Origin of the sequence: Corynebacterium sp. UMB10119B (assembly GCF_030228125.1) — a bacterium.
Lineage (GTDB): Bacteria > Actinomycetota > Actinomycetes > Mycobacteriales > Mycobacteriaceae > Corynebacterium > Corynebacterium pseudogenitalium.
The window spans coordinates 112,149-167,416 of sequence record NZ_JASPBG010000003.1 but is presented as its reverse complement, the minus strand read 5'-3'; the positions used below and the strand labels follow the sequence as shown (position 1 = coordinate 167,416).

Below are 55,268 nucleotides of genomic sequence, written 5' to 3'. Positions count from 1 at the left end.
GAACTTCGCGGCACTCCGCGCCGAGCTGAGCGAGAAGGGCTACACGTTCCGCTCCGAAACTGACACCGAGGTAGCAGCCACGCTGCTGCTGGACATCTTCAATACTGAGGCGAACAAGGACCTCACCGAGGCAATGCGCCTGACCGCCCTGCGACTCGAGGGCGCGTTCACGCTGCTGGCCATCGAGCAGGAATTCCCGGACCGTATCATTGCGGCGCGCTGGAACTCACCGCTGGTGATCGGCCTGGGCGAGGGTGAGAACTTCCTCAGCTCTGACGTCTCCGGCTTCATCGAGTTCACCCGCGACGCGGTGGAGATGGACAACGGGCAGATCGTCACCCTGACCGCCGACAGCTACGACATCATTGACTTCGAAGGCAACCACGCCGAGGGCAGCCCGTTCCGCGTCGAGTGGGACGTCACCGCCGCAGAAAAGGGTGGGTTTGATTCCTTCATGGCGAAGGAGATCCACGACCAGCCGGCCGCCGTTCGCGACACCCTCTACGGCCGCTTCGACGCCGAGGGCAAACTCACGCTCGACGAACTACGTATCGACGAGTCCGTGCTGCGCAGCGCCGACAAGATCATCATCGTGGCGTGTGGTACTGCGGCGTACGCGGGGCACGTCGCGAAGTACGCGATTGAGCACTGGTGCCGCATCCCGACGGAAGTCGAGTTGGCGCACGAGTTCCGCTACCGCGACCCCATCGTCACCCCGAACACCCTGGTTGTGGCCATTTCGCAGTCCGGCGAGACCATGGACACCCTCATGGCGGTGCGCCACGCGCGCGAGCAAGGCGCGAAGGTCATCGCGATCTGCAACACGGTCGGCTCCTCCATTCCGCGTGAGGCCGACGCCTCCCTGTACACCTACGCCGGCCCAGAGATCGCAGTGGCGTCAACGAAGGCGTTCATCTCCCAGATCGTGGCGTCGTACCTGCTGGCGCTGTACCTGGCGCAGGTGCGTGGCAACAAGTTCGCGGACGAGATCCAGACGATCATCAGCGAGCTGGAGGAGATGCCGGAGAAGATCCAGCACATCCTGGATAACGAGGCGGAAATCCAGGAACTTGGCCGCGAGCTCGCCGACGCGAAGTCGGTACTCTTCCTCGGCCGTCACGTCGGCTTCCCAGTCGCGCTCGAGGGCGCACTGAAGCTCAAGGAGGTCGCCTACCTGCACTCCGAGGGCTTCGCCGCAGGCGAGCTCAAGCACGGCCCGATCGCGCTGGTTGAGGAAGGGCAGCCGGTGTTCGTCATCGTGCCGTCGAAGCGTTCGCGCCACAACCTGCACGCCAAGGTTGTTTCCAACATTCAGGAGGTTCGCGCGCGCGGCGCCGTCACCATCGTGATCGCGGAAGAGGGCGACGAAGACGTGAACCGCTTCGCCAACCACGTGATCCGCATCCCGCAGTCTGCGGGCCTCATGCAGCCCCTCTTGTCGACGATCCCACTGCAGATCTTCGCCTGTACCGTCGCGCAAGCACGTGGCTTGAACGTGGACCAGCCACGCAACCTGGCGAAGTCCGTCACGGTGGAGTAGCGCGCTAGAGTGGCCGCATGAAGAAGTTTGGGTTCCTTTCATTCGGTCACCACGCACCACCCGGGCGCCAGGGGATGACCGCGCGCGAGGCGCTGCAGGACACTGTGGAGCTGGCACGCCAGGCGGATGCTATCGGTGTCAACGGCGCATACGTGCGCGTGCATCACTTTGCGCCGCAGTTCGCGTCTCCGATTGCCCTGCTTGGCGCGATGGCGTCGGCGACGAAGCACATTGAGGTGGGCACCGGCGTCGTCGATATGCGCTACGCCAACCCGCTGCAGCTTGCGGAGGACGTCGCCGCGCTCGATTTGCTAAGCGACGGCCGCCTCGCCTTCGGCGTCTCCCGCGGGTCACCGGAGCCTGCCGATAGAGGGTGGCGCGCTTTCGGCTACGAGTCAGAGGCCGCGAACGGTTCTGACCTGGCGCGTGCACATTTCCAGCGTTTCATTTCCGCGCTGCGCGGGGACCCGATGGCGCTCGCCGCATCCCTTGAGGAGCAGTACCCGCAGATGTACCCGCCTGCCAGCCCACTTTCGGTGTTGCCACACTCCGAGGGGGCGGCGCGCCGGGTGTGGTGGGGCGCAGGTACCTTCGCCAGCGCCGAGCAGGCTGCCCGCGACGGCGTGAACCTGATGAGCTCCACGCTGATTTCGGAAGCCGACGGCCGCAGCCTCGGCGAGCTGCAGGCGGAACAGATCCAGCACTACCGGAAGGCGTGGGCGGACGCGGGCCACGACTGGGAACCGCGCGTTTCTGTTTCTCGTTCTATCTTTCCGATCGTGGACGAGGACACCGAGCGGCTCTTCGGACTGCTGGATACCGAGGAACAGATCGGACAGATTGAGCGTGGTGTGTACACCACGTTTGGCAAGACGTACGCCGCAGAGGCCGACCAGCTTATCGAGGAGCTCGGTAATGACCCAGCAATCCAGGCCTCGGACACGCTGATGCTCACCGTTCCGAACCAGGCCGGGGTGGACGTGTGCATGCAGATCCTGCGCGGGTTCGCCGAGCACGTCGCGCCGGCGCTTGGGTGGGAGCCAGCGAACGCGGCTTCCTAATCCAGCTCGTGGGCGAAGGGGGTGTCTGCGCCGGTGCGCGACACCGTGATCGCGGCCGCGCGGGTGGCGAACGTGAGGATGTCGCACCATTCCTCCTCGCCGAGGGCGAGCAGGCCGTCGCGGTCCAGGCCGCGGGCGTCGAACTGGTGGACCAGCGCCGCCATCACTGTGTCGCCGGCCCCAATCGTGTCCGCGACCGTGACCTTCGGTGACGGGACCGTGACCGTGCCGAACGGCGCGCGTACCCGCAGGCCGTCGGCGCCGAGCGTGGTCACCACGACTGGCACGTGGGAGGTGTCACCGAGGAACTCGACTTCCTCGTCGGAGAGTTTGAGCACCGTTACGGAATCGAGCAGCCCCCGCAGGAACAGGCGGTGTTTCGCGGAGGCGAACGCCGGGCGGATATTCGGGTCCAGGCAGACGATTGCGCCGTGCTTTGCCGACTCAGAGGCGGCCTCCGCGTAGCGCAGCGACGCCGGTTCCAGCGCCAGGGACAGGGTCCCAAACACCGCGTAGCCCTCCTGCACCGGGACCGGCTGTGCGAAGCGGTCGGCGGTGCCGTCGACGTAGAACGTGTACGTTGCCGAGCCGTTCTCAGCCAGGGCGGTGACAGCAAGGGTGGTGGGCTCGTCGCCGCGGCCGCAGTTGGTGAGGTCCACGTGGGCGTCGAGAAGCGATTGGGCGAGTGCCTCCCCGAAGTTGTCACGAGACAACCGTGACTGGAAGGAGACGTCTGCGCCGAGTCGGCCCAGAGCTCGGGCCACATTGAACGGGCCGCCACCGAGCGCGGGCACCAGCGGCGCGAGCGGGGAACGGTCCTGGGGGACAAGGTCAACGAGGGCTTCGCCGTACACAGTGATCATGGTTCCACCGTAGACTAAGTCGCATGACGTACCGGCCAACATTTCACCTGTCCCCGCCGCAAGGGCGCCTCAACGACCCGAACGGCGTCACGTTCATCGGCGACCAACTCCACGTGTTTTACCAGCATGATCCGTGCTTTCCGCACGCTGCGAAGCGCACCGGTTGGGGCCACGCCGTCACCACAATTGGGGGTGAGGAGGGCCTGGGCCAGTGGCGCCACCTTCCGGACGCGCTGTATCCGGACTTCCCGTACGACACGCACGGGTGCTACTCCGGGTCCTCCGTGGTCCACGACGGTGAGGTCATGCTGTTTTACACCGGCAACGTGAAGGAGGATGGGCGCCGCCTGACCACGCAGAACCTGGTCCGCGTTGAGGACTTGGAGGGCCCGATGGGCGGTGTGTACCACCGTGCGCCGGAGAATCCGCTCATTGACGGCCCAGCCCTCGGCTTTACCGCCCACTACCGGGACCCGCACGTCACTCAGAATGAGGACGGCTCCTGGCGCATGGTGCTCGGTGCGCAGCGTGAGGAGGAGCGCGGCGCGGTGGTGCTCTACGAGTCACCGGACCTGGTGAACTGGTCGTTTGCTGGCGCGCTGCAGTTCGAGGGGCTGGACCCGCGCGTTGAGGCCGCCTACATGTGGGAGTGCCCGAACCTGCTGCGGATGCGTGACCACGCGACGGGGCAGTGGCGCGAGGTGCTGGTGCTGTGCCCGCAGTACCCGGGCTCGGACGAGTGCGGCTACGTCGTGGGCACGCTGGATGGGCTGTGGTTCCGCGTGGAGTCGCAGTTCCGCCCGTTGGACTTTGGGCATCAGTTTTACGCGCCGCAGATGGTCGCCGAGGGCGATGGCGATGCGCTGTTGCTCGGCTGGATGGGCCTGCCCGCCCGCGACGACACGCCCACGCTCGAAGCGGAGGGCTGGGTGCACCAGCTGACGTTGCCTCGCAGGCTCCAACTTGTCGACGGCCAGCTTCGCACCGAACTCCTTCTCCCAACCGATCCCGCGGGGATGGTCGTGCACCGCGAAGTTCTCAGGGGACAGCCGTGGGAGGCCGACCTGGTCGACGATGCCGGTGGCGTTGGTGCTCACGTGGCGTGGCGGCCTGGCGAAGCCGGGCGTGGAACAGTGAGCGTGACGGTCGGCGGTGACGAGCGCCGCGCCCAATGCGCGCAGGGCGAACTCGTGGTGTGCGCTGACGGGGCGGCGCTCGAAGTTGTTGCCGGAGACGGGGAAGTGGCGTTCTCCTCGGCGGTCTTCGGTACTGAGGGAGCCCCATGGGTCGCTGTGGAAGTACGTGAAATCGGCCACAACCGGGGGTAATCGGACGCAAGTAAGCTGATTTATGCCCGTATAGATGTTTGACTGTGTGGGAAGAGAAAGGATTCCCACATGGACCACAAAGAAGTAGCCCGGCGGGTCCTCGCCGGGGTAGGGGGCGAGGAAAACATCGTTGGCGTCGCCCACTGCGCGACGCGACTGCGTTTCGTGCTTAAGGACGTCGACAAGGTTGCGCAGGACGCGCTGGAGAACGACCCTGATTTGAAGGGCACGTTCGCAACCGGCGGCATGTTCCAGATCATCGTCGGCCCCGGTGACGTAGATATTGTCTTTGATCAGCTCAACGGCATGACCAGCAAGAGCATTGCTGTCTCCACGGAAGACCTGAAGGAAGTAGCGGCGAACCAGGGCAACTGGTTTACGCGCTTCATTAAGGTCTTTTCTGACATCTTCGTGCCGCTGATCCCAATCCTGGTTGGCGGCGGTCTGCTCATGGCACTCAACAACGTCCTGACCGCCGAGGGGTTGTTCGGGGAGAACTCCCTGGTGGGGATGTTCCCGCAGATCCAGGGTCTGACGGAGATCATCAATGTGCTGGCCTCCGCACCGTTCGCGTTCCTGCCGGTGCTGGTGGGGTACTCCGCGACGAAGCGCTTCGGTGGCAACGAATACCTCGGCGCCGGCATGGGCATGGCGATGGTTCACCCGGCGTTGGTCAACGGCTACGACGTGGCGAACTCCGTTGCCGACGGAACGATGCCGTTCTGGGACCTGTTCGGCCTGCCTGTCGCGCAGGCGGGTTACCAGGGTGCGGTGCTGCCGGTGCTGGCGGTCGCGTGGATCTTGGCAACGATCGAGAAGTGGTTCCACAAGCGTCTGAAGGGTACGGCGGACTTCCTGATTACTCCGCTGGCAACCCTGCTGATTACGGGCTTCATTACCTTCATCGCCGTCGGCCCGTTTGTCCGCTGGCTCGGTGACCTGCTGATTGTCGGCCTCTCCAGCCTGTACGACTTCGGTGGCCCAATCGGTGGCCTGCTCTTCGGTCTGGTGTACTCGCCGATCGTGATCACTGGCCTGCACCAGTCCTTCCCGCCAATCGAGCTCGAGCTGTTTAATCAGGGCGGCTCCTTCATCTTCCCGACGGCCTCCATGGCGAACATCGCGCAAGGCGCAGTGGCCCTTGCCGTGTACTTCCTGGCGCGCAACGCAAAGCTCAAAGGACTAGCTGGTTCCTCGGGCATCTCGGCCGTATTTGGTATCACGGAACCCGCCATCTTCGGCGTCAACCTGCGCCTCCGCTGGCCCTTCTTTATCGGCCTCGGCGCGGCCGGTATTGGTGCAATGCTGATTGCGATCTTTGATGTCAAGGCAGTTGCGCTTGGTGCGGCGGGATTTATCGGCGTGGTCTCCATCCGCGCGAACGACATGGTGACCTTCCTGATCCTCGGCGTCATTACGTTCGTGATCGCCTTCGTGGCGGCCTACGGGTACGGGCGCTACCTGGTGGGCAAGCATGGCAGCATCGATCCGGACGCAACCGAGGATCCAGCCGCCGATGCCGCTGCCGAGCAAGCGCTACTCGAGGCGTCCGACGAGGCGCTCCACGTCGTGGCGCCTCTCGAGGGCAACGCCGTGCCGCTTGCGACGGTCAGTGACCCGATGTTTGCCCAGGGCAAGCTGGGGAACGGCGTGGCAATCGTGCCAGCGATTGGGGAGCTGCGCGCACCCGTCGCCGGTACGGTTGCGGTCACGTTCCCGTCCGGCCACGCCTACGCAATCCGCGCCAAGGGGACCGATGGCAAGAACGTCGACATTCTCATGCACATCGGCTTCGACACCGTGAACCTCAAGGGCGAGCACTTCACCGCGCACGTGAAGAAGGGCGACGTCGTGGAGGCGGGCCAACTGCTTGCGACGTTCGATATCGACGCCATTCGCGACGCAGGATACGAAGTCACGACCCCGGTTGTTGTCTCGAACACCAAGCGTGTTGGGGAGATTGGGGCGTCGAGAATCCTTCCTGCAGACACGAAGTTTGGCGACGCCCTCTTCTTCGTCGAGCCGAAAAAGATAGCCGAAGAAGCAAAATAAAAGTTGTTGGAAAACTGGCAACAACCATAAATTAGTTTGCCGCTTCTGTTGCGCCCCTTCCCTTCGCGGGGAACGGGGCGTTTTCTTTCTGCTTGGGGGTTAGCGGCGTGCCGCCAGCGGCATTGCCGGGGTGCCGCCCTTGTTCAGCCAGGCGTAGACGCCGCCCATGATGAGGCCGCCGCCGATGTAGTTGCCGACCCACACGATTAACCAGTTCATCAGGCCGTTCGTCAGCGTGAACCCGGCGAAGTGCTCGGCGCCGATGCCGTAGCCCGCCAGGGAGAAGACGACGAAGCTGGCGATGGAGTGCTCGTACCCCATTGCGGCGAATGCGGGAACGATCAGCATGATGGCGAGAAACTTCGCGGTGAAGTCCTTGCCAGCCTGGATGGCGAGCAGCACGCCGATGTTGACCACGATGTTGGCGAAAATGCCTTCCATGAACAGCAAGCTGTCCGGCTTCGCGAGCTTGGTCTCAACGGTCGCGGCGAGGAAGCTGTCCATCCCGATCGGCTGGAACGCCGTGGCGTGGACCAGGAATACCGCGGTGATGAGGACGCCGAGCAGGTTGAAGATGGTGCAGGTGGAGACCATCAGGAAGCCCTTGAGCCAGGGGAGGCGTCCCGAGGCGCTGCCGTAGGTCATGAACATCATGTTGCCGGTGGCGAGCTCCGCACCCAGGACAACGATGACGTACAGCGAGAGGCAGAAGATAGCTGCGAACACGAAGCGGCCGTAGCCGGGGGCGCTGCTTTCTACTTGGGTGGAGGCGACGGTGGCGAATGCCGTCATGATCGTCAAAAACATGCCGGCGAGCATGGAGCGTACCGCGAACTTGGGGAGTTCGTAGGTGTAGAGGTACGACTTGAAGCCGATTGAATCCGCAAGTGTGCCATCGAAGTTCATAGGTATGACCATACCAAAGGTCAGAACCGGGCACGAATCCATACAACCAAAAGTCGCGGTTTGCAGGCGCGCATGTTCCGTGCTTTAATGTTCCAGTTGTCCTTTGCTGCGTGTTTGTTCTGCGCGTTTCCGAGCTGAGCATGTACGCCTGCGGTGCCGAAGGTGCCGTCGACAAGCGAAAAGACATCGAAGACATTGACCACGTGCGTATAGGACGGAAATCTAACGCACATCGACCCAGGTCAGGAGACCAATAGTGATTCAGAAGGAATCGCGCCTGAAGGTCGCCGACAACACCGGTGCACGTGAAATCCTGTGCATCCGTGTCCTCGGCGGATCCGTTCGGCGCTTCGCCGGCATCGGCGATACGATCGTCGCCACTGTGAAGGAAGCTGCCCCAGGCGGCAACGTTAAGGAAGGCGAAGTCGTTAAGGCTGTCATCGTTCGCGCGAAGAAGGAGACCCGTCGTCCGGACGGTTCCTACATCGCGTTCGACGAGAACGCTGCAGTGCTGATCAAGAACGACACCGAGCCACGCGGCACCCGTATCTTCGGCCCAGTTGCTCGCGAGCTGCGCGACAAGAAGTTCATGAAGATCGTTTCTCTCGCACCGGAGGTGATCTAGGGATGAAAATCAAAAAGGGCGATATGGTCCAGGTCATCTCTGGCAAGGATAAGGGCGCGCAGGGCAAGGTTATTGAGGCATACCCGAAGCGTCAGCGCGTTCTCGTTGAAGGCGTGAACCGCATGAAGAAGCACGTCGCGAACTCCTACAACGAGCGCGGCGCAGAGTCCGGCGGCATTGTCACCCAGGAAGCTCCGATCCACGTCTCCAACGTGATGGTCCTGGATTCCGACGGCAAGCCGACGCGCGTGGGCTACCGTTTCGACGAAAACGGCAAGAAGGTCCGCGTTGCAAAGTCGAACGGGAAGGACATCTAAGCATGGCTGAGAACTACACCCCTCGTCTGAAGACCCAGTACAAAGAGGACATCCGTACCAAGCTCAACGATGAGTTCAAGTACGACAACGTCATGCAGATCCCAGGTCTGACCAAGATTGTTGTCAACATGGGTGTCGGCGACGCTGCACGTGACTCCAAGGTTATCAACGGCGCACTCGAGGACCTCGCCGCGATCACCGGCCAGAAGCCACAGCTTCGCCGCGCGAAGAAGTCCATCGCTAACTTCAAGCTCCGTGAAGGCATGCCGATCGGCGCGAAGGTCACCCTCCGCGGCGACCGCATGTGGGAGTTCCTGGACCGCCTGCTGACGGTTGCTCTGCCACGTATTCGTGACTTCCGTGGCCTCAGCGACAAGCAGTTCGACGGTGCAGGCAACTACACCTTCGGCCTGACCGAACAGACGATGTTCTACGAAATCGACATCGACAAGATCGATCGCGTCCGCGGTATGGACATCACTGTCGTCACCACCGCAACGAACGACGACGAGGGCCGCGCACTCCTGCGCCACCTCGGCTTCCCGTTCGCTGACAAGGATGGCAAGATGCAGCGCGCATAACGCGTCACTGCTTTTCGACGAACACCCCTGCGACCCAACCGGGTTGCGGGGGTGTACGTCTTTTGGGGGAACCTGCAGAGCACACCCGAAAAGTACGCATGTACTGCTTTTGGGAAACGTCGGATAGACTGACATTCTGCAACAATCTCTCAGGTGAATTTGAGGAGGCCACAATGGCTTTGCAAGAAATGGTCCACGCTGGGGCCAAAAAGAAAGAACAGCTTCTCGATAATGAGATGCCGCGGTTTTTCGTCCGCGCGATTCTCGCCGGCATTTACCTGACCGCCGGTACGGCGTTCGCCGCGGTGGCGGGAAATGCGGTCAATGAATATGCGCCGGGGCTCGGCTCGGTTGTGTTCGCCTTGCTGTTCGGGCTTGGCCTGTTCGCGATCGTCATCCTGAACGCGGAGCTTGCAACGGGTGACATGATGTTTGCGTCCTGGGCGGCGACAGACAAGGTGTTCAGCTGGGGCAAGGGTATTTGGCTCGTCGTTGTGGTGACGGTGGCGAACCTGATCGGTGCGATCATTTTCGCGGCTGTGATGAGCCAGTCGGCCAAGTTCGGCTCGATGGATAACAGCCACCTGATTGTCACTCTGGTTGAGGGCAAGTTGGCGAAGCCGTTCTTCGGCGCGCTGCTTGAGGCGATCTTCGCGAACTTCATTGTCAACATGGCGATTGTTGGTGCGCTGCTGGCGAAGGAGTTCATCTCCAAGTTCGTCGTGATCCTGCCACTGATCGCTATCTTCGTTGGCCTGGGCCTCGAGCACGTTATTGCGAACTTCTCGCTGTTCTCCCTGGCGTTCCTGTCCAGCACGCCACCTGAGGGATTCACCGCCGCTGCAATCCTGAGCAACTGGGTTGCTGTGTGGATCGGCAACTTCATCGGCGGTGGCCTGTGCATCGGCGGTGTCTACGCTTGGTTGAACAAGACGAAGACGGTGTACAAGGACTAGTCTGCAAGCTCCCCGGAGTACAGATTGAAGCGCTCGCCGCGCACAAAGCCGGCGAGCGCCATTTTTGTTTCGCGGGCCAGTTCGACGGCAAGGGAGGATGCCGCAGAGACCGCAACCATTGCCGGGAAGCCCGCCATCGCGGCCTTTTGCACAAGCTCGAATGACGCACGTGAGCTGACAACTAGGATCAGGTCGCTGGCTGGCAGGAGCCCTTCGAGTAGTAGGTGGCCAATGACTTTGTCGGTCGCGTTGTGTCGACCGATGTCCTCGCGGATTACTACAGGTTCGCCGTCAAAGGTAAACGCACCGGCCGCGTGGATGCCGCCTGTCTTACGGAACTGCTTTTGGCCGGTTGCAAGGGCGCCGGGTAATCGCATCACCAGGTCCGGGTCCAAGCGGACGGGAGTGATTGGCGCGGGCACCTTGCCCATGATGTCGTCGATCGACTGCGTGCCGCACACGCCGCATGCGCTCGTGGTAGTGGTCAGGCGAATGAACTGCGGTGCAGCGGGGGAGGCCGCGGGCCCGAGGTCGATGTCGAGCGTGTTGTACGTGTTTTCGCCGTTCGGCCCGACCGCACCCGCGCAGTAGCGCGCGGAACGAACGTCCTCTGCGCTGCTGATCAGTCCCTCCGCGAACATCCAGCCGTGTGCCAGCTCGACGTCGTGGCCGGGGGTCCGCATCGTGGTGGTTAGCGTGTCGCCGGTGGCGCGGATCGCCAGCGGCTCTTCCACGGTGACGGTATCGGCGCGGGTATCGCGCGCGAAGCCGCTGTCGGTGCGGGTGACTTTCGTGACGGCGAAGCGTCGATTAATCCTGCTCATACGTTTCCAGGAGCTTCGCTACCTTGGCAAGCGCCGCGCGCGTCGTTGCTGCGTCTGCATCAGTATCGCCCTGGAGCGCCGCACCGGTTGCGACGCCTACGACGAACGCCGTCGTTGGAGCCGCCGGGCGCGACGGGCCGTTGTGCGCGACGTCCGCTGTCATCTTCAGAATGTCGCCGACCAGCGAGCGCGTGAGATCCGGGGAAACGCCGAGCGTTCGGGAGACCTCTTCGAGCCACTCGTGTGTTGATTGCAAACCTTCGTTGTTAGCCATGTGTGCCACCTTAGTCGTCGTTCTTGTTGATGAGCCACGCGCTCGCTGCGGTGACCATCGCTTCGGCGCCGCGGTCGAGCGTCGGCTGGAGGTCGGGCGCGAACGCTGCGCTGTGATTGCCCGGCGCATGCGGGTAGCTGGCGAAGCCGCCGAGGCCCCAGAACGTGTACGGCACGCCGAGCGCGTCCGGGATGATCGAGAAGTCCTCGCTGGCAGGGACCTGCGCCAACGTCTGCGCTTCATCACCGAATCGCGCCTCGAAGGCGTCGCGTACCCGCTGCGTTACTGCGTCATCGTTGCTGGTGAGCGGGTAAGCGTCGTAGTACTCGAACTCGGGCGGCTGCGGGCTACGCGCTGCCTCGCACTCAGCGCGCACGATGCGTTCGATGGCCTCCTTGAGGTGCGCGCTCGTCGCCTCCGAATAGGCGCGGGTATTGATCAGCAGCCCCGCGCTATCCGGGATGACGTTGGATTTCGCTCCCGAATGGATCGCGCCGACCGTCAGCACCGCGGTTTCGGAAGCAGCAATCTCTCGGGAGACTACGGTGTGCAGCCTCGTCACAATTGTCGACGCCAACAAGACCGCATCGACGCCCATCTCAGGCATGGATCCGTGCGAACCCACTCCGTGTACTGTGACCTTCACCGAGAACGCCTGGGAGAGCACCGGGCCCGGCCGGGTCCCCACATGGCCCAACGGCAGCGTGCCGAGCACGTGTTGGCCCAAGTACACGTCGGGGTGGGGGATCGCGTCGGCGATACCGTGCTCAACCATCGAACGTGCGCCGGAGGCTGTTTCCTCGCCGGGCTGGAATACGCCCACCAGCGTGCCGGACCAAGCGTCGCGGCAAGTGTTGAACGCGACGACAGCCGCGAGCACCGAGCAAATATGGAAGTCGTGCCCACACGCGTGGGACACCGGCACCGCCTGCCCAGTCGCAGCATCGACTTGGGTCTGCGTGCAGGCGTAGCCCTTGCCGGAATCCTCCTTGACTGGGAGGCCGTCAGTATCGCCGCGCAGGGCGACGACGGGCCCGGGGCCGTTTTCGATGGTGGCGACGACGCCCGTTTCGCCCAATACCGAATATGGGATACCGGCTGCCTCGAGTTCCTGAACGATGCGCTGTGAGGTCTGGGTTTCCTGCATCGAGAGTTCAGCGTGTTGGTGGAACCAGCGGTAGAGCTCCTCGCGGTGCGTGCGGGTGGCGGAGAGGGCGTCGAAAAGTTCGTCGAGGTGCTTCATAGCACCGACTATACGACGCAGCGATCGGGCCAACGTGACTTGTTTCTTGGATAGAGGGAGTGTAATGTGGCCAAACGGACTTGTGCACAGATGGTTGTCTGCGCGCAAAATCCGAGAGAACATTGTACATCCAACTTTGTTGCAGGCCCCCCGCCGAGAAGCGGACCGCGTGCAAGGGAGGCGGCGAGCGCCCCGCGTTATTGAGCGTGGGGAGCGTGAAGTAGCCCCCGACAGATCATGCGGAAAACGCGACCTGGCACGACATAGTTTTGCTGGTCAGGTGGGTAGGGAACCGCAACGAGAAAGGTAAACGGTCACATCTTATGACGATGACTGATCCAATCGCAGACATGCTGTCTCGCGTGCGCAACGCGTCGCACGCACAGCACGAGAGCGTGACAATGCCTTCCTCCAAGATCAAGGCAAACATCGCCGAGATCCTGAAGCAGGAAGGCTACATTGCTGATTACAAGGTTGAGGACGCCAAGGTTGGCAAGCAGCTGACCCTGGACCTCAAGTACGGCCCGACCCGTGAGGCTGCCATCGCTGGCCTGCGTCGCGTGTCCAAGCCTGGTCTGCGCGTGTACGCAAAGTCCAACGACCTGCCGCAGGTGCTGGGTGGTCTGGGTGTGGCGATCATCTCCACGTCCCAGGGTCTCCTCACTGACCGTCAGGCCCAGGAGAAGGGTGTAGGCGGAGAAGTTCTCGCCTACGTCTGGTAAAGGGAGGTTGAAAAGACTATGTCGCGTGTAGGTAATGCACCCATCGCCATCCCGAATGGTGTCGAAGTTAAAGTTAACGGTCAGGTCGTAGAGGTCAAGGGCCCTAAGGGTTCCCTCAACTTCGAGCTGCCTGAGCCAATCACCGCTGCGGTTGAGGACAACGAGATTGTCGTCTCCCGTCCGGACGATCACCGTAAGCACCGTGCGCTGCACGGTCTGTCCCGTTCCATGGTCAACAACCTCGTTGTTGGCGTGACCGAGGGCTACAAGATCAACATGGAGATCTTCGGTGTCGGCTACCGTGTCCAGGCCAAGGGCAAGAACCTCGAGTTCTCGCTCGGCTACTCCCACCCGATCCTCATTGAGGCTCCGGAAGGGATCAGCTTCGCAGTCGATGGCAACACCAAGTTCTCCATCGAGGGCATTGACAAGCAGCAGGTTGGCCAGATCGCGGCTAACATCCGCCGCCTCCGTAAGGATGACCCATACAAGGGTAAGGGCATCCGCTACGAAGGTGAGCAGATTCGCCGCAAGGTCGGAAAGACGGGTAAGTAATCATGAGCAATTCTGCAGAGAACACCAAGCGCACCCCGGTCGGCAAGGATATTTCCTCCCGCCGCCGCGAGGCTCGTGCACGTCGCCACTTCCGTATCCGCAAGACGCTGCGCGGCACCCCGGAGACCCCACGTCTCGTTGTGCACCGCTCTTCGCGTCACATCCACGTCCAGCTGATCGACGATCTCGCTGGCCACACGCTCGCAGCGGCATCCTCCATCGAGGCTGACGTGCGCGCAATGGAAGGTGACAAGAAGGCAAAGGCAGCCAAGGTTGGCCAGCTGATCGCTGAGCGCGCCAAGGCTGCGGGCATCGAAGCTATCGTCTTCGACCGCGCAGGTTACAAGTACCACGGTCGCGTCGCAGCTCTTGCCGACGCCGCTCGTGAAGGTGGTCTGAAGTTCTAATGACCACCGCAATCATCACCATCAACGGAAGGATCGCGTAATGGCCGAACGTGAACGGCGTGACGGCGGACGCTCCGCCGACAACCAGAACAAGAAGAATGAGCGCAACAACCGCGGTGGCCGTGGCCGTCGCGATGATCGTCGCAACCAGAATGATGACCGCGACAAGTACATCGAGCGCGTCATCACCATCAACCGTGTCGCAAAGACCGTGAAGGGCGGACGCAACATGTCCTTCACCGCTCTCGTCGTCGTTGGCGACGGCAAGGGCATGGTCGGCGTTGGCTACGGCAAGGCAAAGGAAGTTCCTGCCGCTATCCAGAAGGGTGCAGAAGAAGCACGTAAGAACTTCTTCCGTGTCCCGATGATCGGTGGCACCATTCCTCACCCAGTCCAGGCAGAAGAGGCAGCAGGCATCGTTATGCTGCGCCCGGCTGCACCAGGTACCGGTGTTATCGCCGGTGGCGCAGTTCGCCCAGTGCTCGAGTGCGCTGGCGTCCAGGACATCCTTGCTAAGTCGATCGGTTCTGACAACGCTCTGAACGTTGTTCAGGCAACGGTTGCAGGTCTCAAGCAGCTCGTACGCCCTGAGGAAGTTGCTGCGAAGCGTGGCAAGGACCTCGAGGACGTCGCACCTGCTCGCATGCTGCGCGCACGCGCAGGACAGGAGGCGTAAGAACAATGGCTTTGAAGATCACATTGCACCACGGCAAGGTTGGCGAGAAGCCACTGACCCGTAAGAACCTCGAGGCTCTCGGTCTGCGCAAGATCGGCCAGTCCGTCATTAAGAAGGACAACGCCGCAACCCGTGGACAGATCCTGAAGGTTCGCCACCTCGTTACCGTCGAAGAAGTTGCAGGGGAGTAGAACAACATGGCTGAAATTATCAAGCTCCATGATCTGCGCCCAGCAAAGGGCGCTAACAAACCAAAGTTCCGCGTAGGTCGCGGTGAAGCAGGCAAGGGCGGCAAGACCGCTGGCCGTGGTACCAAGGGCACCAAGGCTCGCAAGCAGGTCTCCGCAGCATTCGAGGGTGGTCAGATGCCACTTCACATGCGCCTGCCGAAGCTCAAGGGCTTCAAGAACCCGAACCGCGTGGAGTACCAGGTAGTCAACGTTCAGGCGCTCGCAGAAGCGTTCCCGAACGGCGGCACCATCACCATCGACGACATCGTCGCAGCTGGCCTGGTTCGCAAGAACCACCCAGTCAAGGTGCTGGGCAACGGCGACATCAACGTCAAGTTGGACGTCACCGCTACCAAGTTCTCCAAGTCTGCGGTTGAGAAGATCGAGGCAGCCGGCGGGTCCACCACCCAGGCATAAGCCTTCATCTTCGCGCCACAGCGCAGAGAAAAGCTCCCCACTCGTCAACGACGAGGTGGGGAGCTTTCGTATTAGAGAGTTTGGACGGCGGCCAGCACGCCCCGCGTAAGCCCAGGCAGCGCCCGGTAGATCGCGGTGTTCGCATGCTTTTCGACGCCCCCAAGCACCTGCTCAGCGAAGCGGGCTGGGTGCTCGGCGGTGAAGGAGCACAGCACGGCCAGCGCGGCGGCTTGATCGGCCTCGGAGGACGCGTTGAGCGCCAGGGCGCACAGGTGGCTGATACAGCGGAACTCCAACCCGATGTGGTCCGGCGGGAGGTTATCGGCGCCGGGGTCAAAGCCAACCTGGTGGTAAACGGCGGCGACGGCCGCGGCGTCCTCATCCATGACGAGTCCGTCCTTGGAAAAGTACGGGGACTCGTACGGCTGGGCGAGCGGGGAGCTTACGCCGACGAACAGGTAGAGGTGGTCGCGCTGCAGCGCTTCGGCGGTGTCGCGCTCCGCTTCCAGCAGGGCGTTGATGGCGTGCTGCGAAGCGTCGTCCTCGAGCGGCCATGATTGCAGGAAGGAGGGGTCGGAGAGGGCGTCGAGAAGCGGGCCTTGCGGCTCGTCGAGGAAGAGCTGCCCCACGATGTCTGCTGCGATGTGGCAGCGTTCAACTAACTCTGTGTGCATCAGATTCCGATCCGGTCGACTGCGCCGTAGAACATGAAGCGGCCGAGCAGCTCCGCGATGACCACCAGGATGTACGCGACGGTGATCCATAGCATTGCGCTCGAGGTGGGGCGGCGGGTGCGGCCGCCAAACGCCAGGATGAGGCCCACGATGAACGCACCGACCAGCAGGAGCCCAATGCGGATGACGAATGCGGTCATGTTGAATTCAAACTGCGCCGGGTTCGGGCCCGCGGGGCGGCCGTAGTTGAACACCATCACGATGAAAATGAGCGGCACGACGACGGTCAGCGCGATGCCGATCCAGCGCAGCGAGGCGTGGATGAGGTCCCAGACCTCTTCCTTCTGGGCGTCGGTCTGGTCTTCGTTGCGCGCGGACGGGATGAGCTTCTTGATCAGCTCGGACTCTTCGAGCCAGTTGTACGCCGTGAGCGCGACCGCAATCGCGAGCAGACCTGTGACCGCGGCGGAGAGGTAGAACGCTGCCGGGGTAGTCCAGTGGTTCCACGATGGGATCGTGGGCAGCATGTAGAGGCGCGCCATGGTGGCGATGAACCCGATGCCGGCAATCGCGGTGATGACCGCGATGGTTGTGCGGGTGCCCACGGAGCCCCAGTCGAAGAACTGACAGGCCGCGAACAAGAACCCGAGCGCCGCGAAGATGCAGCCGCCCACGAGCTCCTGGGTGAGTCCGGAGGAACTGATGTGGCGCATCACGTTCAGCGCGTTGATCGGGTTTCCGAGGTGGAAGAACGCGAGGCAGAAGCCTGCGATCATGATTGGGCCGATTGCGTAGAGCGCCGGCACACAAATGCGGTTAATCGCGTTCGCGGAGTAGCGGGTGCGTCCCACCATTGTGATGACGCCGAGGACGAAGAACGCGCCGACTGCCATCTGCCCGAACGTGGTGAAAAACGTGAGGGGCCATTCGTGCATATTCATGAGTTAGACCTCTTCCGGGTTCATGATCTCGCCGGCGTCCAACGCGTCCCAGCGTTTCGCGTCCTTGTGCGGCTTGATGGTCAGGCGTGGTTCGGTAAACGTTGGGTCCGGCAGCGGCGCGATGCCGGCGACGTCGCCGTGTTCCTTGCGCAGCTCGTCGATAGGCCCCCAGTCGAGCGCGCGCGACGGGCACGCGGCCACGCACGCGGGGTCTTTGCCCTCGGCGCGGTAGTCGGCGCACAGGTCGCACTTCGTCATGACGCCCTTTTCAGGGTTGAACTGTGGCGCGGAGTAGGGGCACGCCCACTCGCAGTAGCGGCAGCCCACGCACTTGTGCGGGTCGACGGAGACGACGCCGTCCTCGCCGATGTGCATCGCGGTGGTCGGGCAAACCTTGGTGCAGATCGGGTTGTCACAGTGGTTGCAGGACACCGATGTGTAGTAGGTGAACGTGTTGGTGGTCAGCTCGCCGTCGGCGTTGCGGTTCCAGTCGCCGCCCGAGTACTCGACCACGCGGCGCCAGTTCACGCCGATCGGTGTGTTGTGCTTGTCCTTGCAGGCGATCTGGCAGGCTTTGCAGCCGTTGCACAAGGTCTGGTCGAAGAAGAAACCAAGGCGCTTGCTCGGCTTGTCGTTGTTGTTAGCCATGTTGTTGTTTCACTCCTTGGTGTTGTTATTTCGCTTTTTCAACCTGGCACAGCGCCGTGTGCTGCGCGTTGCCCTTGGCAAGAGGGGAGGGATGCCAGCTGGTCAGCGTATTGACGGATGCCCCTACGTCCACGCCGCCGTCCTTCGGGTTGAACCAGGAACCCTGCGGCACCGAGATGACACCCGGTGCGATTCGCGGGGTGACGCGGGCGATGGAGCGGATCCGGCCACGCTTGTTGTAGGCGTAGACGGGGTCGTCGTTCTTGATGCCGCGTTCCTTGGCGTCTATGGGGTTGATCCAGAGGACCTGCGGGTGGGCGTCGTCACGCAGCCAATCGACGTTGCCGTAGGAGGAGTGGGTGCGGCCCTTGGTGTGGTGGCCGATGACCTGCAGCGGGTACTCCTTGTTCTCTGCGGCTTCCTCGGCGCCTTCCCAAGTTGCGACCTGCTCCGGCAGCGGTGTCAGCTTGTCGCCTGCGATGTTCGGGTCAAACTCCCACTCCTTCGACATTTCGTAGAGCTCGGAGGAGAAAATCTCGATCTTGCCGCTCGGGGTCTCCAGGGGGTTGGCCACTGGGTCCTCACGGAAGTCTTTCAGTGCGACCGTGGTTTCGCCTTCTCGACGCCACACACCCATCTTCTTGAGCTCCTCAAAGGACGGAAGCTCCGGGATCTCCTTGCGGGATTCGTCGAGGGTGTAGCGCAGCCACTCTTCCTGGGTGCGGCCTTCGGTGAATTTGTCGCGCACACCGAAGCGTTCAGCGAGATCGGCGACGACGTCGTAAATCGGCCGACAGTCGTACAGTGGCTTGATCGCGCTGGAGGCCAGGATGGTGTACTCCAGGTTGCCCGCCGAGCCCTGCTGGATGATGTCGGTTTGCTCAGCGGTGGAGCAGTCCGGCAGAACGTAGTCCGCGTAGCGCGCGGACACCGTCATCTGGATGTCGCTGACGACGATGAGTTCGGCCTTGGAGTCGTCGCGAAGCAGCTCGACCGTGCGATTGAGGTCGCCGTGCTGGTTCGTGTTGGTGTTGCCGGCGTATTGCCAGATCATCTTGATCGGGACGTCGAGTTTGTCCTTGCCGCGTACGCCGTCCTTCGTCTTGGTCATTGCTGGGCCGTGGTCGACGGCCTGTGGCCACATTGCAACCGAGATCGAGGTCTCCACCGGGTTCTCGTACTGCGTGTTGAACGGGTACGTCATCGGCAAGCTTGCCGAGCCCTCGCGAGCGCCGGTGCCTCCACCAGGGATACCGATCTGCCCGAGCAGCGCTGCCAGCGTAAACACCGCGCGCGACTGGTTCTCGCCGTTCGCGTGGCGCTGCGGACCCCAGCCCTGGGTAATTGCGGTTGGCTTTGCGGTGCCCATCTCGCGGGCAAGCTGGCGGATCTTCTGCGCGGGTACACCGCAGACGCGGGCGGCCCACTCAGGAGTCTTTTCGACGCCGTCCGGCCCCTTGCCCTCAATGTAGGAGCGGTACGAGCCGTTCTTCGGCGCGCCCTTCGGCATGTGGTCCTCGTCAAAGCCGACACAATACTTGTCCAGGAACGCTTGGTCGTGCAGGTTCTCGGAGAGCAGTACGTGCGCGATACCTGCCACGAGCGCTGCGTCGGTGCCCGGGCGGATCGGAACCCATTCGTCGCCAAAGCCGACTGCGGTCTCGGAGTAGCGCGGGTCGATCACGATGGTCTTCACGCCGTACTTGCGTTTCGTCTGCTGGGTGACGAACGTCTCGCCACCACCGGACATGCGGGTCTCAAGCGGGTTGTTGCCGAACATGACCTGCAGCTTGGAGTTCTTCACGTCGTCGAAGGAGTTCGACGTGACCCAGGAACCGTAGTGGTACGGGTAGGCTGCCGTGATCTGCGCGGTGGAGTAGTCGGCGTAGTGGTTCAGGTAGCCGCCGATGAGGTACATAAACCGTGCGAAAGGAGTCTCGACAGGCGGCCAGGAGCGCGCGACGGTGCCGCCGATGGTCCCCGTGCCGTACGCGAGGTAGATCGACTCATTGCCGTATTTGTCCAGGATGCCCTTCATCTGGTCGGCGATTTCGTCGAGTGCCTGCTCCCAGGAGATTTCGATCCACTCGCCGTCGCCGCGCTTCGTGCCCGGCTTGCGCTTCAGCGGGGTCTTCAAGCGGTCCGGGTTGTAGATCCGGTGGCGGATCGAGCGTCCACGCACACATGCGCGGATCTGCTGCGAGCCGATGGAGTTGTCGCCGCCATCGTCGGGAAGGACGCGGGTGACGCGCCCGTCCTCAACTTGGAGGCGCAGTGGGCAGCGGGAGCCGCAGTTGACGGTGCAGGCGGACCAGACGAACTTCGGGTCGGTGCTTGTGCCTTCTGCGGCTTCGGCGACGCCGACACCTGGGGTGCCGCGCAGGAGCGTGCCAGAGACGGCCGTCGTCGCTACGGCTGCGCCTCCTACGAGGCCTGACCATTGGAGAAATTTACGCCGACTCACGGGAGTCGGCGTTGGTGTAGGTGCTGTGCTCATCGCTGTCCCTTCGAATGCGAGGATTTTCTACAGAAAAGTCGTGAATAAATGTAATACCAATTACCTATTTTTGAGTGTCGTGATTTTCAATCGAAAGTTGGAAACCCTCGCGGGGGTGCTGGCCGAATCGGGGGTTTGGCCTGCTAACTGGTAGAGTAGTGGGGTCAATCCTGTCTGGAGTGTCCCGTCAGCCCGCTACGGTGGTTGTGACGTGCACTTTTGGCAACCGTACTGTCCACTATCTCCTGCGTGAGTGCTGCAGGAGCCAGGAGGCTTTGTGTCCGCTATATTGCAAGCGTTCAAGGACCCGGATCTTCGGAAGAAGATTCTGATTACCCTTGCGTTGATGATTCTGTACCGCATTGGTGCCCAGATTCCGACGCCTGGTGTCGACTACGCGTTGATTAACTCCCGTCTGGAGGAAGTCGCTCAGGGTGACAACGCCACGATGTTCTCCATCATCGGGCTGTTCTCTGGTGGTGCGTTGCTGCAGTTGTCCATCTTCGCGATTGGCATCATGCCGTACATTACGGCGTCGATTATCGTGCAGCTGCTGACCGTGGTGATCCCGAAGTTCGAAGAACTGAAGAAGGAAGGGCAGTCGGGCCAAACCAAGATGACGCAGTACACGCGTTACCTCACGGTAGCGCTGGCGCTGCTGCAGTCCGCAGGTATTGTGGCGCTGGCCGACCGTGAGCAGCTGCTCGGCCAGGGGATTCCGGTGCTTATTGAGGACCGCAACATCTGGACGCTCATCATGATGATCATCGTCATGACGTCGGGCGCAGTCCTGATTATGTGGCTCGGCGAGATCATCACTGAAAAGGGCGTCGGCAATGGTATGTCCCTGCTGATCTTCGCTGGTATTGCGACGAAGCTTCCGTCCGAGGGTGCCTACATCCTGAAGAACTCCGGCGCGGTTACCTTCGCCATGGTCGTTGCGGCGATCATTGCGTTGGTCGTTGGCATCATCTTCATCGAGCAGGGCCAGCGCCGCATTCCGGTGCAGTACGCGAAGCGCATGGTTGGGCGCCGTCAGTACGGCGGTTCCTCTACGTACCTGCCGCTCAAGGTCAACCAGGCTGGCGTTATTCCTGTGATTTTCGCCTCCTCACTGATGTACGTCCCTGTCTTAATCACGCAGATCGTGACCATGAACAACACGACTCCGCCGGACAACTGGTGGATGAACAACGTTATGGCGTGGCTGCAGAACCCAGGCTCCTGGCAGTACATCCTGGCGTACTTCGCCATGATCATCTTCTTCTCCTACTTCTACGTCTCTATCCAGTACGACCCGGTCGACCAGGCAGAGAATATGAAGAAGTACGGTGGCTTCATCCCAGGCATTCGTCCGGGTCGCCCAACCGCCGAGTACCTCGCGTTCGTGATGAACCGCCTCCTGTTCGTTGGCGCGCTCTACCTTGCACTCATCGCGATCCTGCCGAACCTGGCGCTCGACGCCGGCATTGGCGGCGCTGGCCGCGGTGGCATGAGTGCGTTCGGTGGTACGGCTATCCTGATTATGGTGTCCGTAGCATTGACTACGGTCAAGCAAATTGAATCCCAACTTCTCCAATCCAACTACGAAGGACTGTTGCGATAATGCGACTTGTACTACTTGGCCCTCCCGGCGCTGGCAAAGGCACTCAGGCAGCCATTCTCTCCGAGAAGCTCGGCGTTCCGCACATCTCCACCGGTGACCTGTTCCGTGCGAACATCGGCCAGGGCACCCCGCTCGGTGTCGAAGCGAAAAGCTACATCGATGCTGGCAAGCTTGTGCCGACCGATGTCACCGCACGCATGGTGGAAGACCGACTCAGCCAGGAAGATGCTGCGAACGGCTTCCTGCTCGACGGTTTCCCGCGCACCGTTGAGCAAGCAGAGATCCTGAAGGAGCTGCTGAGTAAGCAGGGCCTGAAGCTGGACGGCGTGCTCAACTTTGTTGTCGACGAAGACGTGGTGGTCGAGCGCATGCTCGCCCGTGGCCGCGCGGACGACAATGAGGAAACGATCCGCACCCGCCTCAAGGTCTACCGCGACGAAACCGCGCCGCTGATTGATCACTACGGCGACGAGATCATCTCCATCGACGCTGTTGGTGACGTTGATGAAATCAACGAGCGCGCGATGGCGCAGCTGAAGAAGTAACATACAGCGTCTATGTAGGCGCAAGGGCCGGTAGGGACTCGACGAGTGCCTACCGGCCCTTTTACGCAGTAACTCTAGGAAGGAAGCGAATGATGGGGTTCCGGAAACGCAAGATTGTCGCAAAGACACCTGAGCAGCTCGACGCGATGGAGAAGGCAGGCCGAATCGTCGGTTTGGCGCTGCAGGAGGTGCGGGCGGCGGCCGCCCCCGGCAAGTCGACGCTTGACTTAGACAAGGTCGCGGAGGCTGTTATCCGTGATCACGGGGCCACGCCCACGTTTTTGGGGTACCAGGGGTTTCCGGGCTCGATCTGTGCATCAGTCAACGAGGTAGTCGTGCACGGAATCCCGAACAATGAGACTGTGCTCCGCGAGGGAGACCTGGTCTCTATCGACTGTGGCGCGACCTTGCATGGTTGGGTAGGGGATTCCGCGTGGACGTTCGGTGTGGGTGAGCTCGAAGCGGACGTCGAAAAGTTGAACCGGGCAACTGAATGGGTGCTGTACGAGGGGCTGAAGGCGATGGTGCCGGGCAACCGGTTGACCGACGTGTCGCATGCACTCGAGCGCGCGACGTATGCAGCAGAGGAGAAGTTCGGAGTGGAGCTCGGCATTGTGGACGGGTACGGCGGACACGGGATCGGACGCACGATGCACGAGGATCCATACCTTGCCAACGAGGGAAAACCCGGACGCGGCCCTGTGATCCAGGAGGGGTCGGTGTTGGCGATTGAGCCGATGCTGATCCTCGGCGGAGAGATCGACACGGAGGTGCTCGGTGACGACTGGACTGTCGTTTCCATCGACGGCGCCCCGGCATCGCACTGGGAGCACACGGTCGCCGCCACGGCTGACGGGCCGCGCATCCTCACTGTCCGCGAAGCGAAGTAGGCTATACTGCCCACATGCGTTATCAACCTCGACATGCGAAGCCATCCCAACTGAGCCGCAAGCTTGCCGGTTTGAGTGTTGGAATCGGCGTCGCCGCCTCCATGCTTGCCCAGCCAGCGATGGCGGAGGCGCAGCAGATGCCAGCGATGTCTTCGAATGGTGGACTGGGTGCCCTGCTTGAGCAGACGCAGTCTCAGCTCTCCAGCATCGGCTCCAGTACGCCCGACGCACGTGAGCGAGCATGGCAGACCCGCAACTCGCTGCGCGCGCAGGCCGACGGATTGGCGGCAATCAACAAGGACCTGCCAGCCCAGGCGAAGGCAAGCATCGATGCTACTGTCGAACGCTTCTACCCAGGCCTGATCGCCGAGAAGACTCCGAAGCCAGCGCCGAAACCAGCTGCACGCCCGGCGCCACCTGCACAAACCGCGTTCGATTACGGCCCATGTCCGAAGGATGCGAAGGTGTGTGTGGACACCGGCGGACGCCGTTCCTGGCTGCAGAATAACGGCCAGATGTACTACAAGGCTGACCTGATCGGTCCGGGCAGGCCTGGCCTTGATACGCCGAAGGGTACGTTCTACGTCAACCGCAAGGTGAAGGATGAGATCTCGTGGGAGTTCGGCAATGCGCCGATGCCGTACGCGACGTACTTCACCAACAACGGTATCGCGTTCCACCAGGGGGATCCGTCGATTCTCTCGCACGGCTGCGTTCGCATGTACCGCGCGGATGCCCAGCGTTACTTCCAGGATCTGGCTATCGGGGACAAAGTCTTCGTCTTCTAGCTGCTCCATTTTTTCGACGCCCACCTGCGGACTTAGCTTCCCAGCTGGGCTTGTGTTTGTGCTGGTGAAGGGATATAGTTGACCACTGGTGTTTATGCACCACGTAGTACAAGTATGTTTTACGTCAGCTACCAGCGGAAACACTGCGCATCAATGAGGATCGCTGTGTTCCGTGAGCTATAGGAAGTGGAGTGTATGGCAAAAGAAGGCGCCATTGAGGTAGAGGGTCGCATCGTCGAACCTTTGAAGAATGCTATGTTCCGTGTCGAGCTCGACAACGGGCATGAGGTCCTTGCTCACATCAGTGGCAAGATGCGCCAGCACTACATCCGCATCCTTCCTGAAGACCGGGTCATTGTGGAGCTGTCTCCATACGACCTGGACCGTGGGCGTATCACGTACCGCTACAAGTAATTTCGTTTGAAGCCTCCTTACCCAGACGCGTGGCGTTGCTGCGCGTCGCTTACCTTTGGCTACGGTGGCCAAAGCCACGTGTATCACGGCCCATCCTCCGGTACGGTCCGGATAAAGAGTCGGTTGGCGTGGGCGGATAGGGAGAAAACCGCCGTAACAACCCGAAAGGTACGTTCCACATGGCACGTCTAGCTGGTGTTGATCTTCCGCGCAATAAGCGCATGGAGATCGCACTTACTTACATTTATGGCATCGGCGCAACCCGCGCCAAGGAGCTGCTCGAGAAGACGGGCATTTCTCCAGACCTGCGTACGGACAACCTGAGCGACGATCAGCTGTCCGCACTGCGTGACGCAATCGAGTCCTCCTACACCGTAGAGGGCGACCTGCGTCGTGAGGTGCAGGCAGACATCCGCCGCAAGATTGAAATCGGCTCCTACCAGGGCCTTCGTCACCGTCGTGGCCTGCCTGTTCGCGGGCAGCGCACCAAGACGAACGCTCGCACTCGTAAGGGCCCGAAGAAGACCATCGCAGGAAAGAAGAAGTAATCCATGCCTCCTAAGACTCGTTCCGGTGCGCGCCGTGGTGGCCGTCGCATCGTAAAGAAGAACGTGGCTGCTGGCCACGCATACATCAAGTCGACCTTTAACAACACCATCGTCTCGATCACGGATCAGACCGGTGCTGTTATCTCCTGGGCTTCCTCCGGCCACGTTGGCTTCAAGGGATCCCGCAAGTCCACGCCGTTCGCTGCTCAGATGGCAGCTGAGAACGCTGCTCGCAAGGCGATGGACCACGGTATGAAGAAGGTTGACGTTTTCGTCAAGGGTCCAGGCTCCGGCCGTGAGACCGCAATCCGTTCGCTCCAGGCTGCTGGCCTGGAGGTGTCCTCGATCTCTGACGTGACCCCACAGCCGTTCAACGGCTGCCGTCCGGCGAAGCGTCGTCGCGTTTAAGGCAGAAAGGAAAAGAGGTAATACATCATGGCTCGTTATACCGGCCCTGCTACCCGTAAGTCCCGTCGCCTCCGCGTCGATCTCGTCGGCGGTGACATGTCCTTCGAGCGTCGCCCGTACCCTCCGGGGCAGGCTGGCCGCGCTCGCATCAAGGAATCTGAGTACCTGCTCCAGCTCCAGGAGAAGCAGAAGGCTCGCTTCACCTACGGAGTGATGGAGAAGCAGTTCCGTCGCTACTACGAGGAGGCCAACCGCCTCCCAGGTAAGACCGGCGACAACCTGCTGATCCTGCTTGAGTCCCGTCTGGACAACGTTGTATACCGTGCAGGTCTGGCGCGTACGCGCCGCCAGGCACGTCAGCTTGTTTCCCACGGTCACTTCACCGTGAACGGCAAGCGTATCGATGTTCCTTCTTACAAGGTCACGCAGTACGACATCATCGATGTTCGTGACAAGTCCCGCAAGATGCTCTGGTTCGAAGAGGCCCAGGACAACCTGCTGGACGCCGTTGTTCCGGCATGGCTCCAGGTCGTTCCGGACACCCTGCGCATTCTCGTGCACCAGTTGCCGGAGCGCGCTCAGATCGAGGTGCCGCTGCAGGAGCAGCTCATCGTCGAGCTCTACTCGAAGTAAGCCCGCTTACTTCACCCCGCACTGCGTCGATACGTACGTATACAAGTGGTGCGATATCTTTCCGAAAGTCCATATTCTCGCGGCTTCATATAGTGGTAGCCGGAAAAGGAGAAGTTCATGCTCATCTCACAGCGTCCGCAGCTGACCGAGGAGTACATCGATACCAACCGCTCGAAGTTCATCATCGAGCCACTCGAGCCAGGTTTTGGTTACACGCTGGGTAATTCCCTGCGCCGTACGCTGCTGTCGTCCATTCCGGGCGCAGCGGTTACCTCGATCAAGATTGATGGTGTGCTCCATGAGTTCACCACCATCAACGGTGTGAAGGAAAACGTTTCCGAGATCATCCTCAACATCAAGGACATCGTGCTGTCGTCGGAGTCCGACGAGCCAGTCGTGATGTACCTGTCCGTTGAAGGCCCGGGAGTCGTTACCGCCGGCGACATTGAGACGCCAGCTGATGTTCAGATCCACAACCCGGATCTGCACATCGCTTCGCTCAATGAGCAGGCACGCCTTGAGATGGAGCTTGTCGTGGAGCGTGGCCGTGGCTACGTCCCGGCGATGCCGAACTCTGGTGGGGAAGTCGGCCGCATTCCGGTCGACCAGATCTACTCGCCAGTGACCCGTGTTGCCTACAAGGTTGAGGCAACCCGTGTTGAGCAGCGCACCGACTTCGACAAGCTGATCATCGACGTGGAGACGAAGAACTCCATGTCTGCTCGCGACGCGTTGGCTTCGGCCGGTTCCACCTTGGTGGAGCTGTTCGGCCTGGCACGTGAGCTGAACACGGCAGCAGAAGGCATCGAGATCGGCCCGTCCCCACAGGAGACGGAGTACATCGCGGCTTACAACCTGCCGATTGAGGATCTCAACTTCTCCGTCAGGTCCTACAACTGCTTGAAGCGCGAGGGCATCAACACCGTCGGCCAGCTGGCTGAGTGCTCTGAGACCGACCTGATGGATATCCGCAACTTTGGCGAGAAGTCCATCAACGAGGTCAAGATCAAGCTCGCCTCCATGAGCCTGACGCTGAAGGACGCTCCGGAAGATTTCGACCCGACCCAGATCGAAGGCTACGACGCCGAGACTGGTGACTACGTCGACGACACCGCGGAAGAAACCGAGTAAACCAAGAGCACGCGCTCACAATCCCATACGAGGAGTACGAAAATGCCTACCCCGAAGAAGGGTGCCCGTCTCGGAGGGTCCGCCGCCCACCAGAAGCACATTCTGTCTAACCTGGCGCAGTCCCTGTTCGAGCACGGCGCCATCACGACGACCGATGCAAAGGCGAAAGCACTTCGCCCATACGCTGAGAAGCTGATCACCAAGGCGAAGGGCGGTTCCCTGCAGGAACGCCGCGCTGTTGCTGCGAAGCTTCCGAACAAGCAGATCGTTGCATACCTGTTCAACGAGCTTGCACCGAAGTTCGAAAACCGCAACGGCGGCTACACCCGCCTGATCAAGGTTGCACCTCGCTCCGGCGACAACGCTCCAATGACCCAGATTTCCCTGGTTCTGGAGCCAGCTGAGGCGAAGGCTTCCAAGGAGGACTAATCCTCCGCTGAGTGAGCTTTCCTAGCTCAACCACATGAGACCCCGCGTCCACCTTCACGGTGTCGCGGGGTTTTCACATTCCAAGAGCACGCGACCAGTTTGCTAGCCTGTAACGAATGAACACGATGCGGCTGCGTTTCGACATCGCCTATGACGGCACCGACTTCCACGGCTGGGCCCGGCAGAAGGGAGACCTGCGGACCGTCCAAGGAACCGTTGAGGACGCGCTCGCGCTTGTGCTGCGCCACCCCGTCGCCCTGACGGTCGCGGGCCGTACGGATGCGGGGGTCCACGCCCGCGGCCAGGTTGCGCACGCAGACATCGACCCGGCCGCGTTGCAGCAGCGCTCTCTTGACGGTGATCCTGCGCGCCTGGTGCGTCGCCTTGCCAAACTGCTACCGGACGACATCCGAGTTCATCAAGTCCGGGAGGTTGCCCCTGAGTTCGACGCTCGCTTCTCGGCGATGGCGCGTCACTACATCTACCGCGTTACTACCAACCCAGCGGGGGCGCTGCCGACACGGACGCGTGACACTGCAGTGTGGGCTCGCCCGGTCGACGTGCAGCTAATGCAGCAGGCCGCCGACGTGCTGCTCGGGCTGCACGACTTCGCGGCGTTCTGCAAGCCGCGACCGCACGCGACGACGATCCGCGACGTGCACAGCTTTCGCTGGGTGGACGCTTCCACGGAAGCGGAGCCGCAGCTCTACGAGGCACACATCAGTGCCGACGCGTTCTGTTGGAACATGGTGCGCGCACTGACCGCGACGTGCCTCACGGTCGGGCAGGGCAAGCGCGACCTGGCGTGGGCCACTGGACTGCTCGACGCCACTGAGCGGCGCGCCGACGTACCGTTAGCCCCCGCGAAGGGACTGACCTTCGACCACGTTGTGTACCCACCAGAGCAGGAGTGGGAGGCACGAGCCAACACAACTCGTGATCGGCGTTCGCTCTGAGAGCGCAAAGCGATAAGATTTCACCAGTCTCAACGTCTTAGGTCTCGAAGGAGTACGCGTGGTCACTGCCGGGATGTTCATAGCAGCGGTACTTGTGTTTGTGCTGCCAGGATTCCTGGTCAACGTCATCTCCGGCATGCGTGTGCCGGCGTCGGTGGTGGCGTCGATACCCGTGAGCTTCGGCATTATTGGCTTCAGCGCCTGGTCTTGGGGCCTGACGTCGGCGAGGTTTTCGCCGTGGACGTTCTCTGTGAGCGTGGTGTTTGTGATGTTGTGTGCTACGGGGTGGCGTTACGCGTTTGCGCGCCGCGCCCGCGAGCGCTGGACTGGCACCGGGCAACTGTCGTGGCGTCGGGCGCTGCTGCCGGGGACTCCGCAGGAGCGGCGCGAAGGCAGCGTGGTTGACCCCGTCTGGGTGCTGCCGTTGCTTGGTGTGATTGTGGGGTCGGCGATGCTGATCAGTAACAAGCTGCGGTGGCTGCAGGGAACTCCGCTGGGTTTGGCCAATATCGTGCAGGGTTGGGATTCCCAGTGGCACGCCAATGCTGTGCGCTTCATCATGGACGAGGGGATTGCGTCGCCAACGCGCATGGGGGAGCTGATGTACCAGGAGACGCACAGTTCGCTGTTGTATCCCTCGGGGTACCACGCGGGGGTTGCGTTGTTTGCCAAGACCGCTGGGATGGCGCCGATCCCCGCGCTGAATGTGGCGCAGGCGATCGTGCCATCGGTGGCGGCTTGCGTGTCCGTGGCGTGCCTGGTGTTTGCGTTTCTGCGGTCGCGGGGGCTGACGGCGCAGATCGCGGCGGGGTTCGCGCCGCTGCTGGTGTACGGTGCGCCGCAGCTGATGTGGGTGTCGGATTTTGTTGGCATGTGGCCGTACATGATGGCAGTTGCGCTCACGGGCATTGTGATTTGGCAGTTCCTGGAGGTGCCACGGCACCACAACTCGGCGTTTGCGGCGGCCATCGGGTTCTTCGGGGTGGTGGCGGTGCACCCGTCGCCGGTGACCACGATTGCGCTGGCGGTGGCCTTCGCTTGGTGCTTTTCGACGCTTCTTCGTCCCGTCCGTTCACGCCTCGTGGACACTGTCTGGTTAGCGGCCCCGGCGCTTGCCGGTGCGGTGCTGTTCCTGCCACAGATGTTTGCTGGTTCCGAGCAGGCGCAGGAGGTCGCGGGGTGGTCTACTCCGGAGGATGGCACGGCGCCAAATCCGTGGGCGCTCGCGATCACGATGGATACGCGCCACGTCACTGAGTACTTCCCGAACTACAACCCGACTGTGCTGCTGTGGCTTGCGCTCGTGGGGGCGGTGGCGGTTGTGGCGTGGCGTCGCCAGGTGTGGCCGGTGGCGTTCTACGTCCTGTCACTTGCGACGGTGGTGCAGGCAACCGCACCGCTTCCGCCGGTGCTGGACGTGGTGCCTTCGCTGGTTTCGGGGCTGCACTACAACACGGCGCACCGCCTGGTGTTGCCGGTGGTGATGTGCGTCATCGTCGCGGCGGCCATAGGGGCCTCGGTGATGATTCGGATGCTGACATTGGCGCCGGTTGCCGCGCGTGAGGGCACGGTGGTGGCGAAGGGGGCGTCGGCAATTGGGGCGGTGCTCGTGTCCCTCGTGGTGGCTGCGAGTACTGCGACCGCCGTGCACGCGAATGCAGCTCAATCGGCGGAGGGCATTTACACCGCTCCGCGCGTTGGTGGGCGGATGGTCAACGATGACGACCTGGCTGCGTTCGACTGGCTCGCGACGCAGCCTGCGGCGTGGGAAGGCATGACCTATGGCGAGCCCGCGGACGGGCATTCGTGGATCTACGCCTACAACGGCGTGCCGACGCTTTCACGGCACTACCTGTGGCCGGCGAAGACACGAGGCGACGACACCGCAACTGCGCTGTTCGACGTAGAGATGCTCGGGCGTGGCGTACTCGGTGACGCGACGGCAAAGAATGCAGTAGACCGGGCCGTTGAACGGCTGAATATCAAGTTCTACATCGCATCGCCGCCGTCGTTCTGGGCGCAGCAGCCACCTCGCGTGAACCTGAATAATGGCACCGCCAACAGCGCCCTGACCCCCGTGTACGTGAAGGGAGACACGGTGATCTTCGCGGTGAACGAGGCGTTTACGCGCGCCGAGCTCGCGGAGATGCAGCACGATGCCGTCAAGCACGGCTCGGAACCGCTGGAGCTTTGGTAGTGTAAGGCAGCGTTATTGGTTATTGGGGGATACAACATCGGGGGTATACATGTCGCAGCGATTGTTGCCAACAACGCGACCGCAGGTTTCGGGGCACAGGTTCATGCAGCGCCGTGTGGAGCACGGCCTGATCTACGGCGACATCCGGATGATCCATGACCCGCTGGCGGCGCGGCGCCGCGCGGGGATCTTCGGGGCGGTCGGGGTGGTGCTGATCGCCGCGGTGATGGGGCTATTCGCCTGGATGAGCCCGAACCCGCACCCCGGCGAAGCCCCGATCGTGCGAGCTACTGACGGCGGCCTGTACGTGCGTGTCGACGGCACGCTGCACCCCGTGACGAATCTGACCTCTGCTCGGCTTATCGCCGGGGAGTCGGCGGAGCCCGCACGAGCCGGTGGGGACTACTTAGCCACGGTGCCGCGCGGCCTGCCAGTGGGCATCGTCGCGGCTCCTGGGATGTTTGCCCCTGAGGCCACGGAGGCGCATGCCTGGTCCGCGTGCCACGACGAGGGCAAGGTCACGGTGGTCGCGGGTCAAGCGCCTGCGCCGCTACCGAGGGGTACGGCGGTGCTGGCGGTGGCGGATCACCGTGAGTGGGTCGTCGACGCGCACGGCCGTAGGCAGCTGCCGCCATCCACCACGCCGGAGGGGCGCATCATGCGTCGCGCCCTAGGCATCGACGGCACGACGCCGCGCTGGTCGCCACCGAACGCGGTGCTCGGCGCCCTGCGCGAGGGTCCGGCGTTCACGCTGCCGCCGCGCCTCCCTGAGGTACTGCGCACCCCGGAGACTACCTGGGTGCTCACGGAGCACGGCGGTGTGCAGCAAGTCTCTGACACAGCCGCCCAAGTGCTTCTCGACGCCGGCGCCGCCTCCCGCAACGTCAACCGCGCAGACATCGCGCATTACCCGGACGCACAGCCGCCACTGGACCTGCGCATCCCGCACGAGGCTCCGCGCTGGGTGCAACCCACACAGGACACGGTGTGCGTGAACGACAAAAGTGGCGCAGCCACCTGGCCGAAGGACGCCGGTGAGGTGCTCGAAGGGGCGATAGCGCTGGCGGGGACGGGCACCGCGACCCACTTCGCGGGACTGCGCGAGGGCGCCGTCGGCGTGGATACAGGGCAAGGCCTACTCGTGGTGTCGCCGGAGGGCACCCGCCACGAGGTCGCCGGGCAGGCCACCCTCGAGCTGATCGGCGTGCGCCACACCGAGGAAGCGCCGTGGCAGATCGTGGCGCTGCTGCCGAGTGGAGCTCCGCTCGAGCGGTCGGTGGCGCTGAAACCGGTGGCGTCTTAGAGCCCGCGGCGTCCGCGGCCCCCACGGAGGGAACGCGCCACGATCGTCAGCGCGATGCATGCCAAGAGCCCACCGAGCGCCAGCCCGGCGCGCCGGGCCGCAAAGGATGTGGTGGGCAGCGGTGCGTCGATGGTGGTGACGGTTGCCTCGCGCGGTGGCGTGGGTGGGAGCTGCGTGACGATGTCTTCTGGGCGCAGCGCCCCGCCGTTGGGTTCCGCGGCGGCGTAGACGATCTCACGCACTTGTTGCGGTGAGAGGTGTGGATAGCGCTCGAGGAGGAGGGCGATGGCGCCACTGACGACGGGTGCGGCGAAGCTGGTGCCCACGTAGGGCTGCACGGTTGGTGTGCCGTCGGGTTGGAGCTCGCCGGTGATGCCGGTGGCGAACCCTGCGCCGTCGGACGCGAGGACCACGGGTGTGGTGCCGCGGGCGGAGAGCGGCGGCTTTGGGGACGCGATGGAGTAGTCGGCGACAGTGTGGGCGTCCTCGCGTGCGCCGACGGCAAGGACCGTGGGCATATGCGCGGGGAAGACAGCGAAGCCGTGGGCGCATTCGTTGGTGGCGTTGCCGGCGGCGGCCACGACGACGGCGCCGGCGGTTTCGGCGCGGTGGAGCGCGGCCTCCAGCTCGCGGGTGTCCAGGCTTGCGGCGAGGTAAGGCGGCATGCAGGAGACGACTGAGATGTTGATGACGCGTGCGCGCTCGTCGACGGCGTTGTTGATGGCGTCAGTGAGGGTGGCGAGTGATCCCGCGGCCTGCTCTTCGCGGTAGTGCGCGGAGGTTTGCCGGATGGAGATGAGATGCGCTGCGGGCGCGATGCCGAGGTCGCGGCTGGCGATGATGCCGGCGACGACGGTGCCGTGGCTGTCGCAGTCGAAGAATGGATCGGGGTCGTCGGGTGTGACGAAGTCCCGTCCGGGTGTGACCGGCGGCAGTTGCGGGTGCCGTGCGATGCCGGTGTCGATGACGGCGACGCGCACCCCGCGTCCGTTCGCGTGGCTGCGGGACGCGGCGACGGATGGGTCAGGCTCCGGTGGCGTGTCGCGGTCTGGCGGCAGGTGTGCGGGGCGGGCGCAGGCGTAGTCCTGGGCCTGCGCCGGTGGGGCCGGGATCGAGATTGGCAGCGTCGTTCCAACGGCGAGCGGGACGCAGAGTGTAGCGAAGAGGCGTCGAGAAGCAGTGGTGTGCATGGGCTTACAGCCCCCGGATGAGGTCGAACAGCCCGGTGAGGTGCACCGCGAGCGGGATGACTGCGATGATGGCGGCGGCTTCGGCGCGCTCGAACCACACCACCGTGGTTGGCTCGAGGTCAGGCACGCGGCGCGACCAGATGACGGCGGTAGCGCACACAATGGCGATGCAGCCTGCGGCCACGAGGAACGCTGGGTGCGGGCTTGGCTCGTATACGGTGGCGAGCACCACAGCACCGAGCGCGCCGAGGGCCAGCGCCGTCAGTGCTATTCGCGGGGTGGGGTAGTGGTGGCGCACCGCGTGGATGAGTAGCGCGCCAGCCATGCAACCGGCGAGTGCGACGCGCCAGCCCAGTGCGGCGTCCATCGTGGCAATGCCGTAGAGCGCTGGTAAGCAGCAGGTGGTCACGGCACATGCAATCGCGGCAGATACGGTCAGCGCGGTGAGGCTGCGTGTATCGACGTCATGCTGGTACACATCCGAGCGATCAAATTCCTCGCCAGCGGTGGGGATGCGTGGCACCTTCAAGCCCGCGGCGGCCGTGGCGATATGGGGCGTGAGCATGACCAGCAGCAACCCGAGCAGCACGACCACCGCCGCCCCCGCGTGGTGCTGCGGCAACCACGCACCGAGCGAGGCCGCAGCAAGGAGCAGCGCGCACACCGCCGCGAAGGTCGCGACGGCCGCACCGCACAGCCTGAGCATCGCGCCGATGACCACGCAGGCCACGGCGGTGATCGCGGCGGCTAGCATCCCGATTGTCGTATCGCTCGACCCGTCCCACGTAGCCGGAGGCCCAGCCACCCAGGCGCCGACTGCGAAAGGGGCCGCGCACAGAAACGCTACGTAAACCGCGCTGCTTCGCGCCGCGAGCGACAGCACCAGCGCCGCCGCAGCAGCAAGGCCCGCACCGAATGCCGAGCCACCGACCGTGCTCGCCACCGCTGCAATGCACAGCAGCCCCAACATTGTTGCGCCTATGTGCAGGCCACGCACATCGCGTGCAGAAGCCGCCGCGGCGCTGAGCGAGTGGGCCGCGTCGCGGATCACGGGCGGTGCCGCCTGCTCCTGTGGGCGCATCACCACCGTCGCGCCGTTTCGCATCTTGAGCTGGTACAACGGCGCATGCCCATCGAGCGGGATGCCAGCTACGTTGGTGAACTCCCAAGGGCGGTGCAGCTGCGGCAGTTCCACGAAGCGCGCGATCTCGGGTATCAGTTCGTAGAGCGACGAGGACGTCGGCAAACTGAGATCGATATCGCGATGAAGCGAAGCGACGTCGATACGAATGGTGACGTGCACGATGTGATGCGTTGCAGAAACTGCCACGATGAATCCCCCCGGAAAACAAACAAATGCGCGACTTGGCGCTTGACTTGAACAATGTAGCGCACCATCGCCTAGAATGCATGCAGACGTTGCGCGAGGGGGAATGCGCAACCGGGGAAATGCATGAGGGGGAATGCATGCTAGGTCTTGACCACGAACCAGTCGTGACACCATCGACGGCGCACACACTCGCGCCGCCACCACCACTGCCGACCGGCCAACTCCGCGCCGAAGCGGTACCGCAGGCGCACAAGGACCAGCCGATGCCACTGTTGAAAGTACTGCTGCCCGTGGTCATGGTGGTTGCCATCGGCGCGGTGATGGCGCTGATGGTGATGTCGGGGCGCACCGTGAGCCCAATGATGCTCATCTTCCCGGTCATGATGCTCTTCGGCATGGTCACCATGTTTTCGCCCCAGGAACGTCAAGGCGACATCGACGAGACGCGGCGGGTCTACCTACGTCACTTGGACGCACTAGCGCATCGGGCACGCAGCAACGCTGAGGTCCAGCGCGAGCACGCCGAATACCTTCACCCGGCGCCGAACGCTCTGCTCACGGCGGTGCCTGCGGAGCGTGTCTGGGAACAGTACGCCGCCTCGCCGTACGCGCTGCAGGTGCGCATTGGTGTTGGCGCGGTGGCACTGCATACCCCAATCGAGGTCGACGACCCTGGCTCGCCCGAGGACCTCGACCCGGTGTGCGCGGTGAGCCTGCGCAGGACGGTCGCCGCGGTGAACACGATCCAAGAGATGCCGATCGTGGTGGCGCTCAATGCGTTTCCCGTGATCACGATGGTGGGGCCGCGTGCGGCGGAGGTCGCGCGCTCGATCGTTGCCCAGCTAGCGTTTTTCCACGGCCCGGAGCTCGTCGGCATCGACGCCACCCAGGCGCCGAGCGAATTCGAGTGGGTGAAGTGGCTGCCGCACTCCGCCACGCCGGAAGCGGCCGAGTTCCAAGTCATACTTCTCGACGCCACCACCCACCCCTCAGTGATCTCCTTCAGCACTAGCGCCGCCAGCAGTGAGAACGTGTGCGTGCTGGTTATCCACCCGGACCCGGACTGGTTGGTGGATGAGGAGGCGTTCCACCTTGTCTGCGACGACGAACTCCACGCGCTGACCGGGATGGGCCTAGAGTTTCTGGGCAGGCCCGACAGGATTAGTGTCGCAGAGGCGGAGCTGATCGCGCGCCAACTGGCGTTCTATCGCCGCCCCGAGCTGCTCAGCGCCGAAAGCGCCTCCCACGGAGGCAAGCTGCTCCCGATGCTCGGCATCAACGACATCGCCGAGCTCAACGAGCACACCATGTGGACCGGGCGCGAGGGCACCCGCCAGCGCCTCATGGTCCCGATCGGATCAACGGCCCAGGGCCAGGCGCTCTACCTGGACCTGAAGGAGTCCGCCCAGGGCGGGATGGGCCCGCACGGGTTGTGCATCGGCGCGACGGGGTCCGGAAAATCGGAACTCCTAAAAACACTCGTTGTGGCGCTCGCCGCGACGCACTCGCCGGAGGAACTCAACCTCGTGCTCGTGGACTTCAAAGGCGGCGCAACCTTCCTCGGCTGCGAGTCCTTGCCTCACACCTCGGCGGTCATTACCAACCTGGAGGACGAATCCATCCTGGTTGAGCGCATGTACGACGCCATCTCCGGTGAGATGAACCGACGTCAGGAGCTACTGCGCAAGGCGGGGAACTACGCCAATATCACCGACTACACCGCGGCCAGGCTCGCGGGCGAGGACCTCGCCCCGCTGCCGGCGCTAGTGATCATCCTCGACGAGTTCTCGGAGCTGCTGGCCCAGCACCCGCATTTCGCTGACCTCTTCGTCGCGGTTGGCCGCCTGGGCCGCTCGTTGGGCGTGCACCTGCTGCTCGCCTCGCAGCGGCTGGAGGAGGGCAAGCTGCGCGGGCTGGACTCGCACCTTTCCTACCGTATTGGCCTCAAGACTTTCTCCGCGGCTGAGTCGCGTCAGGTGCTCGGCGTGCCGGACGCCTACGAGCTACCCAGCGAGCCCGGCGCAGGCTTCTTGTCCACGGGCTCAGGCGACTTGGAGCGTTTCCGCGCGGCGTACGTGTCGGGGCCGCTGGAGCGCGCCCGCGGCGTGACCAGGCGCGAGGCGGCCGCGGAGGTTCGCCTGTTCCACGGGTGGGAGCCCCCGCCGGTGGAGGACGCGAAGGAGAGTGCCGGCGTCGATACTGATGTAACCACGACGTTGCTGGCGGCGGTCGTCGAGAAGTCGAGGGAGGTGGCGGATGCACTGAGCATGCGGGCGCACCAGGTGTGGCTGCCGCCGCTGCCTGCACAGATTGAGCTTTCGCAGGTCTACGGTGGCAGCGAGACGCTGCCGAAGCTGCAGGCGATCATCGGGGTCATTGACGAGCCGATCAAGCAGCGCCAGGTGCCGCTCGTGCTGGACTTGTCGGTCGCGGGTGGTCACGTGGCGCTCGCGGGCGGGCCGCAGACAGGCAAGTCGATGGCGGTGCGCACGATGGTGGCGTCGCTCGCGTTGCGGCACACCACGGATGAGCTGTGCTTCTACATTATCGACGCCGGCTCCGGCGACTTCAGCGACGTCGCCGAACTGCCGCATGTGGCGGGTGTTGCGCAGCGCACGGACGAGGAGCGCGTGCGCCGCGTCGTCGACGAGCTGGTCGAGATGCTCGACGACCCGCAGCGGCGCACGAAGCGCCACACCGTGTTGATTGTGGACGGCTGGCACACGTTGCTCGCACCGGATGCGAAGACGGAAGACTTGCGTGAACCGCTGACTCGTCTTGCTGCGGAAGGCCCGGCTGTGGGCATTCACCTGGTTGCGACTACGCAGCGTTGGAACGCGATCCGCGCGAACGTCCGTGACGTGATCGGCACAAGGATTGAGCTGCATCTTACTGAACCGATGGACTCGGTGATTGATAGGAAGGTGCAGGCGAAACTTCCCGCGCTGCCGGGCCGCGGCATTACCGAAGAAGGGGCGTTCATGCTGGTCGCGCACACCTCCGCGCAGGACGTGGCACACGTCCGTGCAGCGACGCAGGGTCAGCCTCCGGTGCCACGCCTGCGAGTGCTGCCGAACCACGTGGAGGTTGCGGACCTGCTCACCTCGGGAGGCCAACGTCTGCCACTCGGCGTCGGTGGACCCCGACTTGCACCGCTGTGGAGCGAGTCTGGTCACCTGCTGGTCATCGGTGCGAGCGGTGCTGGCAAGTCCACAGCGATTGCCTCGGCCATCACCGCGATTGAGGCGATGGGCCGTGAGCAGGCCCGCATGGTGATTCTGGACGTGCGCCGCGCGCACCTCGGGCGGGCGAACCCAGACATGGTGGCGGCCTACGCAGCCTCTACCAGCGCCGTCGACGAGGCGGTCAGCGCGCTGATCACCACGCTGCGCGGCAGGCTACCCGGCGCGGACGTGACCCCGCAGCAGCTCGCGCAGCGTTCCTGGTGGGAAGGCCCGGAGCTCTATCTCGTCATCGACGACCTCGAGCTCGTCCCGGAGGACACCCTGCGCGAGCTGGCCACGCTGTTCCCGCACGCCCGCGACATCGGCCTGCACGTGGTTGCCGCCCGCAAGTTCGGTGGAGTATCACGCGCCATGTTCGGCAGCTTCCTGTCCTCGCTGAAGGACCTGTTGCCCGACGTCGTCATCCTCGACGGAACCAGGGACGAAGGCGCGCTCTTCGGAGTGCGCCCAGCCCCGCAGCCGCCCGGCCGAGGCCTGCTCGTCCAATCCGGCGAGGCCCGAGGCCTGGTCCAAGTCGCTGCACCCTACTCCGAAGGAGCCACCCTATGAAACCCGATCTCCGCATCACCATGACGCCCACGAACACCGTGTTCACCGGCGCCGCCAACGTCCACCGTTTTGACGGCCCCGGCCCGCGGGAAGTCGCGCAGTACGTGCGTGGCCTGTTCGGGCCAGATCCGGGCGGCGCCGTGATTCAGATCGCCGCGAGCCCCGAGGACCTCGATCAGTTTGAGCAGGCCATGAGTGGCTACGACGTCACTATTACCGCCGAGCGCCTAGAGGTAGAGGCTGACCCTCCGACCGAAGAGCAACCCGCGATTACGGCCGCAGACCTTGCACCACGTCGCGCGTGGTGGCCGTTCGTCGCCCTCGGCGCCGCAGTGGTTGTGGTCGCAGCAATCTGCGGGTTCGTGCTCTTTCGTTTCTTATCGACGCCCTCTTCGCCCACGTCCGCCCAGGCTTCAGTAGGGGCGACATCGACCACTGTGCTGCACAGTCAACCGACGGCCTCGCGGGCGTCAACAAGCCCCTCTCCTTCTGTTGCGAGCGAGCCTACCGCCGTGCGAATCGCGCAGGACGGACTTGCGATTGAGCTGCCTCCCGGGTTCCAACTCGCGCAGCACGAGCAGGGCTGGATGGCAACAGGCGCCGACCCCGACATGCGCGTACTGATCTCCGCAGAGAACCGCTACACGCTGCCGCCCGAGCAGTTCGTAGCGCAGCTGCTCGGGGGTATCGAGCGCGACCCCGAGCTCACGCTCGTGGATCACAACCTCCACGCCGTGACGTACCGCGAGACCGCCCCCGGAGGCGCCGAAACGCTGTGGCGAACTTGGGCGCAGGATTCTTACCAGCTTTTCGTGGCGTGCCAGACGCGGCAGGCGCCCAGCAGGGTGCAGCAGGCGACGTGTCAGATGGCCTTCGACACCGCAGAATTCACGCCACCGACAGGAGAGGGGTGAGGCAAACTCGCAGCATAAACGTGGTGGGAGGGTGGGGAGAAAAGTTTCTTCAACATTGAGGGAACCGGAGCACCAAAACGTGCGTCCAACTATATGAACAGCTTGGAAGGCTGTCGTTACAACCAAGACACAGTACCTAGTAGGGGGATTGAACATGGAACAGTTCAGAACAGAAGCCGACGTCATGCGCGCAACTGCCGACCGGGCAGATGACACCAACGCAAACGTCAACCGAGAAATCGACCGCGTGCAGCAGGTCGCGGAGTCCACGCGCAGCTACTGGGTGGGCAATGCGCAGCGCAGCTTCGATGACCTGATGGTCCGCTACGACGACGCGCAGCGACGCCTCTCCGAAGCGCTGCGTGACATCGCGAACAACATCCGCGACAACGCCAAGAACTACGAGAGCACCGACGCTACGAACACCGACAACTTCCGTTCGCTGTCCGGTTCCGCGGGCTTGGCTCTCTAAAACGCTCCCAGCGGTTCTCAGCAGACACAACGACCATCTTCCGAATGTAAAGGGACATACTCATCATGCAAATCAAGTACGACTTCGCTCAGATCGCCAACGCAGCTGAAGACATGCGCTCGTCGGCGACCCGCATCACCAGCCAGCTCAACGAGCTGAAGCAGATCATCCAGCCGATGGCGCAGACCTGGGAGGGCACCGCAGCGTCCGCGTACCAGGCGCACCAGGCGAAGTGGGACCAGGCCGCAGAGGATCTGAACACCATTTTGAACCAGATCGCCAGCACCGTTGAAGACGGCAACTCCACCATGCTCGCGGTAAACAATGCCGCGGCAAACAGCTGGGGATAACTACACAGAAGCTTGCTGAACAGCAAGGCGCCAGGGGGAGCGTCTTGCTGTTCAGTGCTTTGTGCTGTAAAGTTTGCAGCTTGTGTGCCGTGCTGCTTGTCGGGTCTCCACCGGCCGCCGTCTGAGCGGGATACAGCGCACAGTTTTTATACGTTATGGCCGGCAGCCAACTAGACAGACTTGAAGGAGTCATGCATGTCTACTTACCACCCAAAGAGCGGTGACATTACCCGTAAGTGGTACGTCATCGACGCCACGGACGTGGTCTTGGGCAAGCTTGCGTCGACTGCAGCGGATATCCTGCGCGGCAAGCATAAGCCACAGTTCGCACCGAACGTTGACACCGGCGATCACATCATCGTGATCAACGCCGAGAAGGTCCACATCTCCTCGAACAAGCGCGATCGCGAGATGCGCTACCGCCACTCCGGCTACCCGGGTGGTCTGACTGCTATGACGCTTGGTCGTGCGCTCGATGAGCGTCCGGACCGCGTTATCGAGGAAGCTGTCAAGGGCATGATGCCGCACAACAAGCTTTCCCGCGAGTCCATCAAGAAGCTTCACGTCTTCGTCGGCTCCGAGCACCCATACGAGGCTCAGAAGCCGGAAACCTACGAGTTTAAGCAGGTGGCACAGTAATGGCTGATCAGAACAACATTGCAGCTGAGACCGACATCGACGCGGCAACCGCGGCGACGGAAGAGTTCAACTACACCATCGGTGACGCTATTGCTCCAGAGGTCGAGGAGGCCCAGGACACCGTTGAGGTTGCACCGCTGCACGAGGGCCCAATCCAGACCGTTGGTCGTCGTAAGCGCGCAATCGCTCGCGTGACCGTCGTCGAGGGCGAAGGCAAGATCACGGTCAACGGCCGTGAGTTCGAGGACTACTTCCCGAACAAGCTGCACCAGCAGGACATCCTGCTGCCGCTGACCCTGCTCGAGCGCGAGGGCCAGTTCGACATCAAGGCAAACATCAAGGGCGGCGGCCCAACCGGTCAGTCCGGTGCGCTGCGTCTGGCGATTGCCCGTGCACTGAACATCTACAACCCGGCTGAGCGCCCAACCCTGAAGAAGGCTGGTCTGCTTACCCGTGACGCTCGTGCGGTCGAGCGTAAGAAGGCTGGTCTGCACAAGGCCCGTCGTGCACCGCAGTACTCCAAGCGTTAATCACTACGCTGGTTGTATCATCAACCGCCTCCTGGCACTGGCCGGGTGGGCGGTTGTTGTTTTTGTATAGCTGTCGGTAGTGCATAATAAACAGCATGACTCGATTGTTTGGAACTGATGGTGTCCGAGGTCTCGCCAATGAGCGACTGACGGCGTCGTTGGCACTGAAGCTCGGTGCCGCCGCCGCGACCGTACTAACGAAGGACCGTGAGTCCTCGAAGCGCCGCCCGACGGCGCTGATTGGCCGCGACCCACGCGTGTCCGGCGAAATGCTTGCGGCAGCGATGGCTGCGGGCATGGCGTCGAAAGGCGTGGATGTCCTGCGTGTCGGCGTGATTCCTACTCCCGGCTTGGCGTACCTCACTGATGACTACGGTGCGGATATCGGTGTGATGATCTCCGCGTCCCACAACCCCATGCCGGATAACGGCATCAAGTTTTTCTCCGCGGGTGGCCACAAACTGCCTGATGAGGTCGAGGACGAAATTGAGAGGGCTCTCGACACGCTTGAAGAAGGCGGGCCAACCGGCACCCGTATCGGCCGCGTGATCGAGGAGGCGCCGGACGCGCAGGATCGTTACCTGGCGCACCTCAAAGAGGCGATGAGCACCAGCCTGAAGGGCATCAAGGTCGTTGTAGACTGTGCGAACGGTGCGGCGTCCGAGGTTGCCCCGAAGGCGTACGAGGCCGCCGGTGCCGAGGTTGTGGCGATCTACAACGAGCCGAACGCTTTTAACATTAACGATGGCTCCGGTTCCACTCATATGGACAAGATCCAGGCAGCCGTCGTCGAATACGGTGCTGATCTTGGCGTGGCACACGACGGTGATGCGGACCGCTGCCTCGCCGTCGACGCCGAAGGCAACATCATCGACGGTGACCAGATTATGGCGATCTTGGCCTGCGGCATGAAGGCCGAGAACAACCTGCGCGACAACACGCTCGTAGCCACGGTCATGAGCAATCTGGGACTTACCCTCGCCATGGAGCGCGAAGGCATTGCACTGAAGCAGACCGCGGTGGGCGACCGTTACGTTCTCGAGGAGCTCAACCGTGGGGACTTCTCGCTTGGTGGCGAGCAGTCCGGCCACATCGTTGTCCCGGAGCACGCCACGACTGGCGACGGCACGCTGTCCGCGCTGCTGCTGATGGAACAGATGGCGGAAACCGGCAAGAGCCTCAAGGAACTCGCACAGGTGATGCAGGTGCTGCCACAGGTACTCATCAACGTGCCGGTTTCGGAGAAGTCCAAGATTATGAGCTCGCAGGAGGTGCTGGCTGCGATCGATGAGGCCGAGGAAGAGCTCGGGCACTCGGGTCGCGTGCTGCTTCGTCCTTCCGGTACTGAGGAGCTGTTTCGCGTCATGGTGGAGGCCGCCGAGGAAGAACAAGCCCGAAAGGTGGCGGGTCGCCTCGCAGCTGTCGTCGCGGCAGTGTAGAGTCCGTTGGTAAGAAATTTGGCCTCGCGGGGAACCGCGGGGCCGTTGGGGGAGTCTAACTAAGAGAAGTAGTTAGAACTGTCGGTGGTGAGCCGACGTGGATTTTGGGGGAAATTTTGAACATGGTGAACACGGTAAACACTGTGCACAACAAGGGCGTCAGCCTCAACGTTGACGCGGTGCGGTCATATTTTGCCGACGCCATCTCCGCCTACGAAGACACCGCCACGGACTTCGCCCGCCAGCAACCAGACCTGGGCGCGGACGACTTCGGTGCCGGTTTTGCCTTGCAGGGCCAGCGCATCACGGCGGCGGTGCAGGCGGTCTATGCGGACTCGCTCCGGTTGTTGCAGGAGCGAACGCAGCAGTGGGAGGGGATTCGCAGCCTTGCACAGGAGGTCCGCGACGCTGACGAGGACGCCACCGATGGCATTTCGGGGGTGGGTTCCGCATGGTAACCAGCGACGTTGTCGAACAAGGGGTGCAGCGCTTCTCTCAGTCAGTTGCGACGGCCCCAGCCCTGGAGGGGCCTGAGCGCGACCAATTGCAGGCACTAGCGAAGGAAGTCATTCGGGAGCTGCAGGCCACCCGCTGCCAGGACCTACGCGGCTTCCACCAGGTCGGTGTCTCGCTGTCACAGTTCAATTGTGACGCCGTGGGCTACAGGTTTTCGTTGAAGGCGCCTTGCCAGGATACGCCGGGCAGTAAAGAGTGGTTTGAGCAGATCGGCGTGGGGTCGCGGGAGCGATGCTCGGCAGATTCGGAGACGCAGCACTTTACACGCCTAAATGAGCTGGGAAGCTCGATTACCTCGTGCTGCAGCGCTATAGATGACGTCAAGAAGACGTCCAACCTGGCGGTGGAACAGTTCGTGGTCCTTGCGCACTCGCACCTTGAGATACTTGCGAAGCTTGGAATCGCCACCCTGATTCGCCCATTGGTGCAGGTCGTAATTGATGCGATGCGGCAGGCGAGCCAGACAGCGAAAGAATGCAACGTGGCTGTCGCTGAGTGCCTCGATGCGATCGCGGTGTGCGTGGAGGAAGCACAACAGCCTTGCAGTCAGGCGCCCGGCGGAAAGCCAGCTGGAAGTGCGCCTGCTGCGGCGCCAGCGACGGCGGCGCACGCAGCCGGAAGCACCTCGACCGCCAGCGCGAGTGTTGCCGCACCACCTTCCGCCCCAGCACCAGCACCAGTGCCTGCCCCTGCTCCTGTGCCGCCGACACCGCCGCAGCCGTGCGAGCGCCTTGTTTCTCTGGAGAGCGTCGGCACGCAGTCCGCGTCAGCGGCGCTGGCAGGTGCGGCAGGGATCAACGTGGCCTTTAACTTCGACGTCGATGTGCATGTTAGCGCGCCCATCGAGGCCGTGACACGCGACGCAGCGGCGTTGTTCGCACCGGTACAGGAGCAGTGCGACGCTGCGCAGGCGTTCACGGGCGCGTTTGCACAAACGGGCGCGGCCGTCGTCATTGAAAGCATCAACGTCTTTGCAGCAAATATCGACGCGGCCTGGCAGTGCGCGACGGAGGCTGTGGAGGTGCCGTGTGACGTCGCGGAACCAACACCACCGGCACCGCCGGCACCCGAGCCCGCTCCTGCGCCGGAGCCTGCACCGGCAGTCGACGAAAACGGTGTGTTCGTGCCACCTGAGCAACTCGGCGAGGTGGAGCAGCCACCAGTGCCGGCCGAAAAGCAAGCGATGACGGCACCGGCGGCAGCAGAGACGTCATCAGAACAACACGCTGAGCAGCAGCCAGTAGATACAGACCCGGCTGATGCTTGGGGCGTCAAGAAATTGGGGGAATGGTAAATGGATTTTTCAAGGTTTGCAGCAGAGTACCGTCAGCGCACGGCGATGCGGATGGAGAACTTTGAAAAGATGATCGCTGAGCACCATCGCCAAATGGAGATGATGCTTACCGAGCAGCGAAGGGCCGCCGCGCTTGGCTACAAACGCCAACCTGTTGTCATTCCACAGGGCGGCGAGCGGTTGTTCCCATTTCGCCGCCCGCCGCAGGGCGGAATCGCGTCGATCCGTACCGAGGCACGCCCCAACGCCCCGGAGGCACAGGGGGAGATGAAGCGTGCTGGTCAGCCCGGCACGTTAGAAGAATGAGAAGAGGCTGTCATCCTTGGTGAGGCCCGCCAGCTCAGCGAGGTCCTCACCGGTAAAGGACGTCACGTTCTTGCCTTCGGCGTCCGGCTCGGAGTAGGAGGAGTACTTCTTCTCCCCGGCTAGCTGGTGCAGGAGGAACCCGGTGAGTAGGCCGCGCACTGTGGTCTGCAGGGAGGCGCTCGACTTACCCAGGCCGAGCAGACGCTTGGTTAGCGTGTCCTCCGAGAAGCTCTGTTGCTCGCCTTTCTTGACGCTGCGGTAGGCCACCTCGCCTGCCCAGTTGTATGCGAGCTTGGCGGGGTTGCCTGGATCGAAGAGCGAGTCACCGTCCTCGCCGGGGCCGATGATGAGCCCTGGGCGAAGCGCGCGGCGAGCCGCCTCTACTGCGGAGGGCGCCACGTTCGCCGGGTAAATTGCGGCGACTGCCTGCACCTTCGGGTTTTCTACCGCGGTGAGTACGGCAGCGCCGCCGCCCATGCCGTGGCCAACGACGCCGAGGCGCTGTGGGTGGATGCTAATCTTGCCGTTCCCGAGGCGCACCCCAGTCAGGATTTGCAGGGCGGTTTCTAAATCGGCGGCGAAGCCAGCGTGGTCGGGGCGCCACCCCTTTTCAGTATCTGGCGCGGCGACCGCAATGCCCCAACTGGCCAGGTGGCGAAGTGTGCCGTGGTAGTCGTCGACACTCTGGCGCCAGTCGTGGCCGAAGGCGACGGCAGGGAGGTTCTTGCCCTCTGCAGGCGTGTACACCTTGCCCGGCAACCCGGTGTACCCGAGATCGCCCTCTAGCACCTTGTGTGGGCCTCGTTTGGACAGTTCAGCTAACTTCTTCAATTTCGCAGACACGCAACCTACCCTACTTGAATTCTGCAGTACTGAAATAGCGCTTCAGCGTTTTTGTGGTTTAGGGTTAGGGGCCAGATCGAGAGACGGCCGAGATTCCGCCTGATGGAGCCACGCGAAAGGAGCGAGACATGCTTGGAGCGTTGTCCTTTGCGTTTATTGATTCCATCAACGTGTTGTTGATCGGGGTTATCGTGGCAGTCGGGGTGGTTGCCTCCCAAGCGAAACGGCAGTATGCGAAGATCACGGCGCTGCTCATTGCTGGCGACTGGCTTGGGGTGGCGAGTCTCGCGGCGGTGATGTTGTTCGTATTCGATGGCCTCGGTCCGGTGGTGCAAACGTTTGTCGAGGGGCCCATTTTCGGGTGGCTCCTCATCGCTACTGGTCTCCTGACCGCGGTGCTGGCGCTGCGTGGGGGAGATAACCACGCGTTGATTGAACGGGTGATGCGCCCGCTGCGAGCACCCAATGCGCTGACGGTGCTGACGGGGTTTGTGCTGGGGATCGTCCAATCGGCGACGTCGGTGCCGTTCTTTGGTGGCCTTGCGGTGCTGTCTGCGACGGGCATCGATACGACGACGAAGTACAGCTTCCTGGTGCTCTATGCCACGGTCGCGCTGTCTCTGCCAACGCTGTGCGCGTTGCTGGTCGGCTGGGTGCGGGCGAAGCCGGACTCGGTTGCTGGGCGAGGTTTCGCGTGGGCGCGCTCACACCCGGATACGGTTGGTTTGACCGCGACGTGGGCGGTATCGCTGCTGCTAGGTGTAGTCGGCGTGGCGCATTTGCTGTGATCGTTGTTCAATAGATGCCCATGAACGCTTTAAAACTTCGCATTGACCTGGCGGCGATTGCCCACAACACGAGGCAGATGCGCCGTCAGGCTGGTGGCGCGCGTTTGATGTGCGTGGTGAAGGCGGATGCCTATAACCACGGCGCGGCGAAGTGCGTCCCCATCATGGAGGCGAACGGTGCGGATGCGTTCGGCTGCGCGACGATCGCGGAGGCGGCTAGTGTGGCGAAGCTGACGTCGAAACCCGTGATGGCGTGGCTGTGGGCTCCGGGGGAGGAGCTGGTGGAGGGCATCGAGATGGGTGTGCCGAGTCTTGCGCACCTGCGCGCGCTTATTGACGCCCCCTTCGTACCCACCGTGCATCTGATGATCGACACGGGGATGAACCGCTCGGGCGTAGATGAGGAACAGTGGCCGGAGCTGTTCGCGATGGCCGCCGAGGCGCAACAGGCCGGTCAGATCCGTGTGGCCGGGCTGATGAGCCATTTTGCGTGCGCGGATAACCCAGCGGACCCGTACACGGACCGGCAGCTGGCGACGTTCCGTGAAGCGCTCAACCAGGCGCACGAGGCGGGGCTAGAGGACCTGGTGAACCACGTGGCGAACTCGCCGGCGACGTGGACGAGGGACGACGCCCGCTTTGAACAGATCCGTCCCGGGATTGGCCTGTACGGGTTGGAAGCAATCGACGGCACCGACAACGGGCTGCGGCCCGCGATGAGCTGGGTCGCAACGGTGACCGCGGTCAAACCGATCCGCGCGGGGGATCCGGTGAGCTACTCAGGGACATGGACTGCGCCCGAGGACGGGTTTACCGCCGTGGTGCCCGCCGGCTACGCGGACGGCGTGATGCGCATCTGGCAGGACCGGATGGACGTCACCATTGACGGAGCCCGCTACCCCCAGGTGGGTCGGGTGTGCATGGATCAGATTGTGGTGTGGCTGGGCGCAAACGAAGCCGGTGTCGCGCCGGGCGATGAAGCGGTACTTTTTGGCGCCGGCGGCGTGAGTGCGGACGAGTTCGCGCTGCGGGCGAACACCATTCACTACGAGGTGCTGTGTGCACCGAAAGGACGGACAGTGCGGGAGTACGGCGGCAGGCGTGTCTGCGAGACGCGCGAGGAAACGCAAGCGTTGGGGCGTGAGCTGGGGGAGACCTTGCGCGCCGGGGACGTGGTGATTCTCGACGGCCCGCTCGGCGCCGGGAAAACCACGCTGACGCAGGGCATTGCCGAAGGGATGCAGGTCAAGGGGCGTGTGACGAGCCCAACCTTCACCATCGCCAGGGAACACCGCGCGAAGGAGGCGGAGGGGGCGTCGTTAATTCATGTCGATGCCTACCGCCTGTTGGGGGAGGGCAGCTCTGGCGACCCGCTGGGTGAGCTCGATGCTCTCGACCTTGAGTCGGAGCTCGACCGCAGCGTCGTGGTGGCCGAGTGGGGTGGTGATCTCGCAGCTCACATCGCCAGTGAATACCTTTTGGTCACCATTGACCGCACCACGCTCGTGGAGCAAGACGAAGACAGTGAGGGCCGCATCATCACATGGCGGTGGGTGCACACAGAATAGGAAGATGTAGGCTGTAGGCCATGCTGAAGCTGAACAATACTAGCCGTGGTTGGGTCGCTATTGCGTGTGCACTGTGGGTGATTGTGCTCGTTGCTCTCATTTTCATCCCACTGACCAAGCCGTCCCCAATGGCGGCTGCGACGCCAACGAATTCTCTTTCCCGCTCCCTTGAAGAGGTCAAGCCTGGTGGCGAAGCCGTTGCGGGCCAGCTCATCGACCTGACTCGCGTCTACGACAAGGACTACATCGGGTTCACCACGCTGTGCCCGAACGAGCCGGACCAGCTGCTGCTGAGCAAGCTGCAGGCGCTAAACCTTGACCAGGACCGCTTCGATTTCTCCGGCGACTGGGGTTACATGCTGCTGTTCGACGAGGACCAGAACGCGGAGATCGACCTGGACAAGGTGGAGCTTTCCAAGGTGAACATCTGCTCCATCCCGCAGTCGGAGATGTTCCCAATGAATACGCCGCTGCCGTTCCACAAGGACGGTAACGGCTGGGTCATGGGAGTAGCGGCGTAATGCTGACGCTGGCGCTCGATACCGCCACGCACGACCTCGTTGTCGGCGTGGGCGATCAACAGTCGCGCCGCGTGGATGCACAGCGGGTAATCAGAACCCGCTCGCATAACGAACTTTTGGTCCCCACTGTCAACGAACTACTGGCGGAAGCGGGCTGCACCTACGGTGCGCTCGAAGCCGTCGTCGTTGGCGTGGGGCCTGGCCCGTTTACGGGGCTTCGCGTAGGCATGGCCACCGCGTCCGCCTTCGGGCAGGCGCTGGGGGTGCCGGTGTACGGGGTCTACACCCACGACGCCATCGCCGCGGAAGCCGGGGACACCACCGGGAAAAGCGTGCTAGTGGTCACTGATGCGCGCCGCCGCGAGGTGTACTGGAGCCTCTACCGCGACGGTGCGCGCGTCGACGGGCCGCATGTCAGCGCTGCCAGCGCGATCGACGTCGAGGGCGACGCGGTGGACCTCCTCGTCGTCCCAGAAGCGCTGCGTGAGACTGTGACTGTCGCGGCTGGTGAGGTACGCGATCTCGCGCCGGGTGTTCGCGGCTTGCTCGCCGCGTGCGATCCATCAGATACGCCGGAGCCACTCACACCGCTGTACCTGCGCCGCCCGGACGCCGTGCCGCCGAAGCCGCGCCCGCGCTCTGCTGCGCTGCCGGACATCAAACTGTGAATATCCGGGAGCTCACACCCAGCGACGCAGACGCAGTCGCGGCGCTGGAGGCGGTGCTGTTCGCTGGCGAGACCCCGTGGTCGCGGGAGGTGCTGCTGACGCAGTTCGCGCAGCCGTACACGTTCTATATCGGCGCCTTCGACGACGAGGGCGCAATTCTGGGGTATGCGGGCCTTGCGATGCTGGGCCCGCGCAACGACCCGGAGTTCGAAATTCACACCATCGGCGTCGCGCCCGAGGTGCAGCGCCGCGGGGTGGGCAGGGAGCTGATGGACCAGCTCGTCCACACCGCCGACCTTCTCGACGGCCCGATGTTCCTCGAGGTGCGCACCGACAACTCCGCGGCGCTTGGCATGTATGAGCGCTACGGCTTTTCTGTCGTTGGCACCCGAAAGAATTACTATCAACCTTCTGGCGCGGACGCGTTTTCGATGATGCGCCCACGCAAGAGCGAAAGGGAGCAGGCATGATTGTTGCCGGGATTGAGTCCTCATGCGACGAGACGGCCGTTGGCATTGTCGACGTCCACTCCGACGGCACCATGGAGATCCTTGCGAACCAGGTGGCGTCTTCGATGGAGCAACACGCACGCTTTGGTGGCGTGGTGCCCGAGATCGCGTCGCGTGCCCACCTTGAGGCGATGCCGCAAGTGATGGCCGCGGCACTGGAAGAGGCCGGTATCGATGCCCCGGACGTGGTTGCGGCGACGATCGGGCCTGGTCTTGCCGGCGCGCTGCTGGTCGGCGCGTCCGCTGCGAAGGCCTACGCGGCGGCGTGGGGTGTGCCGTTTTACGCCGTGAACCACTTGGGTGGGCACGTGGCGGTGGCGAACCTGGAGGGCCAGGAGCGGCTCCCGCACTCGGTGGCACTGCTGGTCTCTGGTGGGCATACGCAGTTGTTGGAGGTTGAGGCCGTTGGCAAGCCGATGCGCGAGCTTGGCTCCACCCTTGATGACGCCGCCGGCGAGGCCTACGACAAGGTCTCGCGCCTGCTTGGGCTTGGCTACCCGGGCGGCCCGGTCATCGACCGCTTGGCGGCGAAGGGTAACCCGGATGCGATTCCGTTCCCGCGCGCGCTCAGTAAGGCCGACGATCTGCGGGGCGAGCACCGCTTCGACTTCTCGTTCTCCGGCTTGAAGACTGCCGTGGCGCGCTACGTGGAAAAGGCGGAGCGCGAAGGCTGGGTGGTCAACGTGGAGGACGTGTGCGCGTCGTTCCAGGAGGCGGTGTGTGACGTGCTCGTGCGCAAGGCGCTGCTGGCACTGGAGGCGACCGGTGCGAAGACGCTGTTGCTCGGCGGCGGGGTGGCGGCGAACAGTCGCCTGCGCGCACTTGCCCAGGAACGTTGCGAGAAGGCTGGCGTGGAGCTGCGTGTACCGCGCTTCGGGCTGTGCACCGATAACGGCGTGATGATCGCGGCGTTGGCGGGCCAGCTCATCCATGAGGGGGCCAAGCCTTCGGAGCTGTCCGTGGCGACGGATACGTCGTTGGAAGTGGAGATTCCGCTCGTTCACCAGTAAAGATTGGTGAGTGTCGTCACAATGTTGAGTGTTAGCACTCGCAGGGGTAGAGTGCTAACAAGGTTGTGGAGAGCGCAGTTGTACACCCGCGACGACGGCTGGGCCTTCGAATAACCTCAAACTACTGAACTGATAGATACAACATTGAAGGAAGGCGTTCAGATCATGGCAAACGTCAACATCAAGCCACTGGAAGACAAGGTTCTGGTACAGATCGCTGAGGCGGAGACCACGACGGCATCCGGCCTGGTTATCCCTGATTCCGCTGCTGAGAAGCCACAGGAGGCAGTTGTTATCGCTGTCGGCCCTGGCCGCTTGGATGAGCAGGGCAAGCGCATTGCTGTCGACGTCAACGAGGGCGACACCGTGATCTTCTCCAAGTACGGCGGCACCGAGCTGAAGTACAACGGTGAAGAGTACTTGCTGCTTTCCGCTCGCGACCTGCTGGCCGTCGTCGAAAAGTAATTGAAGGGGGCGTAGCCACCAATGGCAAAACTTATTGCATTTCATCAGGAGGCCCGCGAAGGCATCAAGAAGGGCGTTGACACTTTGGCGGATACCGTCAAGGTCACCCTTGGCCCGCGTGGCCGAAACGTTGTGCTTTCGAAGTCGTGGGGTGGCCCGACCGTTACCAACGACGGTGTGACGATCGCCCGCGACATCGACCTTGAGGAGCCGTTTGAGAACCTCGGTGCGCAGCTGGTGAAATCCGTCGCAGTGAAGACGAACGACATCGCCGGTGACGGCACCACGACCGCGACGCTGCTCGCGCAGGCGCTGGTCACCGAGGGGCTGCGCAACGTCGCCGCTGGTGCGAACCCGATCCAGCTGAACAAGGGCATCCAGGCTGCGGCCGAGAAGGTCATCGAGGAGCTGAAGTCGCGTGCGACGGAGGTTTCTTCGTCCGCCGAGATCGCCAACGTTGCCACCGTTTCCTCCCGCGACCCTGAGGTCGGCGAGATGGTTGCCGGTGCGATGGACAAGGTCGGCAAGGACGGCGTCGTCACCGTCGAGGAGTCCCAGACGATCGACTCCTTTGTCGACGTCACCGAGGGTGTCTCCTTCGACAAGGGCTTCCTGTCGCCGTACTTTATGACGGACCCCGACGCCGGCCAGGCGGTGCTGGAAAACGCCCGCGTGCTGCTGGTCCGTAACAAGATTTCCTCGCTGCCGGACTTCCTTCCGCTGCTGGAAAAGGTTGCGGAGGCATCCGTCCCGCTGCTGATCATCGCCGAGGACGTCGACGGTGAGCCGCTGCAGACGCTCGTGGTGAACACGCTGCGCAAGTCCCTGAAGGTTGTCGCCGTGAAGTCGCCGTACTTCGGCGAGCGCCGCAAGGCCTTTATGGATGACTTGGCTGTAGTGACCAATGCGACGGTCATCGACCCTGAGGTTGGCATGGCACTCAAGGACGCCACGCTGGATGACCTCGGCTCGGTGCGCCGCGTCACCGTGACCAAGGACGACACCGTGCTTGTCGACGGCGCCGGTTCCGCTGAGGACGTCGAGGAGCGTCGCAACCAGATCCGCCGCGACATCGAGGCGACGGACTCCACCTGGGACAAGGAGAAGATGGAGGAGCGCCTGGCGAAGCTGTCGGGTGGCGTCGCCGTCATCCGCGTCGGTGCCGCGACTGAGACCGAGGTCAACGAGCGCAAGCTGCGCGTCGAGGACGCCATCAACGCTGCCCGCGCGGCAGTCGAAGAGGGCATTATCGCCGGTGGCGGTTCCGCACTGGTCCAGATCGCACGCGACCTGGAGGAGTACGCGGAGTCCTTCGAGGGCGAGCAGAAGACTGGCGTGTTGGCGGTTGCCCGCGCGCTGGTGAAGCCGGCGTTCTGGATTGCGGACAACGCTGGGCTGGACGGCTCAGTTGTTGTGTCGAAGATCGCAGACATGGCGAACGACGAAGGCTTCAACGCCGCAACGATGGAGTACGGCAACCTGGTTGAGCAGGGCATCATTGACCCTGTGAAGGTGACACACTCCGCTGTTGTCAACGCTTGCTCGGTAGCCCGCATGGTGCTGACCACGGAGGTTTCTGTGGTGAACAAGCCGGAAGAAGTTGAGGAACACGCACACGGTCACGCGCACTAATTAGTGTTTGTGACGAGGGGAGCCCGGACGGATACATGCCGTTCGGGCTTTTGCGTGCCTGATGGGTCAGGCTTTGGGAATGGCATGCTCGGCGCTGTACCCTTAGGCGATACTGGAAAGGAGTCGGGCGTCGCGTATGAGCGGTATAGATACTGATGACGTGAATGCGCAGCTTGCGCAACTGCTGCCTGCTGCACAGTCCGGTGATGATCGGGCGACGCAGCGCGTCGTGGCGCTCATTTATCCATTTGTGCTGCGCTACGCCCGCGCCCGCATTGGCGGTGGGCGCACCCCGACCCCGGAAGACGTCACTCAGGACGTGTGCTTTGCAGTAGTCAAGGCGCTCAGTACCTATAAGGACCAGGGCAAGCCGTTCATGGCATTCGTGTACGGGATTGCATTTAATAAGGTGACGGATGCGCACCGCAGCTATGCGCGAGACCGAATGCTGCCCACCGAAGATATCCCCGATGGGGTATCACAAGAGGCGGATCCAGAGGGATATGCGCTGGATGTCGACGCGAGTAACAAAATGCGCGAGCTGCTCGATGTACTCAATGAGAAAGCGCGAAACATCATTATTCTTCGCGTATTTGTTGGCCTTTCGGCGGAAGAAACAGCAGAGATTGTTGGCGGGACAGCTGGGTCGGTTCGTGTCGCACAGCACCGTGCCCTGGCTCGCCTGCGTGAGGCCCTTGAAGAAGAGGAGTCTGCGAAATGACACGTGATGCTCACCGTATCCCGCAGTTTGATGAGCTGTTGGCGGATGACGCCCTGTTGACCAAAGCGTCACGTGGAGAGGACCCTAGCGACGGCACCGATCCGCTTTTGGGCCTGATGGGTGCGCTGCGCGAGGACGTCGAGCGTCCGATGCCGGAGCCACCATACATAGCGCCCGTGGCGGCGCCTGCGCGCAAACAGATGAACCCGTGGCTCAGTGGGTTTGTGGGCGCGGCAGCAGCCACCGCAATCGTTGCTGGAAGCGGGGCAGTGTTGTACAACGCGACTCCTGATTCCCCTCTGTGGCCAGTAGCCTCAACCGTGTTTGGGGAGCGGGCGTCGGTCATGGAGCTTGCGAGCACGCTCGACGAGATGGAAGTAGCCAGCGATGAGGGTAACGGCGACGCTGTGCGTGCCCTGGTGTTACAGGCCAAGGCGTTGCTTGACTCCATGGATGTGAAGAAGACGCAAGGGTCTGAGCCCACGGTGGCGTCGACAATCCCCGAGGTGACGGTGACGCGCACCGTGACTGTGACGGTGACACCTGAGCCGCGCGAACCGGTGACGGTGACGCAGGTGGTCACGGAGCAGCCTGCCGTCGAGCAGCATTCCTCCGCGCAGCCGACAGTGAGTGCGGAACCGAGCGGTGCGCACGTGCCGGCTACTACAGGCAAGGACGCCGCGCCGGAATCGCCAGTGGCGACGACCTCCCCCAAGCCGGTTGAGCCCCCGGCGTCAGCCTCGCCGCAGCACTAGCGCCCGGCGGACTCGATGCCGTCCATGTACCCCAGCGCGTAATCCCACGTGACATAGGCGTTGACGTCCGGGTTAGCGCTTGGTTCGTGGACGGGCGGCAGCGCGTTGTTGAGCGTGGAGATCATGTTTTGCTCCATGATGTCCCAGTCGTAGTAGTGCGTCTGCTCGCAGTCTTCACACATGAAGAAGATCCCGAGGATGCCGCGGGGGCGCAGGATACGTTGTGCGTCGCGGACGTGGGCGAGGTCGTGAATGATCGCCTGCCGCTCCTCGCTGCTTAAGGGCTCCGGCTGTTCGTCGTCCTCGATGAACGATGCCGGGTCGTTCGGGTCGTTTGCGAACGGGTCGAGTGGCATCATGTCGTCGTAATTCACACCGATCAGCCTATTGTGTGGGGAGTAGCAAGGCCAATTAGCCATGTGCGTTGGGATTTTTCGACGCCGCTGTGTGTCGTGTCGCGCGACGTTATATCATGGCTGAAAACCAATGTCGGGTACACCGCGCGCGGAAGGAGAAGTTGTCAATGGCAAACGAGCGAGTTCTTACAGGTGGGGATGACCCGCACAAGGTTGCACTGCGGGGCTTGACCTTTGATGATGTGCTGCTGCTGCCAGCCGAGTCTCACATTGTGCCGGCCGAAGTGAGCACGAGCTCGCAGTTCAGCCGCAACATCAAGCTGGGTATCCCGATCGCATCGGCTGCGATGGATACGGTCACGGAGTCGCGGATGGCGATCGCGATGGCGCGCCAGGGTGGCATTGGCGTGCTGCACCGCAACCTGAGCGCTCAGGACCAGGCGGAGCAGGTTGACATCGTAAAGCGTTCTGAG

General features: G+C 62.9%; 60 protein-coding genes and 1 pseudogene (2 of these 61 cut by a window edge). 48 read left to right on the top strand and 13 right to left on the bottom strand.

Annotation, left to right across the window (positions count from 1 at the left end; genetic code table 11):
- Positions 1-1,540, top strand: partial view of a glutamine--fructose-6-phosphate transaminase (isomerizing) gene (gene glmS, locus QP802_RS04645; RefSeq protein WP_284817692.1) — the 3' portion only. It extends 329 nt beyond the left edge of the window; the window shows 1,540 of its 1,869 coding nt (coding positions 330-1,869); its start codon lies beyond the left edge, outside the window; it ends in the stop codon at positions 1,538-1,540.
- A 17-nt stretch (positions 1,541-1,557) separates the two neighbouring features.
- Positions 1,558-2,601, top strand: a complete 1,044-nt coding sequence (locus QP802_RS04640; RefSeq protein WP_256006166.1) for an LLM class flavin-dependent oxidoreductase — start codon at positions 1,558-1,560, stop codon at positions 2,599-2,601.
- Here QP802_RS04640 and QP802_RS04635 read toward each other — a convergent pair.
- The gene (locus QP802_RS04635) at positions 2,598-3,464 is read right to left on the bottom strand and encodes a carbohydrate kinase family protein (RefSeq protein ID WP_284817691.1); all 867 of its coding nucleotides are present in this window, start codon (positions 3,462-3,464) and stop codon (positions 2,598-2,600) included. The genes QP802_RS04640 and QP802_RS04635 overlap by 4 nt on opposite strands.
- A 23-nt stretch (positions 3,465-3,487) precedes the next feature.
- Between QP802_RS04635 and QP802_RS04630 the strand changes: the two genes are divergently transcribed.
- Positions 3,488-4,792: a glycoside hydrolase family 32 protein gene (locus QP802_RS04630; protein WP_070363087.1), complete on the top strand. Its 1,305-nt coding sequence runs from the start codon at positions 3,488-3,490 to the stop codon at positions 4,790-4,792.
- Between the two features lie 69 nt (positions 4,793-4,861).
- Positions 4,862-6,844 carry a sucrose-specific PTS transporter subunit IIBC gene (locus QP802_RS04625; RefSeq protein WP_284817690.1) on the top strand — a complete coding sequence of 661 codons (1,983 nt, stop codon included), beginning with the start codon at positions 4,862-4,864 and terminating at the stop codon, positions 6,842-6,844.
- Between the two features lie 99 nt (positions 6,845-6,943).
- Here QP802_RS04625 and QP802_RS04620 read toward each other — a convergent pair whose 3' ends face one another.
- On the bottom strand, positions 6,944-7,750 hold the full coding sequence (locus QP802_RS04620; RefSeq protein ID WP_284817689.1) for a formate/nitrite transporter family protein: 807 nt from the start codon (positions 7,748-7,750) through the stop codon (positions 6,944-6,946).
- Positions 7,751-8,006: 256 nt separating this feature from the next.
- Here QP802_RS04620 and rplN point away from each other — a divergent pair, with 256 nt between their 5' ends.
- The 4 genes from rplN (at position 8,007) to QP802_RS04600 (ending at position 10,229) form a co-directional block, all read left to right on the top strand.
- A complete protein-coding gene (gene rplN, locus QP802_RS04615) occupies positions 8,007-8,375 on the top strand; it encodes a 50S ribosomal protein L14 (protein ID WP_070363083.1) in 369 nt (122 codons plus the stop codon).
- 2 nt (positions 8,376-8,377) lie between these two features.
- A complete protein-coding gene (gene rplX, locus QP802_RS04610; RefSeq protein WP_070363082.1) occupies positions 8,378-8,692 on the top strand; it encodes a 50S ribosomal protein L24 in 315 nt (104 codons plus the stop codon).
- 2 nt (positions 8,693-8,694) lie between these two features.
- Positions 8,695-9,273 carry a 50S ribosomal protein L5 gene (rplE, locus tag QP802_RS04605; RefSeq protein ID WP_070363081.1) on the top strand — a complete coding sequence of 193 codons (579 nt, stop codon included), beginning with the start codon at positions 8,695-8,697 and terminating at the stop codon, positions 9,271-9,273.
- A 173-nt stretch (positions 9,274-9,446) separates the two neighbouring features.
- Positions 9,447-10,229 carry a formate/nitrite transporter family protein gene (locus tag QP802_RS04600; RefSeq protein ID WP_070363080.1) on the top strand — a complete coding sequence of 261 codons (783 nt, stop codon included), beginning with the start codon at positions 9,447-9,449 and terminating at the stop codon, positions 10,227-10,229.
- Here QP802_RS04600 and fdhD read toward each other — a convergent pair.
- Genes fdhD through QP802_RS04585 form a run of 3 tightly spaced genes read right to left on the bottom strand, consistent with a single transcriptional unit; the run spans position 10,226 to position 12,570 of the window.
- Positions 10,226-11,053 (bottom strand): formate dehydrogenase accessory sulfurtransferase FdhD, encoded by an 828-nt coding sequence (gene fdhD, locus QP802_RS04595; RefSeq protein WP_071572775.1) that lies wholly within the window; start codon positions 11,051-11,053, stop codon positions 10,226-10,228. The genes QP802_RS04600 and fdhD overlap by 4 nt on opposite strands.
- Positions 11,040-11,327: a DUF6457 domain-containing protein gene (locus QP802_RS04590; protein WP_070976034.1), complete on the bottom strand. Its 288-nt coding sequence runs from the start codon at positions 11,325-11,327 to the stop codon at positions 11,040-11,042. The genes fdhD and QP802_RS04590 overlap by 14 nt, the downstream gene beginning before the upstream one ends.
- Before the next feature lie 10 nt (positions 11,328-11,337).
- Entirely contained in the window at positions 11,338-12,570 is a 1,233-nt protein-coding gene (locus tag QP802_RS04585) for an amidohydrolase (protein WP_284817688.1), read from the bottom strand.
- A 323-nt stretch (positions 12,571-12,893) separates the two neighbouring features.
- On the opposite strand from QP802_RS04585, the gene rpsH reads away from it, so the two are divergent.
- From rpsH to rplO, 6 genes are read left to right on the top strand one after another with little or no spacing between them, the layout of a single operon-like run.
- Positions 12,894-13,292, top strand: a complete 399-nt coding sequence (gene rpsH / locus QP802_RS04580; protein ID WP_070363078.1) for a 30S ribosomal protein S8 — start codon at positions 12,894-12,896, stop codon at positions 13,290-13,292.
- Positions 13,293-13,310: 18 nt separating this feature from the next.
- Complete coding sequence (rplF, locus tag QP802_RS04575; RefSeq protein ID WP_284817687.1) at positions 13,311-13,847, top strand: 50S ribosomal protein L6; 537 nt, start codon at positions 13,311-13,313, stop codon at positions 13,845-13,847.
- A gap of 2 nt (positions 13,848-13,849) precedes the next feature.
- Positions 13,850-14,254: a 50S ribosomal protein L18 gene (rplR, locus tag QP802_RS04570; protein ID WP_070363076.1), complete on the top strand. Its 405-nt coding sequence runs from the start codon at positions 13,850-13,852 to the stop codon at positions 14,252-14,254.
- 40 nt (positions 14,255-14,294) lie between these two features.
- Positions 14,295-14,930: a 30S ribosomal protein S5 gene (rpsE, locus tag QP802_RS04565; protein ID WP_070363075.1), complete on the top strand. Its 636-nt coding sequence runs from the start codon at positions 14,295-14,297 to the stop codon at positions 14,928-14,930.
- Positions 14,931-14,935: 5 nt separating this feature from the next.
- Positions 14,936-15,121 (top strand): 50S ribosomal protein L30, encoded by a 186-nt coding sequence (gene rpmD / locus QP802_RS04560; protein ID WP_070363074.1) that lies wholly within the window; start codon positions 14,936-14,938, stop codon positions 15,119-15,121.
- Between the two features lie 6 nt (positions 15,122-15,127).
- Positions 15,128-15,577 (top strand): 50S ribosomal protein L15, encoded by a 450-nt coding sequence (rplO, locus tag QP802_RS04555; protein ID WP_070363073.1) that lies wholly within the window; start codon positions 15,128-15,130, stop codon positions 15,575-15,577.
- Positions 15,578-15,648: 71 nt separating this feature from the next.
- Here rplO and QP802_RS04550 read toward each other — a convergent pair whose 3' ends face one another.
- The 4 genes from QP802_RS04550 to QP802_RS04535 are packed head-to-tail and all read right to left on the bottom strand — an operon-like array spanning position 15,649 to position 20,337.
- Positions 15,649-16,251 carry a TorD/DmsD family molecular chaperone gene (locus tag QP802_RS04550; RefSeq protein ID WP_284817686.1) on the bottom strand — a complete coding sequence of 201 codons (603 nt, stop codon included), beginning with the start codon at positions 16,249-16,251 and terminating at the stop codon, positions 15,649-15,651.
- On the bottom strand, positions 16,251-17,192 hold the full coding sequence (locus QP802_RS04545) for a dimethyl sulfoxide reductase anchor subunit family protein (RefSeq protein WP_256020621.1): 942 nt from the start codon (positions 17,190-17,192) through the stop codon (positions 16,251-16,253). The genes QP802_RS04550 and QP802_RS04545 overlap by 1 nt, the downstream gene beginning before the upstream one ends.
- 3 nt (positions 17,193-17,195) lie before the next feature.
- Positions 17,196-17,840: a DMSO/selenate family reductase complex B subunit gene (locus tag QP802_RS04540; protein ID WP_070363070.1), complete on the bottom strand. Its 645-nt coding sequence runs from the start codon at positions 17,838-17,840 to the stop codon at positions 17,196-17,198.
- A 25-nt stretch (positions 17,841-17,865) separates the two neighbouring features.
- Positions 17,866-20,337, bottom strand: coding sequence for a DMSO/selenate family reductase complex A subunit (locus QP802_RS04535; RefSeq protein WP_284817685.1), 2,472 nt, complete (start codon positions 20,335-20,337; stop codon positions 17,866-17,868).
- Positions 20,338-20,614: 277 nt separating this feature from the next.
- On the opposite strand from QP802_RS04535, the gene secY reads away from it, so the two are divergent.
- The 13 genes and pseudogenes from secY (at position 20,615) to eccB (ending at position 32,185) form a co-directional block, all read left to right on the top strand.
- Entirely contained in the window at positions 20,615-21,943 is a 1,329-nt protein-coding gene (gene secY / locus QP802_RS04530; protein ID WP_070477568.1) for a preprotein translocase subunit SecY, read from the top strand.
- The gene (locus QP802_RS04525) at positions 21,943-22,488 is read left to right on the top strand and encodes an adenylate kinase (protein ID WP_070363068.1); all 546 of its coding nucleotides are present in this window, start codon (positions 21,943-21,945) and stop codon (positions 22,486-22,488) included. Before secY ends, QP802_RS04525 begins: the two co-directional genes overlap by 1 nt.
- A gap of 92 nt (positions 22,489-22,580) precedes the next feature.
- Positions 22,581-23,378, top strand: a complete 798-nt coding sequence (gene map, locus QP802_RS04520; RefSeq protein ID WP_256000513.1) for a type I methionyl aminopeptidase — start codon at positions 22,581-22,583, stop codon at positions 23,376-23,378.
- Positions 23,379-23,392: 14 nt separating this feature from the next.
- The gene (locus QP802_RS04515) at positions 23,393-24,166 is read left to right on the top strand and encodes a L,D-transpeptidase (RefSeq protein WP_284817684.1); all 774 of its coding nucleotides are present in this window, start codon (positions 23,393-23,395) and stop codon (positions 24,164-24,166) included.
- Between the two features lie 195 nt (positions 24,167-24,361).
- Positions 24,362-24,580 (top strand): translation initiation factor IF-1, encoded by a 219-nt coding sequence (gene infA / locus QP802_RS04510; protein WP_018017508.1) that lies wholly within the window; start codon positions 24,362-24,364, stop codon positions 24,578-24,580.
- A 179-nt stretch (positions 24,581-24,759) separates the two neighbouring features.
- Complete coding sequence (gene rpsM / locus QP802_RS04505) at positions 24,760-25,128, top strand: 30S ribosomal protein S13 (protein ID WP_070477572.1); 369 nt, start codon at positions 24,760-24,762, stop codon at positions 25,126-25,128.
- Positions 25,129-25,131: 3 nt separating this feature from the next.
- Positions 25,132-25,536, top strand: coding sequence for a 30S ribosomal protein S11 (gene rpsK, locus QP802_RS04500; protein WP_070363064.1), 405 nt, complete (start codon positions 25,132-25,134; stop codon positions 25,534-25,536).
- 27 nt (positions 25,537-25,563) lie between these two features.
- A complete protein-coding gene (rpsD, locus tag QP802_RS04495; protein ID WP_070363063.1) occupies positions 25,564-26,169 on the top strand; it encodes a 30S ribosomal protein S4 in 606 nt (201 codons plus the stop codon).
- 117 nt (positions 26,170-26,286) lie between these two features.
- Entirely contained in the window at positions 26,287-27,300 is a 1,014-nt protein-coding gene (locus QP802_RS04490) for a DNA-directed RNA polymerase subunit alpha (RefSeq protein WP_284817683.1), read from the top strand.
- 42 nt (positions 27,301-27,342) lie between these two features.
- Positions 27,343-27,723: pseudogene (gene rplQ, locus QP802_RS04485) on the top strand (50S ribosomal protein L17); the annotation flags it as partial.
- 122 nt (positions 27,724-27,845) lie between these two features.
- On the top strand, positions 27,846-28,685 hold the full coding sequence (gene truA, locus QP802_RS04480) for a tRNA pseudouridine(38-40) synthase TruA (protein WP_284817682.1): 840 nt from the start codon (positions 27,846-27,848) through the stop codon (positions 28,683-28,685).
- 58 nt (positions 28,686-28,743) lie between these two features.
- A complete protein-coding gene (locus tag QP802_RS04475) occupies positions 28,744-30,882 on the top strand; it encodes a DUF6541 family protein (protein WP_284817681.1) in 2,139 nt (712 codons plus the stop codon).
- Positions 30,883-30,931: 49 nt separating this feature from the next.
- Entirely contained in the window at positions 30,932-32,185 is a 1,254-nt protein-coding gene (eccB, locus tag QP802_RS04470; protein ID WP_284817680.1) for a type VII secretion protein EccB, read from the top strand.
- Here eccB and QP802_RS04465 read toward each other — a convergent pair.
- Both QP802_RS04465 and eccD read right to left on the bottom strand, forming a co-directional pair.
- Positions 32,182-33,375, bottom strand: a complete 1,194-nt coding sequence (locus QP802_RS04465; RefSeq protein WP_284817679.1) for a S8 family serine peptidase — start codon at positions 33,373-33,375, stop codon at positions 32,182-32,184. The genes eccB and QP802_RS04465 overlap by 4 nt on opposite strands.
- Before the next feature lie 4 nt (positions 33,376-33,379).
- Entirely contained in the window at positions 33,380-34,705 is a 1,326-nt protein-coding gene (eccD, locus tag QP802_RS04460; protein ID WP_284817678.1) for a type VII secretion integral membrane protein EccD, read from the bottom strand.
- Positions 34,706-34,842: 137 nt separating this feature from the next.
- On the opposite strand from eccD, the gene eccCa reads away from it, so the two are divergent.
- From eccCa to QP802_RS04410, 10 genes are all read left to right on the top strand, one after another.
- On the top strand, positions 34,843-38,499 hold the full coding sequence (gene eccCa / locus QP802_RS04455) for a type VII secretion protein EccCa (RefSeq protein WP_284817677.1): 3,657 nt from the start codon (positions 34,843-34,845) through the stop codon (positions 38,497-38,499).
- A complete protein-coding gene (locus tag QP802_RS04450) occupies positions 38,496-39,413 on the top strand; it encodes a type VII secretion-associated protein (protein ID WP_284817676.1) in 918 nt (305 codons plus the stop codon). Before eccCa ends, QP802_RS04450 begins: the two co-directional genes overlap by 4 nt.
- Positions 39,414-39,567: 154 nt before the next feature.
- Positions 39,568-39,885, top strand: coding sequence for a WXG100 family type VII secretion target (locus tag QP802_RS04445; protein WP_071567367.1), 318 nt, complete (start codon positions 39,568-39,570; stop codon positions 39,883-39,885).
- Positions 39,886-39,950: 65 nt separating this feature from the next.
- Positions 39,951-40,235 carry a WXG100 family type VII secretion target gene (locus tag QP802_RS04440; RefSeq protein WP_070477587.1) on the top strand — a complete coding sequence of 95 codons (285 nt, stop codon included), beginning with the start codon at positions 39,951-39,953 and terminating at the stop codon, positions 40,233-40,235.
- Positions 40,236-40,430: 195 nt separating this feature from the next.
- Complete coding sequence (rplM, locus tag QP802_RS04435) at positions 40,431-40,874, top strand: 50S ribosomal protein L13 (RefSeq protein ID WP_070363053.1); 444 nt, start codon at positions 40,431-40,433, stop codon at positions 40,872-40,874.
- Positions 40,874-41,404 carry a 30S ribosomal protein S9 gene (rpsI, locus tag QP802_RS04430; protein WP_256020637.1) on the top strand — a complete coding sequence of 177 codons (531 nt, stop codon included), beginning with the start codon at positions 40,874-40,876 and terminating at the stop codon, positions 41,402-41,404. The genes rplM and rpsI overlap by 1 nt, the downstream gene beginning before the upstream one ends.
- A 95-nt stretch (positions 41,405-41,499) precedes the next feature.
- Positions 41,500-42,843 carry a phosphoglucosamine mutase gene (gene glmM / locus QP802_RS04425; protein ID WP_070363051.1) on the top strand — a complete coding sequence of 448 codons (1,344 nt, stop codon included), beginning with the start codon at positions 41,500-41,502 and terminating at the stop codon, positions 42,841-42,843.
- A 122-nt stretch (positions 42,844-42,965) separates the two neighbouring features.
- Complete coding sequence (locus QP802_RS04420) at positions 42,966-43,301, top strand: hypothetical protein (protein ID WP_070975820.1); 336 nt, start codon at positions 42,966-42,968, stop codon at positions 43,299-43,301.
- A complete protein-coding gene (locus QP802_RS04415) occupies positions 43,295-44,653 on the top strand; it encodes a hypothetical protein (RefSeq protein WP_284817675.1) in 1,359 nt (452 codons plus the stop codon). Before QP802_RS04420 ends, QP802_RS04415 begins: the two co-directional genes overlap by 7 nt.
- Positions 44,654-44,959, top strand: coding sequence for a hypothetical protein (locus QP802_RS04410; protein WP_070363048.1), 306 nt, complete (start codon positions 44,654-44,656; stop codon positions 44,957-44,959).
- Here the strand turns inward: QP802_RS04410 and QP802_RS04405 are convergent.
- The gene (locus tag QP802_RS04405) at positions 44,948-45,802 is read right to left on the bottom strand and encodes a dienelactone hydrolase family protein (RefSeq protein ID WP_256041889.1); all 855 of its coding nucleotides are present in this window, start codon (positions 45,800-45,802) and stop codon (positions 44,948-44,950) included. The two genes, QP802_RS04410 and QP802_RS04405, sit on opposite strands and share 12 nt — an antisense overlap.
- 128 nt (positions 45,803-45,930) lie before the next feature.
- Here QP802_RS04405 and QP802_RS04400 point away from each other — a divergent pair, with 128 nt between their 5' ends.
- The 10 genes from QP802_RS04400 (at position 45,931) to QP802_RS04355 (ending at position 54,439) form a co-directional block, all read left to right on the top strand.
- Positions 45,931-46,590, top strand: coding sequence for a GAP family protein (locus QP802_RS04400; RefSeq protein ID WP_284817674.1), 660 nt, complete (start codon positions 45,931-45,933; stop codon positions 46,588-46,590).
- A 20-nt stretch (positions 46,591-46,610) separates the two neighbouring features.
- Positions 46,611-48,158 (top strand): alanine racemase, encoded by a 1,548-nt coding sequence (gene alr / locus QP802_RS04395; RefSeq protein WP_083290813.1) that lies wholly within the window; start codon positions 46,611-46,613, stop codon positions 48,156-48,158.
- A 20-nt stretch (positions 48,159-48,178) separates the two neighbouring features.
- Entirely contained in the window at positions 48,179-48,679 is a 501-nt protein-coding gene (locus QP802_RS04390; protein ID WP_070363044.1) for a hypothetical protein, read from the top strand.
- The gene (tsaB, locus tag QP802_RS04385) at positions 48,679-49,347 is read left to right on the top strand and encodes a tRNA (adenosine(37)-N6)-threonylcarbamoyltransferase complex dimerization subunit type 1 TsaB (RefSeq protein WP_284817673.1); all 669 of its coding nucleotides are present in this window, start codon (positions 48,679-48,681) and stop codon (positions 49,345-49,347) included. The genes QP802_RS04390 and tsaB overlap by 1 nt, the downstream gene beginning before the upstream one ends.
- Positions 49,344-49,817: a ribosomal protein S18-alanine N-acetyltransferase gene (rimI, locus tag QP802_RS04380; RefSeq protein WP_256000525.1), complete on the top strand. Its 474-nt coding sequence runs from the start codon at positions 49,344-49,346 to the stop codon at positions 49,815-49,817. The genes tsaB and rimI overlap by 4 nt, the downstream gene beginning before the upstream one ends.
- On the top strand, positions 49,814-50,866 hold the full coding sequence (tsaD, locus tag QP802_RS04375; RefSeq protein ID WP_256007722.1) for a tRNA (adenosine(37)-N6)-threonylcarbamoyltransferase complex transferase subunit TsaD: 1,053 nt from the start codon (positions 49,814-49,816) through the stop codon (positions 50,864-50,866). The genes rimI and tsaD overlap by 4 nt, the downstream gene beginning before the upstream one ends.
- A gap of 165 nt (positions 50,867-51,031) precedes the next feature.
- Positions 51,032-51,331: a co-chaperone GroES gene (groES, locus tag QP802_RS04370; RefSeq protein ID WP_070363040.1), complete on the top strand. Its 300-nt coding sequence runs from the start codon at positions 51,032-51,034 to the stop codon at positions 51,329-51,331.
- A gap of 21 nt (positions 51,332-51,352) precedes the next feature.
- Entirely contained in the window at positions 51,353-52,963 is a 1,611-nt protein-coding gene (gene groL / locus QP802_RS04365) for a chaperonin GroEL (protein ID WP_256007723.1), read from the top strand.
- 136 nt (positions 52,964-53,099) lie between these two features.
- Complete coding sequence (locus QP802_RS04360; RefSeq protein WP_070363038.1) at positions 53,100-53,684, top strand: sigma-70 family RNA polymerase sigma factor; 585 nt, start codon at positions 53,100-53,102, stop codon at positions 53,682-53,684.
- Positions 53,681-54,439: a hypothetical protein gene (locus QP802_RS04355; protein WP_256007724.1), complete on the top strand. Its 759-nt coding sequence runs from the start codon at positions 53,681-53,683 to the stop codon at positions 54,437-54,439. Before QP802_RS04360 ends, QP802_RS04355 begins: the two co-directional genes overlap by 4 nt.
- On the opposite strand, the gene QP802_RS04350 is transcribed toward QP802_RS04355, so the two are convergent.
- The gene (locus QP802_RS04350) at positions 54,436-54,858 is read right to left on the bottom strand and encodes a DUF5319 domain-containing protein (protein WP_070363036.1); all 423 of its coding nucleotides are present in this window, start codon (positions 54,856-54,858) and stop codon (positions 54,436-54,438) included. The two genes, QP802_RS04355 and QP802_RS04350, sit on opposite strands and share 4 nt — an antisense overlap.
- A 104-nt stretch (positions 54,859-54,962) precedes the next feature.
- Here QP802_RS04350 and guaB point away from each other — a divergent pair, with 104 nt between their 5' ends.
- On the top strand, positions 54,963-55,268 hold the 5' end (the start) of the coding sequence (gene guaB / locus QP802_RS04345; protein WP_284817672.1) for an IMP dehydrogenase. 1,218 nt of this gene lie beyond the right edge of the window; the window shows 306 of its 1,524 coding nt (coding positions 1-306); the start codon lies at positions 54,963-54,965; its stop codon lies beyond the right edge, outside the window.

Coding starts and splice junctions, on each gene's coding strand:
- QP802_RS04440 (WP_070477587.1), top strand. CDS start 39,951: ATGCAAATCAAGTACGACTTCGCTCAGATCGCCAACGCAGCTGAAGAC.
- rpsH (WP_070363078.1), top strand. CDS start 12,894: ATGACGATGACTGATCCAATCGCAGACATGCTGTCTCGCGTGCGCAAC.
- QP802_RS04600 (WP_070363080.1), top strand. CDS start 9,447: ATGGCTTTGCAAGAAATGGTCCACGCTGGGGCCAAAAAGAAAGAACAG.
- QP802_RS04525 (WP_070363068.1), top strand. CDS start 21,943: ATGCGACTTGTACTACTTGGCCCTCCCGGCGCTGGCAAAGGCACTCAG.
- rpmD (WP_070363074.1), top strand. CDS start 14,936: ATGGCTTTGAAGATCACATTGCACCACGGCAAGGTTGGCGAGAAGCCA.
- QP802_RS04410 (WP_070363048.1), top strand. CDS start 44,654: ATGGATTTTTCAAGGTTTGCAGCAGAGTACCGTCAGCGCACGGCGATG.
- infA (WP_018017508.1), top strand. CDS start 24,362: ATGGCAAAAGAAGGCGCCATTGAGGTAGAGGGTCGCATCGTCGAACCT.
- rplM (WP_070363053.1), top strand. CDS start 40,431: ATGTCTACTTACCACCCAAAGAGCGGTGACATTACCCGTAAGTGGTAC.
- QP802_RS04640 (WP_256006166.1), top strand. CDS start 1,558: ATGAAGAAGTTTGGGTTCCTTTCATTCGGTCACCACGCACCACCCGGG.
- QP802_RS04400 (WP_284817674.1), top strand. CDS start 45,931: ATGCTTGGAGCGTTGTCCTTTGCGTTTATTGATTCCATCAACGTGTTG.
- QP802_RS04545 (WP_256020621.1), bottom strand. CDS start 17,192: ATGAATATGCACGAATGGCCCCTCACGTTTTTCACCACGTTCGGGCAG.
- rplX (WP_070363082.1), top strand. CDS start 8,378: ATGAAAATCAAAAAGGGCGATATGGTCCAGGTCATCTCTGGCAAGGAT.
- groES (WP_070363040.1), top strand. CDS start 51,032: ATGGCAAACGTCAACATCAAGCCACTGGAAGACAAGGTTCTGGTACAG.
- QP802_RS04625 (WP_284817690.1), top strand. CDS start 4,862: ATGGACCACAAAGAAGTAGCCCGGCGGGTCCTCGCCGGGGTAGGGGGC.
- truA (WP_284817682.1), top strand. CDS start 27,846: ATGAACACGATGCGGCTGCGTTTCGACATCGCCTATGACGGCACCGAC.
- QP802_RS04355 (WP_256007724.1), top strand. CDS start 53,681: ATGACACGTGATGCTCACCGTATCCCGCAGTTTGATGAGCTGTTGGCG.
- tsaD (WP_256007722.1), top strand. CDS start 49,814: ATGATTGTTGCCGGGATTGAGTCCTCATGCGACGAGACGGCCGTTGGC.
- QP802_RS04635 (WP_284817691.1), bottom strand. CDS start 3,464: ATGATCACTGTGTACGGCGAAGCCCTCGTTGACCTTGTCCCCCAGGAC.
- QP802_RS04590 (WP_070976034.1), bottom strand. CDS start 11,327: ATGGCTAACAACGAAGGTTTGCAATCAACACACGAGTGGCTCGAAGAG.
- QP802_RS04465 (WP_284817679.1), bottom strand. CDS start 33,375: ATGCACACCACTGCTTCTCGACGCCTCTTCGCTACACTCTGCGTCCCG.
- rpsK (WP_070363064.1), top strand. CDS start 25,132: ATGCCTCCTAAGACTCGTTCCGGTGCGCGCCGTGGTGGCCGTCGCATC.
- alr (WP_083290813.1), top strand. CDS start 46,611: ATGAACGCTTTAAAACTTCGCATTGACCTGGCGGCGATTGCCCACAAC.
- QP802_RS04490 (WP_284817683.1), top strand. CDS start 26,287: ATGCTCATCTCACAGCGTCCGCAGCTGACCGAGGAGTACATCGATACC.
- QP802_RS04415 (WP_284817675.1), top strand. CDS start 43,295: ATGGTAACCAGCGACGTTGTCGAACAAGGGGTGCAGCGCTTCTCTCAG.
- rplO (WP_070363073.1), top strand. CDS start 15,128: ATGGCTGAAATTATCAAGCTCCATGATCTGCGCCCAGCAAAGGGCGCT.
- rpsI (WP_256020637.1), top strand. CDS start 40,874: ATGGCTGATCAGAACAACATTGCAGCTGAGACCGACATCGACGCGGCA.
- QP802_RS04585 (WP_284817688.1), bottom strand. CDS start 12,570: ATGAAGCACCTCGACGAACTTTTCGACGCCCTCTCCGCCACCCGCACG.
- rpsM (WP_070477572.1), top strand. CDS start 24,760: ATGGCACGTCTAGCTGGTGTTGATCTTCCGCGCAATAAGCGCATGGAG.
- map (WP_256000513.1), top strand. CDS start 22,581: ATGGGGTTCCGGAAACGCAAGATTGTCGCAAAGACACCTGAGCAGCTC.
- rplE (WP_070363081.1), top strand. CDS start 8,695: ATGGCTGAGAACTACACCCCTCGTCTGAAGACCCAGTACAAAGAGGAC.
- QP802_RS04445 (WP_071567367.1), top strand. CDS start 39,568: ATGGAACAGTTCAGAACAGAAGCCGACGTCATGCGCGCAACTGCCGAC.
- QP802_RS04550 (WP_284817686.1), bottom strand. CDS start 16,251: ATGCACACAGAGTTAGTTGAACGCTGCCACATCGCAGCAGACATCGTG.
- QP802_RS04350 (WP_070363036.1), bottom strand. CDS start 54,858: ATGGCTAATTGGCCTTGCTACTCCCCACACAATAGGCTGATCGGTGTG.
- eccCa (WP_284817677.1), top strand. CDS start 34,843: ATGCTAGGTCTTGACCACGAACCAGTCGTGACACCATCGACGGCGCAC.
- QP802_RS04360 (WP_070363038.1), top strand. CDS start 53,100: ATGAGCGGTATAGATACTGATGACGTGAATGCGCAGCTTGCGCAACTG.
- fdhD (WP_071572775.1), bottom strand. CDS start 11,053: ATGAGCAGGATTAATCGACGCTTCGCCGTCACGAAAGTCACCCGCACC.
- QP802_RS04450 (WP_284817676.1), top strand. CDS start 38,496: ATGAAACCCGATCTCCGCATCACCATGACGCCCACGAACACCGTGTTC.
- QP802_RS04390 (WP_070363044.1), top strand. CDS start 48,179: ATGCTGAAGCTGAACAATACTAGCCGTGGTTGGGTCGCTATTGCGTGT.
- rpsD (WP_070363063.1), top strand. CDS start 25,564: ATGGCTCGTTATACCGGCCCTGCTACCCGTAAGTCCCGTCGCCTCCGC.
- QP802_RS04515 (WP_284817684.1), top strand. CDS start 23,393: ATGCGTTATCAACCTCGACATGCGAAGCCATCCCAACTGAGCCGCAAG.
- eccB (WP_284817680.1), top strand. CDS start 30,932: ATGTCGCAGCGATTGTTGCCAACAACGCGACCGCAGGTTTCGGGGCAC.
- groL (WP_256007723.1), top strand. CDS start 51,353: ATGGCAAAACTTATTGCATTTCATCAGGAGGCCCGCGAAGGCATCAAG.
- QP802_RS04620 (WP_284817689.1), bottom strand. CDS start 7,750: ATGAACTTCGATGGCACACTTGCGGATTCAATCGGCTTCAAGTCGTAC.
- QP802_RS04535 (WP_284817685.1), bottom strand. CDS start 20,337: ATGAGCACAGCACCTACACCAACGCCGACTCCCGTGAGTCGGCGTAAA.
- rplR (WP_070363076.1), top strand. CDS start 13,850: ATGAGCAATTCTGCAGAGAACACCAAGCGCACCCCGGTCGGCAAGGAT.
- tsaB (WP_284817673.1), top strand. CDS start 48,679: ATGCTGACGCTGGCGCTCGATACCGCCACGCACGACCTCGTTGTCGGC.
- glmM (WP_070363051.1), top strand. CDS start 41,500: ATGACTCGATTGTTTGGAACTGATGGTGTCCGAGGTCTCGCCAATGAG.
- QP802_RS04420 (WP_070975820.1), top strand. CDS start 42,966: ATGGTGAACACGGTAAACACTGTGCACAACAAGGGCGTCAGCCTCAAC.
- rplF (WP_284817687.1), top strand. CDS start 13,311: ATGTCGCGTGTAGGTAATGCACCCATCGCCATCCCGAATGGTGTCGAA.
- rpsE (WP_070363075.1), top strand. CDS start 14,295: ATGGCCGAACGTGAACGGCGTGACGGCGGACGCTCCGCCGACAACCAG.
- QP802_RS04630 (WP_070363087.1), top strand. CDS start 3,488: ATGACGTACCGGCCAACATTTCACCTGTCCCCGCCGCAAGGGCGCCTC.
- QP802_RS04540 (WP_070363070.1), bottom strand. CDS start 17,840: ATGGCTAACAACAACGACAAGCCGAGCAAGCGCCTTGGTTTCTTCTTC.